Source organism: Acidovorax sp. Q11 (assembly GCF_054950075.1).
In genome coordinates this window covers 1-56,382 of the sequence record NZ_JBUDZG010000012.1, presented here as the reverse complement: position 1 = coordinate 56,382, position 56,382 = coordinate 1, and the positions used below count along the sequence as shown (strand labels likewise).

General features: G+C 64.9%; 53 protein-coding genes, 1 tRNA gene and 1 other RNA gene. 31 read left to right on the top strand and 24 right to left on the bottom strand.

Annotation, left to right across the window (positions count from 1 at the left end; all coding sequences use genetic code 11):
* Window positions 1-12 precede the first annotated feature (12 nt).
* The 4 genes from rnpB to rtcR all read right to left on the bottom strand — a co-directional run bounded on the left by rnpB (window position 13) and on the right by rtcR (window position 4,626).
* Window positions 13-364, bottom strand: an RNA gene (gene rnpB / locus ACYZGB_RS11850) — RNase P RNA component class A.
* A gap of 10 nt (window positions 365-374) precedes the next feature.
* On the bottom strand, window positions 375-1,556 hold the full coding sequence (locus ACYZGB_RS11845; protein WP_462388458.1) for an AAA family ATPase: 1,182 nt from the start codon (window positions 1,554-1,556) through the stop codon (window positions 375-377).
* On the bottom strand, window positions 1,544-2,503 hold the full coding sequence (locus ACYZGB_RS11840) for an RNA ligase family protein (RefSeq protein ID WP_462388457.1): 960 nt from the start codon (window positions 2,501-2,503) through the stop codon (window positions 1,544-1,546). Before ACYZGB_RS11840 ends, ACYZGB_RS11845 begins: the two co-directional genes overlap by 13 nt.
* Before the next feature lie 494 nt (window positions 2,504-2,997).
* The gene (gene rtcR / locus ACYZGB_RS11835) at window positions 2,998-4,626 is read right to left on the bottom strand and encodes an RNA repair transcriptional activator RtcR (protein WP_462388456.1); all 1,629 of its coding nucleotides are present in this window, start codon (window positions 4,624-4,626) and stop codon (window positions 2,998-3,000) included.
* 344 nt (window positions 4,627-4,970) lie between these two features.
* On the opposite strand from rtcR, the gene ACYZGB_RS11830 reads away from it, so the two are divergent.
* The 13 genes from ACYZGB_RS11830 (at window position 4,971) to ACYZGB_RS11770 (ending at window position 16,889) form a co-directional block, all read left to right on the top strand.
* A tRNA-OTHER gene (locus tag ACYZGB_RS11830) sits at window positions 4,971-5,043 on the top strand.
* 282 nt (window positions 5,044-5,325) lie between these two features.
* Complete coding sequence (locus ACYZGB_RS11825) at window positions 5,326-6,465, top strand: slipin family protein (RefSeq protein ID WP_462388544.1); 1,140 nt, start codon at window positions 5,326-5,328, stop codon at window positions 6,463-6,465.
* A gap of 9 nt (window positions 6,466-6,474) precedes the next feature.
* Window positions 6,475-7,287 carry a hypothetical protein gene (locus ACYZGB_RS11820; protein ID WP_462388455.1) on the top strand — a complete coding sequence of 271 codons (813 nt, stop codon included), beginning with the start codon at window positions 6,475-6,477 and terminating at the stop codon, window positions 7,285-7,287.
* A gap of 54 nt (window positions 7,288-7,341) precedes the next feature.
* Window positions 7,342-8,565 (top strand): RtcB family protein, encoded by a 1,224-nt coding sequence (locus ACYZGB_RS11815; RefSeq protein ID WP_462388454.1) that lies wholly within the window; start codon window positions 7,342-7,344, stop codon window positions 8,563-8,565.
* Between the two features lie 6 nt (window positions 8,566-8,571).
* Window positions 8,572-9,072: a DUF4275 family protein gene (locus ACYZGB_RS11810; RefSeq protein WP_462388453.1), complete on the top strand. Its 501-nt coding sequence runs from the start codon at window positions 8,572-8,574 to the stop codon at window positions 9,070-9,072.
* A gap of 101 nt (window positions 9,073-9,173) precedes the next feature.
* Window positions 9,174-10,004, top strand: coding sequence for a nucleotidyltransferase domain-containing protein (locus ACYZGB_RS11805; protein ID WP_462388452.1), 831 nt, complete (start codon window positions 9,174-9,176; stop codon window positions 10,002-10,004).
* Between the two features lie 6 nt (window positions 10,005-10,010).
* On the top strand, window positions 10,011-10,559 hold the full coding sequence (locus tag ACYZGB_RS11800) for a hypothetical protein (protein WP_462388450.1): 549 nt from the start codon (window positions 10,011-10,013) through the stop codon (window positions 10,557-10,559).
* Window positions 10,560-10,602: 43 nt separating this feature from the next.
* Window positions 10,603-11,658, top strand: coding sequence for an RNA 3'-terminal phosphate cyclase (gene rtcA / locus ACYZGB_RS11795; RefSeq protein ID WP_462388449.1), 1,056 nt, complete (start codon window positions 10,603-10,605; stop codon window positions 11,656-11,658).
* 123 nt (window positions 11,659-11,781) lie between these two features.
* On the top strand, window positions 11,782-12,699 hold the full coding sequence (cysK, locus tag ACYZGB_RS11790; RefSeq protein ID WP_462388448.1) for a cysteine synthase A: 918 nt from the start codon (window positions 11,782-11,784) through the stop codon (window positions 12,697-12,699).
* 213 nt (window positions 12,700-12,912) lie between these two features.
* Window positions 12,913-14,631: an NAD(P)/FAD-dependent oxidoreductase gene (locus tag ACYZGB_RS11785; protein ID WP_462388447.1), complete on the top strand. Its 1,719-nt coding sequence runs from the start codon at window positions 12,913-12,915 to the stop codon at window positions 14,629-14,631.
* Window positions 14,632-14,706: 75 nt separating this feature from the next.
* Window positions 14,707-15,666, top strand: a complete 960-nt coding sequence (locus ACYZGB_RS11780) for a DNA cytosine methyltransferase (RefSeq protein ID WP_291469824.1) — start codon at window positions 14,707-14,709, stop codon at window positions 15,664-15,666.
* A 2-nt stretch (window positions 15,667-15,668) separates the two neighbouring features.
* On the top strand, window positions 15,669-16,271 hold the full coding sequence (locus ACYZGB_RS11775) for an HNH endonuclease (protein WP_462388446.1): 603 nt from the start codon (window positions 15,669-15,671) through the stop codon (window positions 16,269-16,271).
* 123 nt (window positions 16,272-16,394) lie between these two features.
* Window positions 16,395-16,889, top strand: coding sequence for a VUT family protein (locus ACYZGB_RS11770; protein WP_462388543.1), 495 nt, complete (start codon window positions 16,395-16,397; stop codon window positions 16,887-16,889).
* 30 nt (window positions 16,890-16,919) lie between these two features.
* On the opposite strand, the gene ACYZGB_RS11765 is transcribed toward ACYZGB_RS11770, so the two are convergent.
* On the bottom strand, window positions 16,920-18,263 hold the full coding sequence (locus ACYZGB_RS11765; RefSeq protein WP_462388445.1) for an amidohydrolase: 1,344 nt from the start codon (window positions 18,261-18,263) through the stop codon (window positions 16,920-16,922).
* A 126-nt stretch (window positions 18,264-18,389) separates the two neighbouring features.
* Between ACYZGB_RS11765 and ACYZGB_RS11760 the strand changes: the two genes are divergently transcribed.
* The gene (locus tag ACYZGB_RS11760; protein WP_462388443.1) at window positions 18,390-19,469 is read left to right on the top strand and encodes a GlxA family transcriptional regulator; all 1,080 of its coding nucleotides are present in this window, start codon (window positions 18,390-18,392) and stop codon (window positions 19,467-19,469) included.
* A 33-nt stretch (window positions 19,470-19,502) separates the two neighbouring features.
* On the opposite strand, the gene ACYZGB_RS11755 is transcribed toward ACYZGB_RS11760, so the two are convergent.
* The 6 genes from ACYZGB_RS11755 to ACYZGB_RS11730 form a co-directional block, all read right to left on the bottom strand.
* Entirely contained in the window at window positions 19,503-21,071 is a 1,569-nt protein-coding gene (locus tag ACYZGB_RS11755; protein ID WP_462388441.1) for a methyl-accepting chemotaxis protein, read from the bottom strand.
* Window positions 21,072-21,335: 264 nt separating this feature from the next.
* Window positions 21,336-22,214: a protease HtpX gene (gene htpX, locus ACYZGB_RS11750; protein ID WP_094288743.1), complete on the bottom strand. Its 879-nt coding sequence runs from the start codon at window positions 22,212-22,214 to the stop codon at window positions 21,336-21,338.
* Window positions 22,215-22,395: 181 nt separating this feature from the next.
* Window positions 22,396-23,169, bottom strand: a complete 774-nt coding sequence (locus ACYZGB_RS11745; protein WP_462388440.1) for a DUF3025 domain-containing protein — start codon at window positions 23,167-23,169, stop codon at window positions 22,396-22,398.
* Window positions 23,154-24,221, bottom strand: coding sequence for a dihydroorotase (gene pyrC, locus ACYZGB_RS11740; protein ID WP_462388439.1), 1,068 nt, complete (start codon window positions 24,219-24,221; stop codon window positions 23,154-23,156). Before pyrC ends, ACYZGB_RS11745 begins: the two co-directional genes overlap by 16 nt.
* 164 nt (window positions 24,222-24,385) lie before the next feature.
* Window positions 24,386-25,375, bottom strand: a complete 990-nt coding sequence (locus ACYZGB_RS11735; RefSeq protein ID WP_462388437.1) for a Bug family tripartite tricarboxylate transporter substrate binding protein — start codon at window positions 25,373-25,375, stop codon at window positions 24,386-24,388.
* A 207-nt stretch (window positions 25,376-25,582) separates the two neighbouring features.
* Window positions 25,583-26,764 (bottom strand): M20 family metallopeptidase, encoded by a 1,182-nt coding sequence (locus ACYZGB_RS11730; RefSeq protein WP_462388436.1) that lies wholly within the window; start codon window positions 26,762-26,764, stop codon window positions 25,583-25,585.
* A gap of 100 nt (window positions 26,765-26,864) precedes the next feature.
* On the opposite strand from ACYZGB_RS11730, the gene ACYZGB_RS11725 reads away from it, so the two are divergent.
* Window positions 26,865-27,788, top strand: a complete 924-nt coding sequence (locus ACYZGB_RS11725) for a MurR/RpiR family transcriptional regulator (protein ID WP_462388435.1) — start codon at window positions 26,865-26,867, stop codon at window positions 27,786-27,788.
* A 228-nt stretch (window positions 27,789-28,016) separates the two neighbouring features.
* Here the strand turns inward: ACYZGB_RS11725 and ACYZGB_RS11720 are convergent, their stop codons facing one another.
* From ACYZGB_RS11720 to ACYZGB_RS11695, 6 genes are all read right to left on the bottom strand, one after another.
* On the bottom strand, window positions 28,017-28,754 hold the full coding sequence (locus ACYZGB_RS11720; protein WP_462388434.1) for an amino acid ABC transporter ATP-binding protein: 738 nt from the start codon (window positions 28,752-28,754) through the stop codon (window positions 28,017-28,019).
* Between the two features lie 23 nt (window positions 28,755-28,777).
* Window positions 28,778-29,443, bottom strand: coding sequence for an amino acid ABC transporter permease (locus ACYZGB_RS11715; protein WP_137746977.1), 666 nt, complete (start codon window positions 29,441-29,443; stop codon window positions 28,778-28,780).
* 1 nt (window position 29,444) lies between these two features.
* Window positions 29,445-30,203: an amino acid ABC transporter permease gene (locus ACYZGB_RS11710; protein WP_063460033.1), complete on the bottom strand. Its 759-nt coding sequence runs from the start codon at window positions 30,201-30,203 to the stop codon at window positions 29,445-29,447.
* A gap of 112 nt (window positions 30,204-30,315) precedes the next feature.
* The gene (locus ACYZGB_RS11705) at window positions 30,316-31,215 is read right to left on the bottom strand and encodes a transporter substrate-binding domain-containing protein (protein WP_462388433.1); all 900 of its coding nucleotides are present in this window, start codon (window positions 31,213-31,215) and stop codon (window positions 30,316-30,318) included.
* A 119-nt stretch (window positions 31,216-31,334) separates the two neighbouring features.
* Window positions 31,335-32,234, bottom strand: coding sequence for an amino acid ABC transporter substrate-binding protein (locus tag ACYZGB_RS11700; protein ID WP_462388432.1), 900 nt, complete (start codon window positions 32,232-32,234; stop codon window positions 31,335-31,337).
* Window positions 32,235-32,412: 178 nt separating this feature from the next.
* Window positions 32,413-33,345, bottom strand: coding sequence for a LysR family transcriptional regulator (locus ACYZGB_RS11695; protein WP_462388431.1), 933 nt, complete (start codon window positions 33,343-33,345; stop codon window positions 32,413-32,415).
* Window positions 33,346-33,578: 233 nt separating this feature from the next.
* Here ACYZGB_RS11695 and ACYZGB_RS11690 point away from each other — a divergent pair, with 233 nt between their 5' ends.
* From ACYZGB_RS11690 to ACYZGB_RS11680, 3 genes are read left to right on the top strand one after another with little or no spacing between them, the layout of a single operon-like run.
* Window positions 33,579-34,124 (top strand): TRAP transporter small permease, encoded by a 546-nt coding sequence (locus ACYZGB_RS11690; protein WP_462388429.1) that lies wholly within the window; start codon window positions 33,579-33,581, stop codon window positions 34,122-34,124.
* A complete protein-coding gene (locus ACYZGB_RS11685; protein WP_462388428.1) occupies window positions 34,121-35,419 on the top strand; it encodes a TRAP transporter large permease in 1,299 nt (432 codons plus the stop codon). The genes ACYZGB_RS11690 and ACYZGB_RS11685 overlap by 4 nt, the downstream gene beginning before the upstream one ends.
* Window positions 35,420-35,461: 42 nt before the next feature.
* A complete protein-coding gene (locus ACYZGB_RS11680; protein ID WP_462388427.1) occupies window positions 35,462-36,499 on the top strand; it encodes a DctP family TRAP transporter solute-binding subunit in 1,038 nt (345 codons plus the stop codon).
* Between the two features lie 90 nt (window positions 36,500-36,589).
* Here ACYZGB_RS11680 and ACYZGB_RS11675 read toward each other — a convergent pair whose 3' ends face one another.
* The 3 genes from ACYZGB_RS11675 to ACYZGB_RS11665 form a co-directional block, all read right to left on the bottom strand.
* The gene (locus tag ACYZGB_RS11675; protein ID WP_462388425.1) at window positions 36,590-36,934 is read right to left on the bottom strand and encodes a nucleotide pyrophosphohydrolase; all 345 of its coding nucleotides are present in this window, start codon (window positions 36,932-36,934) and stop codon (window positions 36,590-36,592) included.
* A 68-nt stretch (window positions 36,935-37,002) separates the two neighbouring features.
* Window positions 37,003-37,935: a 2-hydroxyacid dehydrogenase gene (locus ACYZGB_RS11670; RefSeq protein WP_462388423.1), complete on the bottom strand. Its 933-nt coding sequence runs from the start codon at window positions 37,933-37,935 to the stop codon at window positions 37,003-37,005.
* Window positions 37,936-37,985: 50 nt separating this feature from the next.
* Window positions 37,986-39,824: an ABCB family ABC transporter ATP-binding protein/permease gene (locus ACYZGB_RS11665; RefSeq protein ID WP_462388422.1), complete on the bottom strand. Its 1,839-nt coding sequence runs from the start codon at window positions 39,822-39,824 to the stop codon at window positions 37,986-37,988.
* Between the two features lie 128 nt (window positions 39,825-39,952).
* On the opposite strand from ACYZGB_RS11665, the gene ACYZGB_RS11660 reads away from it, so the two are divergent.
* Window positions 39,953-40,375, top strand: a complete 423-nt coding sequence (locus ACYZGB_RS11660; RefSeq protein WP_108618099.1) for an acyl-CoA thioesterase — start codon at window positions 39,953-39,955, stop codon at window positions 40,373-40,375.
* A 42-nt stretch (window positions 40,376-40,417) separates the two neighbouring features.
* On the opposite strand, the gene ACYZGB_RS11655 is transcribed toward ACYZGB_RS11660, so the two are convergent.
* A complete protein-coding gene (locus tag ACYZGB_RS11655; RefSeq protein ID WP_462388420.1) occupies window positions 40,418-40,993 on the bottom strand; it encodes a bactofilin family protein in 576 nt (191 codons plus the stop codon).
* A 187-nt stretch (window positions 40,994-41,180) separates the two neighbouring features.
* On the opposite strand from ACYZGB_RS11655, the gene ACYZGB_RS11650 reads away from it, so the two are divergent.
* Window positions 41,181-41,636, top strand: coding sequence for a MerR family DNA-binding transcriptional regulator (locus ACYZGB_RS11650; RefSeq protein WP_462388419.1), 456 nt, complete (start codon window positions 41,181-41,183; stop codon window positions 41,634-41,636).
* 80 nt (window positions 41,637-41,716) lie between these two features.
* Entirely contained in the window at window positions 41,717-42,106 is a 390-nt protein-coding gene (locus ACYZGB_RS11645) for a PaaI family thioesterase (RefSeq protein WP_462388541.1), read from the top strand.
* A 181-nt stretch (window positions 42,107-42,287) separates the two neighbouring features.
* On the opposite strand, the gene ACYZGB_RS11640 is transcribed toward ACYZGB_RS11645, so the two are convergent.
* Window positions 42,288-42,773, bottom strand: a complete 486-nt coding sequence (locus ACYZGB_RS11640; protein ID WP_462388418.1) for a thioesterase family protein — start codon at window positions 42,771-42,773, stop codon at window positions 42,288-42,290.
* Between the two features lie 110 nt (window positions 42,774-42,883).
* Window positions 42,884-43,681 carry a crotonase/enoyl-CoA hydratase family protein gene (locus ACYZGB_RS11635; RefSeq protein ID WP_462388417.1) on the bottom strand — a complete coding sequence of 266 codons (798 nt, stop codon included), beginning with the start codon at window positions 43,679-43,681 and terminating at the stop codon, window positions 42,884-42,886.
* A gap of 192 nt (window positions 43,682-43,873) precedes the next feature.
* Between ACYZGB_RS11635 and ACYZGB_RS11630 the strand changes: the two genes are divergently transcribed.
* From ACYZGB_RS11630 to ACYZGB_RS11585, 10 genes are all read left to right on the top strand, one after another.
* A complete protein-coding gene (locus ACYZGB_RS11630) occupies window positions 43,874-44,749 on the top strand; it encodes a branched-chain amino acid ABC transporter permease (RefSeq protein WP_291471067.1) in 876 nt (291 codons plus the stop codon).
* 9 nt (window positions 44,750-44,758) lie between these two features.
* On the top strand, window positions 44,759-45,835 hold the full coding sequence (locus ACYZGB_RS11625) for a branched-chain amino acid ABC transporter permease (RefSeq protein ID WP_462388415.1): 1,077 nt from the start codon (window positions 44,759-44,761) through the stop codon (window positions 45,833-45,835).
* 5 nt (window positions 45,836-45,840) lie between these two features.
* A complete protein-coding gene (locus tag ACYZGB_RS11620) occupies window positions 45,841-46,680 on the top strand; it encodes an ABC transporter ATP-binding protein (RefSeq protein ID WP_462388414.1) in 840 nt (279 codons plus the stop codon).
* Window positions 46,677-47,501, top strand: a complete 825-nt coding sequence (locus tag ACYZGB_RS11615; protein WP_462388412.1) for an ABC transporter ATP-binding protein — start codon at window positions 46,677-46,679, stop codon at window positions 47,499-47,501. The genes ACYZGB_RS11620 and ACYZGB_RS11615 overlap by 4 nt, the downstream gene beginning before the upstream one ends.
* A 6-nt stretch (window positions 47,502-47,507) precedes the next feature.
* A complete protein-coding gene (locus tag ACYZGB_RS11610) occupies window positions 47,508-49,364 on the top strand; it encodes an AMP-dependent synthetase/ligase (protein ID WP_462388410.1) in 1,857 nt (618 codons plus the stop codon).
* Between the two features lie 110 nt (window positions 49,365-49,474).
* A complete protein-coding gene (locus ACYZGB_RS11605) occupies window positions 49,475-50,641 on the top strand; it encodes an ABC transporter substrate-binding protein (RefSeq protein ID WP_462388408.1) in 1,167 nt (388 codons plus the stop codon).
* Window positions 50,642-50,768: 127 nt separating this feature from the next.
* Complete coding sequence (locus tag ACYZGB_RS11600) at window positions 50,769-51,929, top strand: acyl-CoA dehydrogenase family protein (protein ID WP_462388406.1); 1,161 nt, start codon at window positions 50,769-50,771, stop codon at window positions 51,927-51,929.
* A gap of 213 nt (window positions 51,930-52,142) precedes the next feature.
* Complete coding sequence (locus ACYZGB_RS11595) at window positions 52,143-53,348, top strand: acetyl-CoA C-acetyltransferase (protein ID WP_056646902.1); 1,206 nt, start codon at window positions 52,143-52,145, stop codon at window positions 53,346-53,348.
* A gap of 23 nt (window positions 53,349-53,371) precedes the next feature.
* A complete protein-coding gene (locus ACYZGB_RS11590) occupies window positions 53,372-55,540 on the top strand; it encodes a 3-hydroxyacyl-CoA dehydrogenase NAD-binding domain-containing protein (RefSeq protein WP_462388404.1) in 2,169 nt (722 codons plus the stop codon).
* A gap of 105 nt (window positions 55,541-55,645) precedes the next feature.
* A complete protein-coding gene (locus ACYZGB_RS11585) occupies window positions 55,646-56,128 on the top strand; it encodes a hypothetical protein (RefSeq protein WP_462388402.1) in 483 nt (160 codons plus the stop codon).
* Between the two features lie 49 nt (window positions 56,129-56,177).
* Here the strand turns inward: ACYZGB_RS11585 and ACYZGB_RS11580 are convergent.
* A partial coding sequence (locus ACYZGB_RS11580; protein WP_462388401.1) for a hypothetical protein occupies window positions 56,178-56,382 on the bottom strand: 205 nt, incomplete at its 5' end.

Sequence of the window (56,382 nt, the reverse complement as noted above, 5' to 3'; positions counted from 1 at the left end):
GACAGAAATAAAGTGTGAAGCACGCCGATAAGCCGGATTCTGTGCACTGCCGAAACCCTTGCGGGCTCCCGCAGCGTGACCGCCATTAATCTGGGCCGGGTGTCGCCACCACGGCTCGGTGCTACCTACCCGCCAACTCTGCGGAACCACATCAACGTTGGCCTACTTGGTATTGCTGCGCGTAGAGATTGCCCGTTTCACCCCCGGTGGTTTGCCTTGCGGCACTCCCCCGGGACTCGTCTCTGTTGCTCTGATCCTCACCTCACGGTGGGCAGCCGTTAGCTGCTACGCTGTCCTGTGCAGTCCGGACGTTCCTCCAGTGCCTGGTTTCCCAGATTGCACCAGCGGCGGTCTGGCGTGCTTCACGGGTGGGATTATCCCGCACTTGGCAATGTCACGCCGCCTTCGTACATCACACGGTGCGCTTCCGTGGGCAACGGAGCTTCCCATCGATGCAACATGCGCAGCAGCGCGGCATTGGTCAGGGTGGTGTCGCGGTGCTGGTTGCGACGCAGCAGTTCGGGCAATGGCTGCTCCAGATGCACGATGTCCACCTGCGCGTGGTAGGAATACAGCAGGTCCAGCGTCTTGTCGCGCATGCTGCGCGAGAGGTGGGTGGCATTCCATACGAACGGGGCCTGAGCGCGCAGCAGGGCGCGCGCCTGGTCCCAGACTTGGTGGGCCACCTTGCCTTCGTTGTCGCCATGGGCCAGGCCCAGAGCCTCGCGGGCATCGTCAAACGACACCACAGGAAGGTCTGGTCGGTGCTTGTCCACCCAATGATTCTTGCCCGATGCGGGCAGGCCGCACATCACCGTGACACGCGATCCCGGCTGCGGGTGCAGCGGCTCGTCTGGGTACAGGCGCGTGCCACGGAAGTACTGCAGCGCTGTGTGGGTATCTGCAAAGTGTCGAGGGCAATCCCACGCCCCCTCCTCGCGCACCAGTTCCTCCAGCAAAAGCAAGTCGTCCAGGTGGCTGGCCTTGTCCTGGCAGACGCGCCCGCGCATGTCGGCACGGGCCACTGCCAGCAGCTCAGCCCAGCACAGTTCCCACGACAGCTTGCGCACCACGTACTCCGGCGGAGTTCCCCGGTGCGAATGCCACACGAAGAACGGCTGCTGGTGCACCGCGATCAGACGACAGATGGCCTCGCGCAGCGCCCACGGGCAGCCACTGAGCCAGAGCAGCACGCGCGCATCCACCGCGCCACGCTGGGAGTGACCGGGCTGGCGGATGCGGCCCGTGGCCTCGTCCACCACCGTGGTGGCGGGCTTGGCAATGTCGTGCAGCAGTGCGGCCATGAACATCACCCACTGCCGATCTGGCAGGGCCTTCTGGAACGTCGCATCCTCGCGCAGGCACGCAATCACCCAGCGGGTGTGGGTACCGACATCGCCTTCTGCGTGGTGCACAGGGTCCTGCGGCGTAGTGTCCAGCGCGCGCAGAGCCTCGATGGCTTCACAACACAATGCCCAGTCCAGGTCCTGGCCCGGCAGGGGCAACAGCTTGCGCAGGGTCGCATAGGGCGCCACGCGCATCATCAACGGCGCCATGGGGCACCTCCTTTCCGTACGCGGCGCACACGCGCCGCGTCATTGGCATGGTGGGCTTGCAAAGCCTCCAAGCCGTACAAACATTGCGCCCCCAGATCTGCCCAGTTGCAGCGTAGCTGCGGGGCATACAGATCCACACAAGGAGCCAGACCATTGGGCACGATGGGGCGCTCGCTGTGGTGCGAACCCGAATCCAGGATGTGCTGCACGAAATCCGCGCGCACAAGTTTGAAACGCGCCAGCACCTGGTGCTCGTCCTCCAGCTTCACATACAACCCTTCGGCCAACGGCGAGGGGTCGCTCTGCTGGCGGCACAGCGCATGCGGCAACGCCAGGCGTTCGATGGTTGCGTCCAGGGCCTCGCTCCAACGCGGTGTGCGCGCCAGCGAATGGCCGACCAGCGACCACAGCCAATCGGCGCGCTGGGGCATGGGGCCTGCGTACAGCACGGGCACCGATACCACCGGCAGGCCTGCCAGCAGAGCATGTCGCCGCGAGGTAGACAAAAAGCACTGCTCCATGCGGTCCCACACATCGAACTCCAGCAGGTAATGCGGAAGCTTGTCGTAGAACATGGCGTGCTTGGCAAACATCCATTCGCCATACAGCACGTAGCGATCCTGCAGGCAAGCCAGCAGCACGGCTTCGTGCGCGCGGGCCCAGGGATGCAGGGCAGCAAACTGGCGCTCGCGCGCCCCGCCCAGCAGGTAGTGGCCACGGGACTGCAGGCACAACTCGCCACCTTCGGTGAACGAAATAGCGCAGTTGGCACCATCCATCTTTTCTTCGATGACGGCGTGGTGCCCCGCCAGCGGCGCGAGCGGCTGCACTTCGGGTGCATCGCCCGCCTGTTGGCGCGAGCCTTCCAGATGCGGGGTGCGCGGGTAGCGCAGGATAGGCAGCGAAAGTTGTGCTGCCACAGGGGTATTCAAGAGCGTTTTCGCCATGGCGCGCTCCTCCTTACAAGTCAGGTCTGGTCGGAATGCAACCCGCGCATGAGGGTTCTCAGACGCAGGGCGAACCGCCGCGCGCAGAGACAGAAAGAAGCGGCGTCCCACAGGGCACCACCACGGGTTGCAAAAAACGAAGAAGCCCGACCGCGTGATCTTGGGCGAGCGCAACCGCGCACGAGGAGGCGCGGAGCGCGGCTGGCAGGCGACATGCCACTGCAGCGCTGAAAGCGGGGCCCGTCGATCATGGCATCGACGGATACGGCCCAGGGGTGCAGGTCAGAGGTTGCCGGCGCGCGGCTTCAGCAAGCGATGAGGAAGAAGGTGTGCATGGAAACTCCTGGCGCCAGGGTTCGGCGCGATAGATAAGTCTTGAGGAGTGCTCGCCATGGTGAACATCGTCACTCTGGCAAGGGGCGCGATGCTAACGGCGGAGCCACACGCAGGTCAATCCGCACTGTGCGCGGAATGCAACACTGGCGCACATCCACTCAGCGCTGTATGACCCGCTCCCAATCCAGCCCAAACCGCGCCAGATACTTGCGCAGCCGGTCCGCGTCGTTGACCACCGTGCGCTGCGTGCGCGAGGCCTGGAACAGCAGGCGCCCGGCATCCGACAGCGTGCGCGACTGGCGGCAGACCTGCAGCACGGCCGCCAGTTGGAGCTGGTCGAAGAGGTCGATGGATTCCACCGCCTCGTCGCCCAGCAAGGCCGCGATTTCGTCGCGTCCTACCGCGCCTGATGCGGGTGCCAGGCCATGGCGCGCATCGCTGGCGGGCTGCCACAGCCAACGCAGGCGGGCGATCTCGGCCTCGACCAACGGCAGGCCGATGCGGCCGCTGTCGGCCAGCGTGGCCAGGCGCGTGACGCTGGCCGACAGGTCGCGAAAGTTGCCGATCCACAGCGCCTCGGGCGACTGGGCATAGCGCAGATAGGCGGCGCGCGCTTCGTTGGAAAAGCGCACGCTGCGTCCCAGTTCCGTGCCCGCACGCACCAGCAGGTGCTCCACGTTGGGCTCAATGTCCTCGGGCCGCTGCGCCAGGCCAGGCAGCACATAGCTCCAGAGGTTGATGCGTGCGAACAGGTCTTCACGAAAGCGGCCGGCGGCCACCTCGTTGCGCAGGTCGCGGTTGGTGCCCGCCACCAACTGGAAGTCGCTCTCCACTTCGCGGTCACTGCCCAGGGGGTAGAAGCGTTTTTCCTCCACGGCCTTGAGCAGCATGGCCTGCTCGTCCGGGCCCAGCTCACCAATCTCGTCGAGGAACAACACGCCCTTGTGCGCCGTACGCAGCAAACCCGCACGGTCGGCCGCCGCACCGGTGAACGCACCTTTCTTGTGGCCGAACAGGGTGGACGCCGCACCGTCGCCATGCAGCGTGGCGCAGTTCACCTCCACAAATTCGCCCTCGACCTGGTGGCGGGATTTTTTCAGCTCATACATGCGCCGCGCCAGGTGCGACTTGCCTGCGCCCGTGGGCCCCGTGAACAGGATGGGCGCGCGCGAGCGCACCGCCACGCGCTCCACCTCGTCGATCAGCGCGTTGAAGCGGGCGTTGCGCGTGGCAATGCCGCTTTTGAGGAACTGCACCGCATCCTGCTGCTCCGCGCCGAAGCGCTGCGCGATCACGTCGTAGCGCGAGAGGTCCAGGTCGATCAGCGTGTAGCTGCCCGGATTGCCCATCTGCTGGCGCTTCGGCGGAGAGGTCTGCACCAGCACACCCGGAATGCGGCGCGACTCCACCAGCAGGAACAGGCAGATCTGCGCGACGTGCGTGCCGGTGGTGATGTGCGTCCAGTACTCCTCGCGCTCGGTGTCAAAGCGGTAGGCCTGCGTCCAGTCATACAGCTGGGCATAGACCTCGCCAAAGTCCCACGGGTCGGCAATGGGCAGCGGCACCAGGTTGACCGTGGTCTCGGGCGAGGCGGTGGCCATGTCAGCGCGCACCTGATGGGCCAGCTCGCGGTGCGGCGGGGTGTAGAGCAGCTCCAGCCGCTCGATCACCACGTCTTCATGCTGCACCAGCGATACGGTGGGGCGCCATTTCTCCCACCGGCCAGCGCCTTTGCCGGAGTCGAGCTGGGTGCCCAGGAATCCGATGACGACTTTGTTTTTGCGCATGTCTTTTTATCTATTTCACTAGCATTAATTCTAGCTATTTTGATTCCCACACACTTTCAAACCCCACTCAAAGGAGAATATTCACTTACAAATCAATAACTTGCACACATCGAATGCCTTGCCCTGCAAGCTGGCACACATCTGGCAATAGAAGATGCATCCAGCGCAAGCGGTGACCGCTCACAGGCTGGGGTTAGGACAAATGTTCGCCCCACCGGTGCCGGGCGTCCGGGACCTTCGGGCTCTGTCGATGTTCTGCATGCCGCACATCGCAACCGCTGGATAACGGCACGGTCGTGGTGACCACTCCGAAAGGATGTGTCTGGTTCGACTCCAGGCGTGCCACCACTGGTAGCTCAGTCTGGTAGAGCCCCGCCGAAAGGCGGTTGTCGCAGGTTCGATTCCTGCCCACGGTCGCAAGACCTTGATTGGAAGTACCGGTCGAAAGACCACCCGCCGAACGCGGGGAGAGGCCCCCTGGTTGCGCTGCAACCGCAAGGACTTCACCCCGTCAGCCGGTGGCGGTTTGTGCCAGCACCCGGCACAGCCTGCGCCCGCAGCCAGCCACGCTGCCGCCCTGCTTGCAGGGCAGCAACCACGGCACACTGCAGGGCCCTGGCTGTGCCCCCTGGCACCCCGCCATTGCTGTAACGGCACCCTGATTGCAACGACAACGACAGAACAAGGAGAAGAAAAATGATGAAGCTGATCGAACGAGTGACCGTGAAGAAAAACGAACGCGCCCTGCTGCTGCGCAATGGCAGCTTTGACCGCGTGCTCCAAAGCGGCACCTACTGGCTGTTTGCAGGCATGGACCAGTTGCGCGTGGAGACCTTCGCGCTCGAACAACCTGCTTTCACCCACGGCCTGGCCGACTACCTGATGGCGCAGGAGCCTGCCGTGGTGGCGGCAGAGTTTGTGCAAGTGAACCTGTCGGAGCAGCAAGTGGGCCTGCGCAGCGAAAACGGCGTGCTGGTGGAGATCCTGCCCCCCGGCACCCGCCGCCTGTACTGGAAAGGTTTGGCGGAGGTGAGCGTACAGGTGGTGGACCTGCAAGCAGGCGCTGAACTGCCCGCCGCACTGGTGGCGCGATTGACGCAAACCCAGCTGCGCCAGCGCAGCGTGACCGGATTGACCGGCGTGCTGCAGGTACAGGTGCCCGAGGGCCAGTGCGCGCTGTTGACGGTGGACGGCAAGGTGGAGCGCCTGCTGACCGCAGGCACCTACGCCTTCTGGAAGTACGGCCGCACCGTGGCGGTAGAACTGGTGGATTTGCGCCTGCAAGCCGTGGAGGTCTCGGGCCAGGACATCATGACCCGCGACAAGGTCAGCCTGCGCCTGAACCTGTGCGCCACTTACCGCTACACCGATGTGCTGCGCGCCTTTGCCCAGTTGCAAAAGCCTGCCGACCACCTGTACCGCGAGCTGCAGTTTGCGCTGCGCGCCGCCGTGGGCACCCGCACGCTCGACGAGCTGCTGGAGAACAAGACGGTGATCGACGAGGTGGTGACCGCGCACATGGCCGCCAAGCTGTCGCCCTACGGCATGCAGCTGGAGAGCGTGGGCGTGAAGGACATCGTGCTGCCGGGCGAGATGAAAGCCATCCTGACCCAGGTGGTGCAGGCCCAGAAGCAGGCCGAGGCCAACGTGATCCGCCGCCGCGAGGAAACCGCCGCCACGCGCTCGCTGCTCAACACCGCCAAGGTGATGGAGGACAACCCCGTCGCCCTGCGCATGAAGGAGCTGGAGACGTTGGAACGTGTGGCCGAGCGCATCGACAAGATCTCGGTGTTTGGCGGCCTGGACCAGGTGCTGAATGGGCTGGTGAAAATGAGATGAAAGAACGCTATGAAGAAGCAACCGACACCTGCAACCACACCGCTGGAAGCCGCCACACAGGCGGTCTACCAGGCATTTGCCAAATACAGCGCACCAGAGGTGGGCACCCTGAATGTCTGCACCGCCTGCTGCATGGACGCTGACCTGGCACTGCAAATGAGCCACCTCCCGCTGCCCCAACTGACCGAGAAGCACATCTACCAATACAACGATTCGGCCAAGAGCCAGGTGCAGCCTGCGGATGAAATCAAATACTTGGCCCCACGGCTGCTGGAACTGCTAGCCGAAGGCGCCCGGTTGCACCACTCCACGGAGCTGTATCTGGACCGCTTGGGACGGTGCGAGCCCGGCTCCTTTTCAGCGACAGAGCAGTCTGCGCTGCAGGGCTTTGCGCTGGCGTACTTTGCACAGGGGTTGGAGCAATGGCCCGCAGCCAGCGATTCGCTTTTCCAGGGGGATAACGCCTTCACCATCTTGCTCATGTGGGCCTATGCCCGCGTGCCGCTGGAGCCCTTGCTACAGCACTGGCTCGATAGCGACAGCGACGCATCGACCCTGAACTTTGTGGACGCGTGCTATTGGGACTATGTGTGGAATGCCAACCAGATGGGCAATGCGTTTGCCGCTGACCAGGCCGAATACAAACGCACCATGGAGGAATGGCTGAACAGGCCAGCCACCAAGGCACGTTGGACGGAAAAGCTCATGCGCCTGGCGGATGCAGGCCCCACCAGTTCCTGGTTGCCAGCGGGGGCCGTGGACCATCAGCGCTACCCGCTCCCGGAGCGGATCAGCGCAGTTTTTGACGCGATGACCGCATAACGCCCGTCGCCCTAAAAACGAACAACACAACAAAGAAACAACGAGAAAAGAACCATGACCAATAACTACGAACAACTCGAAATCCCGAACGGTGTGCCCGTGAAGATGTGGACCAACGGCGTACCCGTGGAAGAAGAAGCCCGAAACCAGCTGCGCAACATCGCGCGCCTACCCATCGTGTTCAAGCACGTGGCAGTGATGCCCGATGTGCACCTGGGAATCGGCGCGACCATCGGCTCGGTGGTGCCTACCCTCAAGGCCATCATCCCCGCTGCGGTGGGGGTGGACCTGGGGTGCGGAATGATGGCGTGCAAGACCACGCTGACCGCCAGCGACCTGCCCGACAACCTCTCTGGCGTGCGCGCCGCCATCGAGCGCGCGGTGCCGGTGGGGATGACGCCCAAGCGCTTTGGCCGTGATAAGGGAAGCTGGGATGCGCCGCCCGCTGAGACCGACCGCGCCTGGGCGGGGCTGGTGGATGAGTTCGACGAGATTTGCGAAGCGCACCCGCGCATCAAGAACACGAACAACTACAAGCACCTGGGAACACTAGGTACGGGGAACCACTTCATCGAGATCTGCCTGGACGAACACCAGTCCGTGTGGGTGATGCTGCACTCGGGTTCGCGCGGAGTGGGGAACGCCATCGGCACCCACTTCATCGAGCTGGCCAAGAAGGACGCCGAGATGAACCAGCGCAACCTGCCCGACAAAGACCTGGCGTACTTTGAAGAAGGTGCGCAGTACTTTGGCGACTACGTGAAAGCTGTGGGGTGGGCGCAAAAATTTGCCGCCGCCAACCGCGAGGTGATGATGGGCCGCGTGATTGCCGCGCTGCGAAACGTCATCACCAAGCCGTTCGAGACGCACATTGAGGCGGTGAACTGCCACCACAACTACGTGCAGCGCGAAACGCACTTCGGGCAAGACGTTTTCGTGACCCGCAAGGGCGCGGTGAGTGCTGAGCAAGGCAAGCTGGGGATCATCCCGGGGAGCATGGGGGCCAAGAGCTTCATCGTGCGCGGAAAGGGTAACCCCGAGAGCTTCAACAGCTGCAGCCACGGCGCGGGGCGAACCATGAGCCGCACCAAGGCCAAGAAGCTGTTCACCGTGGCGGACCAGATCAAGGCGACCGAAGGCGTGGAATGCCGAAAGGATGCGGACGTGATCGACGAGATTCCGATGGCCTACAAGGACATCGACGCGGTAATGGCGGCGCAGCAGGACCTGGTGGAGGTGGTGTACACGCTCAAGCAGGTTGTGTGTGTGAAGGGGTAACGCTTTATGACGCACAAGAACCACCAGCCCGATCGAGCCCTTTCGGTAGGACCAGGAGCGATCATCCGGGAGTACAAGGCAGATGAAGCACAGCAATGGGCTCAACGCTGGCTGGCTGTCTATGCGGCTGGGGAACGTGCTCCAGGTTTGAAACAGTACCTGTGGCACACGTTCAGCTATGAGGCTTACCCCAGCGTGTGCGGCAGCGATGCCGACCGGTGTTATGTGGAACAGGATGGCTCCGAGATTGTGGTGCTGGCCAACCACCGACGGACGGCTGTGCTGACTGATGCTTTGCCCACCCATTGCAGCATGGCGGACTATTGCGTATTTCCGCCCGATCTCGCATGGACCATGGCGTTTACCCATGAAGATGGGTGGCTGGGCCCTTACTTTGCGAAGCACCCTGACTATGCATCGCTGACAGAACGGGCCAAGCAACAACGAGTGGCCCGCCTGCGCAAGATCCAAGAAACGGAACGGGCCAGACAGAAAGGCTGGGTGTAGCCCGCCTTTGACGGACAGCTCACCAATTTTGATAACTACTAGCGCTTATCCATCAGGCGCTGAAGCCGATTTTTATGTACAAACAAGAACAACCATCAGAAATGCTGCGCTCCGCCCACCCGGTGGAGCCCCACATGCGCACGCAGGTGCTGGAGGCCCTGCGCGACATCGAGGCCCGGAACGATGTGACGGTGCTCTTTGCCTGCGAATCCGGCAGCCGCGGCTGGGGCTTTGCCTCGCCCGACAGCGACTACGACGTGCGCTTTATCTACGTCAACCGCCTTCCCTGGTACCTCACTGTCACGCCCGGGCGCGACGTGATCGAAGTGCCCATCAGCGGTGACCTCGACATCAACGGCTGGGACCTGCGCAAGGCCCTGAGCTTGATGCGCGAATCGAACCCCACGCTGCTCGAATGGCTGGGCTCGCCCATCGTCTACCGCGAAGAGGCGGACACCATGGCGCAGTTCCGCGCGCTGGCGGAGCAGGTGTTCTCCAACGCCAAGGGCTGGCACCACTACGCGTCGATGGCGAAGAAGAACTTTCGCGAGCATCTGCAGGCCGACACGGTGCGCTACAAGAAGTACCTGTACGTGCTGCGCCCACTGCTCGCCGCGCGCTGGATACGCACCCAACCCGGCGTGCCACCCATGCGCTTTGCCGAGTTGGCCCAGCACACACTGCACCCCGTACACGATGCCGCGCTGGTCGATGAAATCAACGCCCTGCTGGAGGTAAAGATGCGCGCGGGCGAAGCCGCCACCAGCCCCCGCTGGCCCGGCATCCATGCGTTCATCGAAGCCGAGCTGGCGCGCAACGCGGCAGAGCCGGTGCAGCCTCTGCCCGTGCATGGCAACGGCGCGCTGGATGCGCTGCTGCATGACACGGTGCTGCGCTATGACGGAGCACAAGCGGCGCGCGACTCCGCGTGAAGAGCAATGATCGATGCCCGCGTCATTCACGAAACCGAGGCGGAAATGAATCGCTTGCACGCGGCGTGCCGCGCTGCTGCTGCGCGCCAGCGTTCAAGCATGGTGTCACGTCAAGAACACCGGCGCGCTGCCGAGGAGTTCCGCAACTATCAGAGCCCGTTGTGGGGACTGTGGAGTGCGCAGGCTCAACGCGAAATCGTGGACAGCAGCGGTCCATGGCGCGACGCGGCCATTCTGTATTTGCAGATCAGCCCTCGGTTCTTTCGCTCAGGCTACCTGCGCGACGTGGTCTGCACCAGGATCAAACAAGCAGAGCTGCGACACAAGGAGCGCAAGGACATACAAGAAGCGCTGCTGCGATCGATCGTCCGCTGCCCTTCCACGGGCAGTTTCCGATACGACTGTCGCTTGGCCATCAAGGTGGCAGACAGCGATTTTTTGCAAGAGCTGCGATCCCTCTGCGGTAACCGCAACCCATGGATCAGCGGACGCGCGTCGCGCATGGAGCAAGCCATCCTGCGCCACGCCGAGCTGCCTTCCGAATCCGATATTTGAGGTCGCCTTGAGCGAAAACTACATTCATCAACCTTCGCGCTCCATGCAGGTCCCACTCACCCTCGACGGCTCCACCGGGGAAGGCGGCGGCCAGATCCTGCGCACCGGCCTGGCGCTGTCCATGGTCACCGGGCACCCGCTGCACATCACCCGCATCCGTGCCGGGCGGCCCAAGCCGGGTCTGATGCGCCAGCACCTGGCCTGCGTGCAGGCGGCGGTGGCCGTGTGCGGCGGGCAGGCCGAGGGGGCGGAGCTGAACTCGCAAACGCTGGTGTTCACGCCCGGTGCAGTACGTGCAGGCGACTACCGTTTTCAGATTGCGACGGCGGGCAGTTGCCTGCTGGTGCTGCAGACGGTGCTGCCCGCGCTGATGCTGGCCGATGGCCCGAGCCGGGTGGAGTTGCTGGGCGGCACGCACAACCCCATGGCACCGCCATTTGACTTTTTGGAGCGGGCATTTGCGCCGCTGGTGCGGCGGCTGGGCGTGGGGCTGGAGCTGGAGCTCAAACGCCGCGGTTTCTTCCCGGCCGGTGGGGGTGAGCTGGTGGCGCACGTCACCCCATCAGCGCAGCCTTTAACGCCCGTGGATGTGATGGAGCGCGGCCCGCTGCAAAACGCCTGGGCCGATGCACTGGCCCCTGGCATCTCGCGCGGCGTGGCAGTGCGTGAGCTGCAGACCCTGGGCCAGCGCATGGGCTGGACGGAGGAGGCAGGCCAATTGCGCCACCCACCCACGCGCCAGAACGAGGGTCCCGGCAATGCGCTGATTGCCAACCTGGAGTACGCACACATCACCGAGGTGTTTTGCCAGCTGGGCGAGCGCAGCCTGGCCGCTGAGCAGGTGGCCAAACGGCTGGTGGACGAGGTGCGCACCTACCAGCGCAGCGCGGGCGCTTTAGGCCCGCACCTGGCCGACCAGTGGATGCTGCCGCTGGCCCTGGCCGTGTGGCGCAGCGGCCAAGCGGCCCGCTACACCTGCAGCGAAGTGACGCAGCACACGGCCACCAATGCGCAGACGATTGCGCTGGGGCTACCGGTGCGGGTGCAGATCACGCCGGTGGAGCGGGCGATGCAAGTGGAGATCCGGCCTGCGGGCTGACGGTAGGCGCTGCCATGGCTGCCTTCACCCTGGCTATATCCATATCACCAGAGCCATAGAACAACTGGTTCAGAATGCGCTTCACCTCCCTCCAAACCAATCCGACACCTCACAGGAGACGCCATGAAAGTTGACAACATTCTGCAGACCATTGGCAACACGCCCCACGTGCGCATCAACCGCCTGTTTGGCCCGGGTGCCAATGTGTGGGTGAAGTCCGAGCGCAGCAACCCCGGTGGCTCTATCAAGGACCGCATTGCGCTGGCCATGGTGGAAGACGCAGAAAAGTCCGGCGCGCTCAAGCCCGGCGGCACCATCATCGAGCCCACCAGCGGCAACACCGGCATCGGCCTGGCGCTGGTGGCGGCAGTCAAGGGCTACAAGCTGATCCTGGTGATGCCCGACAGCATGAGCATCGAGCGCCGCCGCCTGATGCTGGCCTACGGCGCGCAGTTTGACCTGACGCCGCGCGAGAAAGGCATGAAGGGCGCGATTGCCCGCGCCCAGGAGCTGCAGGCGCAGACGCCCGGCGCGTGGGTGCCGCAGCAGTTTGAGAACCCCGCCAACATCGACATCCATGTGCGCACCACGGCGCAGGAGATCCTGGCCGACTTCCACGATGGCATCGATGCGCTGATCACGGGCGTGGGCACAGGCGGCCACATCACGGGTGTTGCCAAGGTGCTCAAGGCTCAGTTTCCGAATCTCAAGGTGTTTGCGGTCGAGCCCTCGGCATCGCCTGTGATTTCGGGCGGCCAGCCCTCGCCCCACCCGATCCAGGGCATTGGCGCGGGCTTCATCCCCAAGAACTTGGACACCAGCCTGCTGGACGGCGTGATCCAGGTCGATGCCGAACCGGCGCGCGAATTTGCCCGCCGCGCCGCGCGCGAGGAGGGCCTGCTGGTGGGCATCTCGTCGGGCGCCACGCTGGCGGCCATTGCGCAAAAGCTGCCCGAGCTGCCTGCGGGCGCCAAGGTGCTGGGCTTCAACTACGACACGGGCGAGCGTTACCTGTCGGTGGAAGACTTTCTGCCTGCTTGAGGGGCAAAAAATACAAGCCAAAATGGCCGTTTGCGCGCGACCATCAAGCGCTTAATGCTATTTAATTGATAGCAAACAGGTTTTAATAGCTTTGGCCCCAAGGCCCGCCACCCGGCGGGCCTTTTTTGTGGGGGCTGGTCAGCGGGGCCACGCCGGTAAAATCACGGCCCCACGACTTTGCACGCCGCCCGATCGACACGGGCCCGCAAGACCATGATCCGACTCTCCGAAATCCGGCTGCCCTTTACCGTGGCCGAAGCCCCCGAGGCGCCCCTGCGCGCCGCTGTTACCAAAATCCTGGGCATCGCCGATGCCGACATCGCCCACCTGCATGTGTTCAAGCGCAGCTTCGATGCGCGCAAGGTGGACCTGCTGGCGGTGTACATCGTGGACATCACGCTGGCTCAGCCAGCGCGCGAGGCCGCACTGCTGGCGCAGTTCGCAGGCAACCCGCACATCCAGCCCACGCCCGACATGGCCTGGCACGCTGTGGGCCAGGCGCCCGCCAAACTGCCGCTGCGCCCCGTGGTGGTGGGCTTTGGCCCCTGTGGCATCTTTGCCGCACTGGTGCTGGCGCAAATGGGCTTCAAGCCCATCGTGCTGGAGCGCGGCAAGACCGTGCGCGAGCGCACCAAAGACACCTGGGGCCTGTGGCGCAAGCGCGAGCTGCATGCCGAAAGCAACGTGCAGTTTGGTGAAGGCGGCGCAGGCACTTTCAGTGACGGCAAGCTCTACAGCCAGATCAAGGACCCGCGCCACTTGGGCCGCAAGGTGATGAACGAGTTCGTCAAGGCCGGCGCGCCCGAAGAAATCCTGTACGTGGCCCACCCGCACATCGGCACCTTCAAGCTGGTGAAGGTGGTGGAGAACCTGCGTGAGCAGATCATTGCGCTGGGCGGCGAGATCCGCTTCGAGCAGCGCGTGACGGACGTGATCATCGAAGGCCAGGGCGACCAGCGCCACCTGCGCGGCCTGAAGGTGCTGAACCAGGCCACGGGCGAGACCACCGAGCTGCGTGCCGACCATGTGGTGATGGCCCTGGGCCACAGCTCGCGCGACACCTTTGCCATGCTGTATAAGCGCGGCGTGGCCATGGAGGCCAAGCCGTTCTCCATCGGTTTCCGCATCGAACACCCGCAGGGCGTGATCGACCGCGCCCGCTGGGGCCGCCACGCGGGCCACCCGCTGCTGGGCGCGGCCGACTACAAGCTGGTGCACCACGCCGCCAACGGGCGCGCGGTGTACAGCTTCTGCATGTGCCCCGGTGGCACCGTGGTGGCCGCCACCAGCGAGCCCAACCGCGTGGTGACCAACGGCATGAGCCAGTATTCGCGCAACGAGCGCAATGCCAACGCGGGCATGGTGGTGGGCATCGACCCACGCGACTACCCGCAGGACGCGCAGGCATTTGAAACCCACCTGGGCCAGACCTATGGCGTCGAGGCCCTGCCCGCCGGGCAGTTCCACCCCTTGTCAGGCAGCGTGCTGCAGCGCCAGCTCGAATCGAATGCCTTTGTGCTGGGCGGGCGTGACTACAGCGCACCGGGCCAGCTGGTGGGCGAGTTCATCGCGGGCAAGCCATCTACGCAGCTGGGTGATGTGGAGCCCTCGTACAAGCCCGGCGTGCTTCTCACCGACCTGCACGCTGCCCTGCCCGGCTACGCCATCGAGGCGCTGCGCGAGGCGCTGCCCGCGTTCGGCCGCAAGATCAAGGGCTTTGACATGCACGACGCGGTGCTGACGGGCGTGGAGACACGCACCTCGTCGCCGCTCAAGATCGGGCGCAATGAGAACCTGCAAAGCCTGAACACACCGGGCCTGTACCCGGCGGGTGAAGGCGCGAGCTACGCGGGCGGCATCCTGTCGGCGGGCGTGGATGGCATCAAGGTGGGTGAGGCGGTGGCGCGCTGCATATTGGCGCAGAGCCTCTAAGCGGCGGCGTTCTTCTATCTCCGCATTCACCAAAATACTGTATGCTTAAACAGTTTTTAGCCCGAAGGATTTGCTGTGCCGCTGAGTTCCATTGAAATCTGCGCGGGTGCAGGCGGCCAGGCGCTAGGCTTGGAGCAGGCCGGTTTTGAGCATGTCAGTCTGGTTGAGATCGAGCCACCAGCCTGCGAAACCCTGCGGTTCAATCGCCCGCAATGGCATGTCACGCAAGGTGATGTGCGCCACTACCAAGCAGATCGCTGGCGGGGTGTTGCTTTGTTGGCAGGAGGGGTTCCCTGCCCTCCTTTCTCGAAAGCGGGAAAACAACTCGGAATCGACGATGAGCGGGACCTTTTTCCGGAGGCCATTCGTTTGGTGTCTGAATGCCTGCCCGAGGCAGTGATGCTGGAGAACGTGCGCGGCCTGCTGGATGCAGTGTTCGACGACTACCGCAAGAGCATTGTTGAGAGCCTTCAAAAGTTGGGCTACGTGGCTGAATGGCGCTTGCTGCATGCAAGTGACTACGGCGTGCCGCAGTTACGGCCACGGGTGGTTTTTGTAGCGCTGAAGAAGGATGCCGCAGCCTACTTCAGCTGGCCCGAAGCCCAATCGAAACGCCCGCCAACCGTGGGCGATGCGCTGGTAGATCTGATGCAAGCCGATGGATGGCACGGCGCTGAGCAATGGAGGCAACAGGCGAATGAGATTGCCCCGACCTTGGTGGGAGGCAGCAAAAAGCATGGGGGCCCAGACCTCGGCCCCACGCGCGCCAAAAAGGCGTGGGCAGCGCTTGGCGTGGATGGCATGGGGATTGCCAATGCAGCCCCAGAGCCCGACTTCGTCGGCATGCCTCGTTTGACGGTTCGAATGGCCGCTCGCATCCAGGGCTTCCCAGATCACTGGCAATTCAGCGGGAAAAAAACAGCGGCTTACCGGCAAATCGGCAATGCTTTCCCGCCCCCGGTCGCCTGCGCAGTCGGTGAAAAAATACGCATCGCGCTCAACGCGGCCGCAAAACCCAAACTCAAACGAGCCTGACCATGCAAGACAAACCTGCCAGGGGTGGCGCCCGAGGCAAACTGCGCGCCCATTTCCTCGCCAACTTGGGTCGCGTGATGGACTCAGACGAGCTGCGCACGGTGGCAGACAACCAATCTGAATGGGCTCGAAGGGTGCGTGAACTGCGCACCGAAGAGGGTTACCTGATCCTGACGCACAACGACCGCAGCGCACTCAAGCCCGGGCAATACCTGCTCGAAACCGCTAAGCCACAACCGGCATTCGCACGTGCCATTTCGAAAGAAACACGGGCCTTTGTGCTGGACCGGAACGGGTTCACTTGCCAGATGTGCGGAGCCGTAGCAGGTGAACCCCACCCCTACGACACCACCCGCAAAACGCGCTTGCACCTCGGGCATGTCATCGACAAAAGCATGGGCGGCACCGATGACCCCGCCAATTTGCGCGCCATCTGCTCGGTCTGCAACGAAGGCGCATCCAATGCCACCTTGACCCGCCCGGATCTGCAAAAAATCCTGATCCAGGTTCGCCGCGCCACGGCAGCAGATCAGCTAGAAGTACTCAAGTGGCTCATGGCGAAATTCCCACAGCAGGCCAGCGCGCACCTACAACCCAAGCCGTGAGCGCTTGGCAGGTGTGCAATCTGCACACCCCCATTTGAAGCCGTACACACTCGCACACACACCGTGGCCGCCTCAGCGTTTACCACTTCTACTTTGCGCCAGTTCACCATAGCCGCGCTGGCCATGGCCGCCGTGGTGCTGGCGTCCAACGTCCTCGTGCAGTTCCCCATCAACAACTGGCTCACCTGGGGCGCCATCACCTACCCGGTGGCCTTTTTGGTGAGCGAGCTGGTGAACCGCGCCCACGGCCCGCAGCAGGCGCGGCGGGTGGCCTGGGTGGGGTTTGCGGTGGCGGTGGCCGCCTCGCTGGTATTGGCGCCTGCGCGCATTGCCATCGCGTCGGGCGCAGCCTTTCTGCTCTCGCAATGGCTGGACATTGCCGTGTTCGACCGCCTGCGCCACGGCACCTGGTGGCGCGCGCCGCTGGTGGCCACACTACTGGCGGCCATGCTGGACACGGCCGTGTTCTGGAGCATTGCGTTTGGGGGCACCAGCGACCCGTGGATCACCTGGGCACTGGGTGACCTCGCGGTGAAGCTGGGGCTGGGCGTGGCGCTGCTGCTGCCGTTTCGCCTGCTCATCGGCAGCCGACTGGCTTCGTCCCGCCGCACGGCCTGAGCCGCGCGGCGCCCCTCTTCTTTTCGCTTCTTACTTGCGCTGCAGGAAGTCCACGGCCAGTGCGGCCAGGCTGCGTGCGCCGGTCGGCAGCTGGTCTTCGTCGATGTCGAACAGCGCGGAGTGGTTGGGTGGCGCCTTGGCAAATTCCTTGCCCTTGGGCGGTGCGCCCAGGAAGTAGAAGAAGCCAGGCACGACCTTCTGGAACTCCGAGAAGTCCTCCGAGCCCGCCACCTTGGGGATCACCATGGTCTTGCCGCCCATGGCCAGGTTCAGCGCGGGCAGCGACGCCTGTGTGAGTTGCGCAGGGTTTGTGGTCACGGGGTAGGCCACGGGGCCAAAACGCACGCTGGCCTTGGCGCCGCTGGCGGCAGCGATCGATTCGGCCGTGGTGGTGATGCGCTTGAGCGCTTCCTGGCGCATGTCTTCGTCAAACGTGCGCAGCGTGCCCATCATCTCCACCTTGTCGGGGATGATGTTGTAGCGGGTGCCGCCCTGGATCTGGCCGATGGTGACCACGACCGGTTCCTGGCTGATGTTGAGCTGGCGGCTCACCACGGTCTGCAGGCCCATCACCACCTGGCTGGCGGCCACGATGGGGTCGATGGTGGCCCAGGGCGACGAGCCATGGCCGCCCCGCCCTTCCACATGGATGGTGATGTTGTCCGACCCAGCCATCAGCGGGCCGCTGCGGTAGCCCACCACGCCGCCCGGCAGGTTGGAGGTGATGTGCAGGCCGTAGATGGCCTGCACGTCCTTGAGCGCACCGGCTTCGATCATAGCCTTGGCGCCGAAGCTGGGCACCTTGCCGTTGGCATCGGCCTCCACGGGCGCGCCCTCTTCTGCGGGCTGGAAGATGAACTTCACCGTGCCGGGCAGCTGGGCCTTCATGCTCGCCAGCACCTCGGCCGCGCCCATCAGCATGGCGGTGTGGGCGTCATGGCCACAGGCGTGCATCACGGGCACTTCCTTGCCCAGGTAGGTGGCCTTGGCTTTGCTGGCAAATGGCAGGGCGGTGTTTTCCAGTACCGGCAGCGCGTCCATGTCAGCGCGCAGGGCCACCACCTTGCCGGGCAGGCCGCCCTTGAGCGTGCCCACCACGCCCGTGCCGCCCACGCCGGTCTGCACCTCCATGCCCAGCTTCTTGAGGTGCTCGGCCACGAGCTTGGCGGTGCGCACTTCCTGGCCCGAGAGTTCGGGGTGGGCATGGATATCGCGGCGCCAGCTGACCATCTTGGGCGCCACGGCGTTCACGGCGGCGTCGATGGTCTGCAGGCCCGCGGCATCCAGCACCTGGGCCTGGGCCGAAGAGACAAAAGTCAGCCCGCTGGCGACGAGGCCGGTGGCAAGCGCAATGGCAGAGAGGGGTTTGTGCATGGGCAGATCCGTAGGGAGTGAACAGCCACGAGGGCCTGGGTGGGGAAGCGAAAAGCACGTTCATGCTAAAAGCGCACGCTGCCTTCATGAAAAGCGAAAATCGCCATACACAGAGCCAATATCGCCATGCCGCCGTCACCTTCGTCCTTGCCTTCGGCGCCGCCCAAGCCCCCGGTGTTCCGCGTGGACATCCCGCTGCTGCCCGAATCGGCCGCAGGCAGTGCCCTGCAGCTCATCGACCTGCTGCGCGGCGCCAACCTGCTGGCCAGTCAGCGGCTGGGTGCACAAGCACCCCGCCTTGCCTGGCGCCTGCTGGACGCCGAGGGCCTGCCCCTGGCCCCCTTGCCGAGCCCCCTGGCAGCCTACACGGTGCCAGATGACCAGGATGCGGCACTGGCCCCCACCCGGGCGCTGTTCATCCCCTCGTTCCACGCGCCAGACATCCCGGCCATCCGTGCCGTGGCAGCCCGCCACCAGGCGCTGTCACGCCAGCTGGGCATTGCGCTGGACGCAGGGCAAAAGCTGCTCACCATGGGCAATGGCGCCTGGCTGGCGGCGCAAAGCGGGCGGCTGAATGGGCGCCAGGCCTGCCTGCCCTGGTTCTACATCGCGGGGTTTGAACGGGACTTCCCGGGCATCGGCCACAGCCTGGGCCAGGACCTGTCGGACGACGGCCCCTGGCTGAGCTGCGCGCTGCCCAGCAACGTGAACCTGCTGGCCATTGCCCTGGTGCGCCAGGCGCTGGGGCCGGAGCTGGCCGCCGCCTGCGAGACCGTGATGACCCCCGACCACCAGCGCGCCCGCGCGGCGCTGCAGGCCAACGCACAGCAGCACATCCCGGCCACGCGCGACAGCACCCTGGCCCGCGCCATTGCCTGGATGGAGGCGCACCTGGACCAGCCTTACTCGCTGGACCGGCTGGCCGAGGCCGCATCGGTGAGCACACGCACCCTGCTGCGGCATTTTCAGCAGGAGCTGTCGCAGTCGCCGCTGGACCACCTGCACGGCCTGCGCTGCGCGCGTGCCCGGGTGATGCTGGAGGTGACGCTGGAAAGCGTGCCCAGCATTGCCGTGGCCTGCGGCTACGCCGACCCGGCGGCGTTCCGGCGCATCTTTGTGCGCTACACCGGCATGGCCCCGGCCGAGTACCGCAAGCGCCATGCGCTGCGTGCGCCACGGCGGCGCTGGCGGGTGGAGGTGAAGTAGAGCGGTACGCCCCTGCTCTCCGCCCAGCCCTGCTCAGCGCAGCGCGTTGCCAGCGGGCAGGCGGAAGGCCTCCACCAGCTCGGCCAGTTGCTGCGCCTGCACACGCAGGCCCTGGGCTGCGGCGGAGGATTCCTCCACCAGCGCAGCGTTCTGCTGCGTCATCTGGTCGAGCTGCGAGACGGCCTCTCCCACCTGGCTCAGGCCCGTGGTCTGCTCACGCGCCGCCGTGCTGATCTCGCCAATGATGGTGGCCACCTGGCCCACCGAGTCGACAATCTCACCCATGGTGCTGCCGGCCGCGTGCACGAGCTTGGAGCCTTCGTCCACCTGCCGCACGCTGTCGCTGATCAGGCCCCCAATCTCCTTGGCTGCCGTGGCCGAGCGCTGGGCCAGGCTGCGCACCTCGCCCGCCACCACGGCAAAGCCCCGCCCTTGCTCACCCGCACGCGCGGCCTCGACGGCGGCGTTGAGCGCCAGGATGTTGGTCTGGAAGGCGATGCCGTCGATCACGCTGGTGATGTCGGCGATGCGGCGGGACGACAGCGCAATGCCGTCCATGGTGCCCACCACGCGGTCCACCGCCTCGCGGCCTCGGCGGGCCACGTCGCTCGCGCCCGTGGCCAGGCTGCTGGCCTGCGCGGCGGCATCGGCGCTGTGGCGCACGGTGGCCAGCAGCTCCTCCATGCTCGCAGCGATCTCTTCGAGGTTGGAGGCCGTGTGTTCGGTGCGCGCCGACAGGTCGCTGTTGCCCGCCGCAATCTCGCTGCTGGCACCGGCCACCGAGGTGCTGGCCTGGCGCATACCCACCACCAGCCCCGCCAGGCGAGCCTGCATGCCACCCAGGCGCGACTGCAGGGCCTGCAGCTCGTCGCGGTTGCCCGCGCTCAAGGCGGGGATGGACGAGGTGAGGTCGCCTTCGGCGATGCAGTCGGTGACCTCGGAGGCCTGGGCCAGCGGCCGCAGGATGGAGCGCGATAGCCACCACGCACAGGCCAGGCTCAGCAACAAGCCGACCGCCGAACCTGCCGCCAGCAGGGCGATACCCTGGCGTTCGCTGCTGGCGGCGGCCTCGCGGGCCTGGGCCACGCGCTGGCGCTGGAACTCGGCCAGCTTGTTCACGGCTGCTGCGTAGGCTTCGGCCGCCGGGCGCAGCTGGTTGGCCACTGCGTCTGCGGGCAAGGCCTCGCCCGCCTTGCGGCGCTTCACCAAGTCGTCCCGTACGGTACGAAAGCCGTTGCCCGCCTTGTCGATGGCGTCGAACAGCGCCTGGGATTCGGGGTCTGCCGCCAGTTCGTCCAGGCGCTTGCGCACTTCGGAGGACCGGGCCGAAGTCACCTTGCGGTCGGCATCGATACGGGCAGCATAGGCGGCGTTATCGATTTCCAGCAGGGTCTCGGCACGCGCGGAGCTGAGCACCACGATGGCATGCAGCTCGCGCGCCAGCAACGCACGTTCGGACGACGCGCCGCCCAGGTCGTCGGCAATGTCCTGCAGCCCCGCCAGCCGCCAGATGCCCACGGCCGCCGACAGCGACATGACAAGACACACAACACCAAAGGCCAGGGCCAGGCGAACCGCAACACGTGCGTGGGAGATGGACATAAAGAGGATTCCGTGGGGGGACAAAAAACACCGGGCCGCAGTCGACAACCAGCCCCGGGGCATGCGCCGGGGCACCGCAGGCACACACCAGCTTATCGACACAAGGTGACACCCACTTGAGGTGGCAAGGGGCCTGCCATGGTGCGAGCCCCTGCGATGCCCCGCAACCTGGTTGGTTGCCCCAAAAGGAAACCGCCGCAGGGCGCAAACCCTGCGGCGGCTTCTTGGGGGACACCGGGGGGCCCAGCCCCACCCGGTCGGCCCTTATTGCTGCTGCGCGTTCTGCAGCGCAGCAATGCGCTCTTCGATGGGCGGGTGGGTGCTGAACAGCTTGCCAATGCCACCGGCAATGCCCATGGCGGCCACGCTCTTGGGCAGCTCGCCGGGGTGCATGCCGCCCAGGCGGGCCAGGGCATTGATCATGGGCTGGCGGCGGCCCATGAGTTGCGCTGCGCCTGCGTCGGCACGGAACTCGCGCTGGCGGCTGAACCAGGCCACGATGATGGCTGCGGCAAAGCCCAGCACGATGTCGAGCACGATGGTGGTGACGTAGTAGCCGATGCCGGGGCCCGAGCTGTTCTCGTCGTTCTTGCGCAGAAAGCTGTCCACCGCATAGCCGATCACGCGCGACAGGAACACCACAAAGGTGTTCATCACGCCCTGGATCAGCGTCATGGTCACCATGTCGCCATTGGCAATGTGGGCCACCTCGTGGCCGATCACGGCCTCGACCTCGTCACGCGTCATGCCCTGCAGCAGGCCGGTGGACACGGCCACGAGCGCCGAATTCTTGAACGCGCCGGTAGCAAAGGCATTCGGATCGCCTTCGAAGATACCGACTTCGGGCATGCCGATGCCCGCCTTGTCGGCAAACTTGCGCACAGTCTCGACAATCCAGCGCTCGTCGGGCGAGCCGGAGCCGTCGATCACGCGCACGCCCGAGGTCCACTTGGCCATGGGCTTGCTGATGAGCAGCGAAATGATGGCGCCGCCAAAACCCATGACCAGCGCAAAGCCCAGCAGCGCGCCCAGGTTCAGCCCGTTGGCCGTGAGGTAGCGGTTGACGCCCAGCAGGCTGGCCACCACCCCCAGCACGACAACGACGGCCAGGTTGGTCATCACAAATAACAGGATCCGCTTCATGGCTTGAATTCTCCGTGGGGTAAACAACAACAGGTGTTTGCTGGCTCAGATGGGGGCCGGGCGCCGCGCTTCAAGCGCCGCCACCCGGTGGGCAAAGCACCCGCCCCCTGGCCGCGATTGCATCGCGCTATGGTAGGTGCAAACCTTCACCACGCCCTTATCACACAAGCCTTGGCGGGAATTAGGCCCCTGCGGCGGCGCGGGGCGGCCGGAACACCTGGGCATCGGCGTAAAAACCCTGCACCTCGTTGGCGGGCCACCAGCCGGGCACGCCCAGCACCGGCAGCGGCGAGAAAGGTTTGGCAGCCCAGGGCTGGGGCTGAATCTCCTGCGCCAGCCAGGCATCCAGATCCGCTATGGATTCAATAGCTTGTGGAGCTTGATAGACGTGCGCAACCATGGGTTTTCTGGGTGCAACCAGCTTTTCCATCAGCGCGTGGCCCACCAGCACCAGGCGGGCCTGGCCCCACAGCGGGCGCAGGTCGATGAACAGCCGCGTCCAGTCGCGCGAGCGCAGCGCCTGCCACAGCGCGTCGGGCGCCTGCAGCACTGCGCCGTTTTCATCAAACACCGTGAGCGCATCGCGCAGCGGCCCGCGCACGGCCTGCACGCCGTCAGTAGCAATGGCCTGGGCCTGCAGCTGGTTCAGGCGGCGCTTGGTGTGCGGAAACTGGTGCCAGACCAGGCCGTTGAAAAAGTCGTGCAGGTTGTCGCGCGTGGGCACACGGCGGGTGTCCCAGATGTACTGCTCGTAGGCGGTACCGTCTGGCAGCTCGTCTTGCAGCACGAAGCCCACAGGCACGCCCAACGGTGCGGTGGCCTGCAAAGCCTGGTGCACCGCCAGATTGCCCTGAAGCACCCGCTGCGCCGCAGGCTGGCCCTGGCCGCGCCACGGCGCCAGCCAGGGAGCACTCCAGTCGATGGCGTCGAAGGCCTCGCTTACACCAGCCGCCACGGCAGGGCTTCACCGGCGCGCAGGGGCTTGAGTTCGGCTTCGCCAAACGCAAAGCTGTCGGGGGGCGTCCACGATTCGCGGCGCAGGGTGATCGTGCCCGTGTTGCGCGGCAGGTTGTAGAAGTCGGGGCCGTAGAAGCTGGCAAAACCTTCGAGTTTGTCGAGCGCGCCCGCGTTGTCGAACGCCTCGGCATACATCTCGATGGCGGCGTGGGCCGTATAGCAGCCCGCGCAGCCGCTGGCGTGTTCCTTGAGGTGCGCGGGGTGCGGTGCGCTGTCGGTGCCCAGGAAGAACTTGCTGCTGCCGCTGGTAGCGGCCTGCACCAGCGCCACGCGGTGCGTTTCGCGCTTGAGCACCGGCAGGCAGTAATAGTGCGGGCGCACGCCACCAATGAATATGGCGTTGCGGTTGTACAGCAGGTGGTGCGCGGTGATGGTGGCGGCGGTGAAGCGGTCGGCCTGCATCACGTAGTCGGCCGCGTCCTTGGTGGTGATGTGCTCGAAGACGATCTTCAGCTCGGGGAAGTCGCGGCGCAGCGGGATGAGCTGCTGCTCGATGAACACGGCCTCGCGGTCGAACAGGTCGATGTCGCTGCTGGTCACCTCGCCGTGCACCAGCAGCAGCATGCCCGCCTTCTGCATGGCTTCGAGCGTCTTGTAGGTCTTGCGCAGGTCGGTCACGCCCGCATCGCTGTTGGTGGTGGCGCCGGCGGGATAGAGCTTGCAGGCCACCACGCCCGCGTCCTTGGCGCGCGCGATCTCGTCGGCGGGCAGGTTGTCGGTGAGGTACAGCGTCATCAGCGGCTCGAACTGCACGCCAGCGGGCACGGCGGCCAGGATGCGCTGTTTGTAGGCCAGGGCCTGCTCGGCCGTGGTGACCGGTGGGCGCAGGTTGGGCATGATGATCGCGCGGCCAAACTGGGCGGCGGTGTGGGGCACCACCGTGTGCAGCGGCTCCCCGTCGCGCACATGCAGGTGCCAGTCGTCGGGGCGGGTGATGGTGAGGGTGGTGGGCGCGGTGGGGGTGTGGAGTGCGGCTGTCATGGGCGACATTGTCCCATTGGCATGATTACTATAATTTTGATAGCTATCAGCGCTTACCAGTTGCGCGCCGATCGCTAAAAAACCTCAGATTTCAGCGCCCAAAGGATGCCCTTCATCCACCCAAGCCGCAGAGGCACACCGCGCGCTGATTCGTGAAGAGCATCCTGAACACCTTACTCGGCGGTGATGCCCGCCTTGCGCACCACCTCGCCAAACTTCACCAGGCGCTCGGACATCATCTTCTCGAACGCGGCGGGGGTCATCTCTTCGGGTGCGATCACGCCGCGCTCCTTGAGGTTGGCCAGCATGGCAGGCGAGGTGGCGACCTCGCGCACGGCCTTGTACAGGGTCTGCACGATGGCGTCGGGCGTGCCGCCGGGCGCGGCCAGGCCAATCCACGACGTGAGGTTGAGCTGGGGGTAGCCCACTTCGGCCAGGGTTGGCACGTCGGGCAGCTGCGGCAGGCGCTGGTCGTTGGCCAGGGCCAGCGCACGCACCTTGCCCGCCTGGATGTGCGGCAGCATGATGACCAGGTTGTCGAGGATGAACTGCACCTCGTTGCCCAGCACTGCGGTGATCAGCGGCGTGCCGCCCCGGTAGGGGATGTGGGTGGTGAAGGCGCCGGTGGCGGCCTTGAGCATTTCCACGTTCAGCTGGCCCATGCTGCCCACGCCGCCGCTGCCGTAGTTGAGCTTGCCGGGGTTCTTCTTGGCGTAGTCGATGAACTCCTTGAAGGTCTTGAACGGCAGGCTGCTGTGCACCACCAGCGCATTGGGCAGGCGGCCCAGGATGGCGATGTTTTCAAAGTCCTTGACCGGGTCGTAACCCACCTTGGGCTGCGTGAGCGGGTTGGCCAGGTGGCTGCTTTGCGACGACACGACCAGCGTATAGCCGTCGGCCTTGGCGCGCGCCACATACTGCGCGCCCACCGAACCGCCCGCGCCCGCGCGGTTTTCCACCACGATGGGCACGCCCAGCACCTTGGACAGCGGCTCGGAATACTGGCGCGCCATGATGTCCACCGAACCCCCGGGTGGGAACGGCACAACCAGCGTGATGGGGCGCGAGGGGAATTTTTCCTGCGCCCAGGCAGGCACGGCAGCAAGGCCCGCGAGGCCCAGGCCGGTGGACAGGAGGTGGCGACGGGAAGGGATGTGGTTCATGGCGGTCATCAAAACGCAAAAAACAATCGAAAGAAAAAGCAGGAATCAGAACGCGTGAATGAATCCGGCGTGCCTGAGCAGGCCGTGAAAACGCGGCCGATCTAGGCGCAAAGCGCAGTCATAGCGCGTGCTATGGCGAGCATTTGCAACGACGATCGGTTGCGTTTTGGCGGAATGAGCAGGCATGGCGGGTTCTTTCACACGTTCTCAGGGGTGGCCCAGCACCGCCAGCGCCACGGCCTGTGCGCGGGGCACGAAGGTGGCCAGCTCACAGTATTCGCGCTCGGTGTGCGGATGGCCGCCCACGGGGCCGGTGGCACACAGCGTGGGCACACCCACCGAGGCCGTGAGGCCGCTGTCGGCCGCGCCGCCGGTGAACTCGCCCTGCACCTCAAAGCCCAGCGAACGTGCGCCCTGCTGGTAGAGCGCCAGCAGGTAGTCGGGGGTAGGCTTCATGGGCAGGGTGCGGCGCGCGGTGGTGATGCGGCCCTGGGTGCGGGGCACGGATACTTCTTCGACGATGGCGCGCACGCGCTCCAGCAACTCGTCGGGGTTGGTGTCGGCGGTAAAACGCAGGTCCACCTCGGCCTTGGCATGTGGGGCGACCATGTTGGGCACGATGCCGCCCTGCACCACACCCACGTTGCAGGTCACGCCCGTGGCCGTGTCGGTCAGCGCGTGCAGTGCCAGCGTCTTGCGCGCGATGGCCTCGATGGCGCTGGCGCCTGCCGCGTGGTTGATGCCTGCGTGCGCGGCCACGCCGGTCACTTCGAACTCCACCACCATCGAGCCCTTGCGGCTGGTGACCACGTTGCCGCTCACGCGGCCGGGCTCGGCATTGAACACGGCACGGGCGCCCCGCACGCGGTCCATGATGAGGTCGCGCGTGGCGGGCGAACCGATCTCTTCGTCGCACGAAAAGAACAGGTGCAGCGGTGCGCCCAGGCCGCCACAGCGTGCAAACGCCTCGGCCACAAACACGTTGAGCACCAGGCCGGATTTCATGTCGGCCACGCCGGGGCCGTAGGCACGGCCGTCTTCCACGCGGAAGGGGCGGCGCGCCACCGTGCCAGCGGGGTACACGGTGTCCATGTGGCCCATGAGGATGATCGGCGCGCCCTCGCCTGCGGCATTGACCTGGGCGTGCAGCAGCACGCCGTAGCCGGGCACGGGCTCGAACTGCACGGGCACGCCTGCCGCCAGCAGGCGCTCGGCCAGCGCATGGGCCACGGCGGTCACACCCGCTTCGTCGCGGCTGCCGCTGTCGATGTTGACCACTTTTTGCAACAGGTCTTGCATGGCCTGCCCCTGGGCCGCCAGCCAGGCCAGTGCCGGGGCGGATAGGGTCGATGGCGCCTGGGACGCCGTGTTTTCGAGCGTTTCGTGCATGTTTGTCCTTGGGTCATACCCCGGGCCGGGGCACAATTTGCGCCGCAGTGTTGCACGCGTTTCGGCTGTTTGCAATACATTTTTCATAAATGAGACATAAATGAAATCATCATTGCAATCATCCACCGCACTGCTGACCGAGCGCCTGGCCCGCCAGGGCAGCGAACTCACCGCCAGCGAGCGCGCCCTGGCCGAGGCGCTGGGGCGCGACTACCCGCACGCGCTGCTGGAGTCGGCCACCGCGCTGGCGGCGCGCACCGGCACCAGCGCATCCACCGTGGTGCGGCTGTTTGCCAAGCTGGGCTACGCGAGTTATGCCGAGGCTCAGCGCGAGGCGCGGGGCGAGGTCACGGCGCTGCTGCAAACCGCCGGGCAGCGCGCGCCCGTCACCATCGGCACCGAACGCAGCCTGCAGCAATGTGTGGACGACGCCGTGCTGCACGACCAGCACAACATCACCGCCACGCGCGACGGGCTGGACATGGCGGCATTCGAGGCCACCGTCGCGCGCATCGCGCAGAGCCAGGGGCGCATCTTTGTGCTGGCGCAGATCAACAGCGCCCCCGTGGCCGCCTGGCTGGCCCTGCACCTGAACATGTGCCGCCCTGGCGTGCACGAGCTGGGCGCGGGCGCCGTGGCCGCCACCGACCAGTTGCTGTGGATCCAGCCCGAGGACACGCTGCTGGTCTTCAGCATCCGCCGCTATGCCAGCGGGCCGGTGAAGGTGGCCCAGCGGTTCCGCGACGCGGGGGCGCAGGTGCTGGCCATCATCGACAGCAACGCCGCGCCACTGGCGGCCCTGGCACACCACCGCGTGCAAGTGCGCATCTCCAATGCCTCGCCCTTCGACTCGTACACCGCCGCATTTTTTGTGTGCAATGCCCTGGTGTCGGCCGTGGCCCAGCTGCGGCACGAGGCCGTATCTGAAGCCCTGAAGCGGCGCGATGACCTGTGGAAGGACGTGGAAGCCCAGCTCATCGTGGAAGGCAACCCGCCTGCGGGGCGGCGGGGGAGCAAGCGCTAACTGGCGCCCCCCGCTGGACCGCCCCACGTTTTCGGTCGTTCCTGTGCCCATGAAAAAAGCGCTCCGAAGAGCGCTTTTTACCTTCCTCTTTCCGGCCTCATCCCGCCCTGCGGACAGCCCACACCCGTGGAACAGGCAGGGCCTAGGCCAGTAGCTGCCGCGCAAGGGCCGCCCCGCCGCGCTGGCGGCGTCCCCTGGGGGAAGGCGCCGCAGGCGACTCAGGGGGAATCAATGCGCCAGGATCTTGTTGAGGAAGTCCTTGGTACGGGGCTGGCGTGCATCGGGGTTGTTGAAGAACTCCTCCTTGGAGCAGTCTTCCAGGATCTTGCCGCCCACGTCCATGAAGATCACGCGGTTGCTCACCTTGCGGGCAAAGCCCATTTCGTGGGTCACGCACATCATGGTCATGCCTTCGTTGGCCAGGCCCACCATCACGTCCAGCACTTCGCCGACCATTTCTGGGTCGAGCGCGGACGTGGGTTCGTCGAACAGCATCACGATGGGGTCCATCGACAGCGCACGGGCAATGGCCACGCGCTGCTGCTGACCACCCGAGAGCTGGCCGGGGAACTTGTCCTTGTGGGCGATCAGGCCCACGCGCTCCAGCATCTTCAGGCCGCGCTTCTTGGCGTCGTCCGCGCTGCGGCCCAGCACCTTGATCTGCGCAATGGTCAGGTTGTCCGTCACCGACAGGTGGGGGAACAGCTCGAAGTGCTGGAACACCATGCCCACGCGGCTGCGCAGCTTGGGCAGGTTGGTGCTGGGGTCGTGCAGCTTCACGCCGTCCACCGTGATCTCGCCCTTCTGGAAGGGTTCGAGCGCGTTGATGGTCTTGATCAGCGTGGACTTGCCCGAGCCCGAAGGGCCGCACACCACCACCACTTCGCCCTTGTTGATGGTGGCCGAGCACTCGTTGAGCACCTGCACGGGGCCATACCACTTGGATACGTTTTTGAGTTCGATCATTGTTTATTCCTCAATCTCTCGGATCACCGGATGATGGCGATCTTCTGGTGCAGGCGCTTGACCGCCCAGGACAGCGCGTAGCACATCACAAAATACAGCACGGCGGCGGCCAGGTAGGCCTCGATGGGACGGCCAAAGTTCTTGCCCGCCACTTCAAAGCCCTTGAGCATGTCGTAGGCGCCAATCGCATACACCAGCGAGGTGTCCTGGAACAGGATGATGGTCTGCGTGAGCAGCACCGGCAGCATGTTGCGGAACGCCTGGGGCAGCACCACCAGCTTCATGTTCTGGCCGTACGTCATCCCGAGCGCCTGGCCGGCATACACCTGACCACGCGGGATGGACTGGATACCGGCGCGCATGATTTCGCTGAAATACGCGGCTTCGAAGGCAATGAAGGTGATGACCGCCGATACCTCGGCGCCGATGGGGCGGCCGATGATGGCAGGCACCAGCAGGAAGAACCACAGAATCACCATCACCAGCGGGATGGAGCGCATCCCGTTGACGTAGATGGTGGCGGGCACATCCAGCCACTTCTTGCCCGACAGGCGCATCAGCGCCAGCAGGGTGCCGAAGAACACGCCGCCAATGGTGGCGATCACCGTGAGCATCAGGCTGAAGTACAGCCCCTTGAGCACGAAGTTGGAGATCAGGTCCCAGTTGTAGAAGGAGAAGTCGAGATTCATATCAGTGTCCTCCCCCTGCCGCACCGGCCACCACCATGCCCGGGATGCGCACGCGTTTTTCGATGAACGCCATGATCCGGTTGATGGCAAAGGCCGAGATGATGTACAGCGATGTCACGGCGAGGTAGACCTCAATGCCGCGCGAGGTTTCTTCCTGGGCCTGCATGGCAAACATGGTCAGTTCGGCCACCGACACGGCAAACGCCACGGACGAGTTCTTGAAGATGTTCATCGTCTCGCTGGTGAGCGGCGGGATGATGATGCGAAACGCCATGGGCAGCAGCACGTAGCGGTAGGTCTGGAAGGTGGTGAACCCCACGGCCATGCCCGCATAACGCTGACCGCGCGGCAAGGCCTGGATGCCCGAGCGCACCTGCTCGGCGATACGCGCCGAGGTGAAGAAGCCCAGAGCCAGCACCACCAGTGCAAAGCCGGGCACGCCCTTCATCACAGGAAACAGGCTGGGGATGACGTGGTACCAGAGGAAGATCTGGACCAGCAGCGGAATATTGCGAAACAGCTCGACCCAGGCATTGCCCAGCCGAACGATCATGGGCCGGTCCTGCAAGGTGCGCAGCGTGCCGATCAATGAGCCCAACACAAGCGCCAGCACCAGGGCCAGCAACGAAACGGACACGGTCCAGCCCCAGGCCGACAGCATCCAGTCCAGGTAAGTGATGTCGCCGCCCTTGCCAAAGCAGCTCTGCACAACTTCCCGGTCCATGGTGTCCTGGCAGAACACCTGCCAATCCCAACTCATAGGAGCACCCCTTTAATTCTTGGTATTGCGCCGGGCCAGGCACCATGGCGCCCGGTCCAACAAAAAAGCCCCTTCAAACCGGCTGGCCGAAGGGGCACAAGCGTCGCAAAGATTACTTCTTGGCGTAGTCTTCCATGGGCTTGTCATTCGGATTGGCCCAAGCTTCCTTGGTCGCATCCGACATCGGCAGGCCGATCTTCACGTTGGCTGGAGGCACAGGCTGCATGAACCACTTGTCGTACAGCTTGGCCAGCGAGCCGTCCTTGATCTGGCGCTTGATGGAGTCGTCCACGGCCTTCTTGAACGCAGGGTCGTCCTTGCGCAGCATGCAGGCAATGGGTTCCACGTTCAGCACTTCGCCGACGATCTTGTAGTCGGCGGGAGACTTGGACTTGGAGATGTTGGCGGCCAGGATGGAGCCGTCCATCACGAACGCTTCGGCACGGCCGGTTTCCAGCATCAGGAAGCTGTCGGCGTGGTCCTTGCCCATGACTTCCTTGAAGTCGATGCCGCCAGCGCGCTCGTGCTTGCGCAGCGTTTGCACCGAGGTGGTGCCTGTGGTGGTGGCCACGGTCTTGCCGTTCAGGTCCTTGATGGACGTGATGCCCGAGTTGGCCTTGACGACCATGCGGACTTCTTCCACATAGGTGGTCACGGCAAAGGCCACGTCCTTCTGGCGGGCAGCGTTGTTGGTGGTGGAGCCGCACTCCAGGTCCACGGTGCCGTTGGTCACCAGGGGGATGCGGTTCTGCGAAGTCACGGGCTGGTACTTGATGTCCAGCTTGGGCAGGCCCAGTTGCTTTTGGACGTCGGCCAGCACGATTTCACCCATTTCGGTGTGGAAGCCCACGTACTTGCCGTTGCCCAGCGTGTAGGAAAGCCCCGAAGACTCGCGCACACCCAGCGTCACGCTGCCAGAAGCCTTGATCTTGGCCAGTGTGTCGGTGGCTTGGGCAAACGCGCTGCCTGCGGCCAGGGCGGTCACAGCAATCGCGAGCAAATGTTTCTTCATAGGGATCTCCTTGTGTTGAAAACAGAAAAAAGGGGGAAATTCTAGAGACTGGCCGCAACCCGTCCGGGCTGCAAGCCCAAACGTCTAGAAATAGGGGAGGACTTACCCGAGGATATTAGTCAGAACGGGACCTGATCGGTAGGGTACTTCCAGAAGTCACGCAACAGGTAACTGACCGGCAGGTTCAGCACCGTGTTGTTCGGGGGGATGGGTTTGTTGAACCACTTGTCATAGATGGGATAAATATCGCGGCTGGTGATCAGACGGCGCATTTCCTCGTCCACCAGCTTCTTGAACTCAGGGTCGCTCTTGGGCAGCATGATGGCCAGCGGCTCGGTGGTCATGAAGCGGCCCACCACCTTGAGTGCCTTGGGGTCGGGCCGCCCAGCGGCCAGGCCATACAGCAGCACGTCGTCCATCACAAAGGCATCGGCCTCGCCTTTTTCGACCATCTCGACCGCCTTGGCGTGGTCGGGCGCTTCCATGATGGTGATGCCCATCAGGCGCTCGCGGTTGGCCTGGTCGGCCGCCTTGAGGGGCGTGGTGCCCTTGGTGGACACCAGCTTCTTGCCATTGAGGTCCTCCACCTTGTCGATGGGGCTGGCGGATTTCACCAGCAACCGTGCGCCGGTGATGAAGTGGGGAATGGTGAACGCCACCTTCTGGCGCCGCTCAGCGTTGTTGGTGGTGGAGCCACACTCCATGTCGGCCTTGCCCTGCTCGATCATGGTGATGCGGTTGGCAGGCGTGACGGCCACGAACTCCACTTCCATGTCCTTCTTGCCGGTCTTCTTGCGCACCACCTCGGCCAGGCGCAGGCACAGGTCCACCGCGTAGCCCACGGGCTTGCCCGACTGGGAATCGACATACGAGAACGGCACCGACGACTCCCGGTGGGCAATCACCAGCTTGCCGCCAGCGCTCACGCGCTCCAGCACCGTCGCCGCCTGCACGGACGCCGCCAGCAGGCAGCCCAGGGCGACCAGGCCCTTAGCGAATCTCCAGTGCTGAACTTTCATACGACGTCCCGTTAAAAGAAAGGAATCGGGTTTGCAATGTTCGTGCCATCGTGGCAGTTGCAGGCATGTGTTGTTGCCACCGACCCAGCGATGGCGCGAACTGTACGTGTCGTTACTATGAAACTCCAATGCCGTTTGCGGGCGCAACTATGCAAAGTGTTTATATCCGTATTTACCCTTAGCATGACCCGGCCTGGGCCTGGAGGTAGGTCCAGAGCGCCTGGGCCGTGCCCTTGGGGGCTTCCTTGCCCCCCGGTTTCTCGCGGTAGGCCCGCACGTCCATGGTCATCTGCAGTCCCTCGACCTCGGAGGGCGCCGCACTGACCAAGCGGCGCGAGCGCAGCTCTTTCTTCACGGCACTGTGCGGCAAAAAGGCCACGCCATGGCCTTCGAGCGCCATGGCCTTCAAGCCCTCGGCCATATCGGTCTCGTACACCCGCTCCAGGTGGATGGGGGTGCCCGACTGCTTGAGGATGAGTTCCGTGACCCGCCCCAGGTAGGCACCGGGCGCGTAGCCCAGGTAAGGCAGCGGCTGGCCCGCACGGCCCGGCAGGCGGTGCACGGGCTGGCCGTCGGCGTCGGCCTTGCTGTAGGGCGAGATCACCTCCTGCCCCAGGCTCACCATCTCGTAGCGGTCGGCGTCCAGCTGAAAGGGCTGGGAGGGATGGTGATAGGCGATCAGCAGATCGCAGCCACCTTCCACCAGGCGCATCACGGCGTCATGCACATTCAGGGCAATCAGCCGGCTCTTGAACGGGCCGAACTTGTCGGCCAGGCTGGACACCCAAGCCGGGAAGAAGGTGAACGCCAGTGTGTGGGGCACGGCAAACTCGATCATGTCCTTGCCCGCACTGGTGTGCGCGCGCAACATGGCGCGGGTGTTCTGCAGCGCCTGCAGCATTTCCAGGGCCTGGTCGTACAGGGTTTTGCCTGCGGGCGTGAGACGCGTGGGGTAGGAGCTGCGGTCCACCAGATCGGTGCCCGCCCAGGCTTCCAGGGCCTGGATGCGCCGCGAGAACGCGGGCTGGGTCACATGCCGCAACTGGGCAGACCGGCTGAAGCTGCGCGTTTCCGCAAGACTGACGAAATCTTCAAGCCACTTGGTTTCCATCGGCGCATTATCCGCGCGGCGCCTGCCCGGTGCAGGACGGGGCTATGAGGGTTTACCTAGCGCCCACCCAGCGCACCAACGATGTGCACACTTAGCAACGCATCGCATAATACCCAGCGGCGCCAAACGCGCTTTTTGCCCTCAGGGCCTGTCCCTAGCCCCTGGTGCACAACACTGCCGGGCCGAGCGATTGACCAGCACTCGCATGTTTGTTCTCCTCTATCCCTGCCCCCATGTCCTCCTCTTCTCCCCTAGGGACCGCCGCCACCGACGCTGCGCCCCCGGCTGCGGGCCCTGAGTCCGAACCGCGCTCGCTGCGGCTCGAAGACTGGCTCACCGTCCTCGTGATGGCAGCGCTGGCGCTGATCACGTTCGCCAATGTGCTGGTGCGCTACTTCACCAATTCCTCCTTCGCCTGGACGGAGGAAATCTCGGTCTTCCTGATGATCGTGCTGGCCCTGGTGGCGGGTTCTGCCGCCGTGGCGCGGGACCAGCACATCCGCATTGAATACTTCGCCGAAGGCGGCTCCCCCGCACGCCGCAAGCGGCTGGCCCAGCTGGGCGCGGCCACCGTGGCCGTGCTGTTTGCACTTATCGCCGTGCTCAGCGTGCGCGTGGTGTGGGACGACTACCGCTTTGGCGAGACCTCGCCCGGCATTGGCGTGCCGCAATGGTGGTATTCGATCTGGCTGCCCGTGATCTCGGCGCTGATCACGGCACGCGCCGTGGGCCTGCTGGTGCGGCGCACGCGTGCCGCACCGGAGGACAGCACGCCATGATCGCCACGCTGTTGTTTGTGGCCTTCCTGGGCCTGATGTTCGTGGGCGTGCCGATTGGCGCCGCGCTGGGCTTGGCGGGCGCCGCAGCCATCGCCCTGGCCAATGCCGACAGCCAGTGGTTCGGTCTGCTGGCCGTGCCGCAGAACTTCTATGCCGGGCTGGGCAAGTACCCGCTGCTGGCCATCCCCATGTTTGTGCTGGTGGGTTCGATCTTCGACCGCTCGGGTGTGGCACTGCGCCTGGTCAATTTCGCCGTGGCCATTGTCGGGCGCGGCCCGGGCATGCTGCCGCTGGTGGCGATTGCCGTGGCCATGTTCCTGGGCGGCATCTCTGGCTCGGGCCCGGCCAATGCCGCCGCCGTGGGCGGGGTGATGATCGCGGCCATGTCGCGCGCGGGCTACCCGCCCTCGTTCTCGGCCAGTGTGGTCGGCGCAGCGGCGGCGACCGACATCCTGATCCCCCCCTCGGTGGCCTTCATCATCTACTCTGTGCTGGTGCCCGGCGCCTCGGTGCCCGCGCTGTTTGCTGCCGGCATGGTGCCCGGCGTGCTGGCAGGCATCGCGCTGATCGTGCCGGCCGTGTGGATGGCCCGCAAACACAAGATGGGCGAGCTGGAAGCGACCATGCCCCGCCCGCCATTCTGGAAGAGCCTGCGCGAGGCCACCTGGGGCCTGGCCGCGCCGGTGCTGATTCTGGGCGGCATGCGCGCCGGCTGGTTCACGCCCACCGAGGCCGCTGTGGTGGCTGTGTTCTACGGCCTGTTCGTGGGCATGGTGATCCACCGCACGATCAAGGTGCGCGACCTGTTCCCCATCCTGCGCGAATCGGGCGAGCTGTCGGCGGTGATCCTCATCGTGGTCTCGCTCGCGGGCATCTTCGCCTATTCACTCTCCACGCTGGGCGTGATCGACCCGGTGGCCAAGGCCATCGTCAACTCGGGCCTGGGCGAGTACGGCGTGCTGGCGCTCTTGATCGTGCTGCTGATCACCGTGGGCATGTTCCTCGACGGCATTTCGATCTTCCTGATCTTCGTGCCGCTGCTCTTGCCCATCATGCAGCACTACCAGTGGGACCCCGTCTGGTTCGGCGTGATCCTCACGCTCAAGGTCGCCCTGGGGCAGTTCACACCGCCGCTGGCGGTGAACCTCATGGTCTCGTGCCGCATCGCGGGCGTACGCATGGAATCGACCGTGCGCTGGGTGGGCTGGATGCTGCTGGCCATGTTCCTGGTGATGGTGCTTGTGATCGCCTTCCCGCAACTGGCCTTGTGGCTGCCCGCCAAGCTGGGTTACTGACCCGTTACTGTTTGATGAATTTCTAACCAGGAGACTGAAACAATGAAATTGCGCACCTTCCTCACATCCGCCGTGGCCGCTGCGGCCGCCCTGGCCTTCACCGCCCCTGCCGCCATCGCGCAGACCACCTACAAGAGCGAGTACCGCATGTCGCTGGTGCTGGGCCCCGCCTTCCCCTGGGGCAAGGGTGGCGAGCTGTGGGCCAACAAGGTGCGCGAGCGCACCCAGGGCCGCATCAACATCAAGCTCTACCCCGGCGTGTCGCTGATCCAGGGCGACCAGACGCGCGAGTTCAGCGCGCTGCGCCAGGGTGTGATCGACATGGCCGTGGGCTCCACCATCAACTGGTCGCCCCAGGTCAAGCAGCTCAACCTGTTCTCACTGCCCTTCCTGTTCCCCGACTACGCCGCTGTGGACGCGGTGACGCAGGGCGACGTGGGCAAGAGCATCTTTGCTACGCTCGACAAGGCGGGTGTGGTGCCATTGGCCTGGGGCGAGAACGGCTACCGCGAAATCTCCAACTCCAAGAAGGCGATCAAGACCCCTGAAGACCTCAAGGGCCTGAAGATCCGCGTGGTGGGTTCGCCCCTGTTCCTGGACACCTTCACCGCCCTGGGCGCCAACCCCACGCAGATGAGCTGGGCCGACGCACAGCCCGCCTTTGCCAGCGGCGCGGTGGACGGGCAAGAGAACCCGCTGTCCATCTTCACCGCCGCCAAGCTGCACAGCGTGGCGCAAAAGAACATCACGCTGTGGGGCTACGTGAACGACCCGCTGATCTTTGTGGTGAACAAGGAGATCTGGAACAGCTGGACACCTGCGGACCGAGAGATCGTGAAGCAGGCCGCCATCGACGCCGGCAAGGAAGAAATCGCCATCGCCCGCAAGGGTGTGGTCGAGGCCGACAAGCCCCTGCTCAAGGACATCGCCGCCCTGGGCGTGACCGTGACGCAGCTCTCCCCCGCCGAACGCGCCGCGTTTGTGAAGGCCACCCGCCCCGTGTACGACAAGTGGAAGGGCCAGATCGGCGCCGACCTGGTGAACATGGCCGAGAAGGCGATTGCTGCGCGCAAGCAGTAACAGCAAACGCCCGCCCAGCCTGCGCCGTCAGCGATCTGATGGCGCTATACAAACGATAGCTGCCAGCGCTTGTCAATCAGGCGCAGGCAGCTATTTTTGTTTTGAATCTCCATCCGGCACCGGGTGCTTAACCGCGTTCTTGCGCAACTTGTTCTCCACCGCCTGGGCCAGGTCCACGCCCGCGTGGTCGGCAATCTGCAGCAGGTAGAGCAGCACATCGGCCACCTCGTCGGCGATGGGGTCCTTGAGCGCCGGATCGCCTGCCACCGCGAGCGACTGCTCGGGCGTCATCCACTGGAAGATCTCAGCCAGCTCGGCAGCCTCCACCATCAGCGCCATGGCCAGGTTCTTGGGCGTGTGGAACGGCTGCCAGTGGCGCTCAGCCGCAAAGGCGCGCAGCCGGGCCTGCAGGGCGTCAAGATCGACAGCGGACATCAATACTCCTGATTGGATAGCTAAAAGCGCTTACCTATCGCGCGCAAACGGCCTTTTTTATTCAAACTTCAGAGCGGCGACACTGGCGCCTCGCCCGCCAGATGGCGGCGGGCGTTCGCCAGGAACCGGTCCACCGAGGCCTGCACCGCCTCGGGCGACCAGCCCGCCACATGGGGTGTGAGCACCACGTTGTCCAGCCCGATCAGCTCGGCCGGGGGCGCGGGCTCGCTCTCGTACACGTCGAGCCCCGCCGCGGCGATGCGGCCTTCGCGCAGCGCGGCGGCCAGGGCGGCCGTGTCGATCACGCTGCCCCGGGCGATGTTGACCACCACGCCGCGCGGACCGAGCGCGCTCAGCACAGCAGCGTTCACCAGATGCTGCGTGCCCGCGCCACCCGGCGTGGCAACCACGAGGAAATCCGCCCAGTCGGCCAGCGCGGTCACGTCGGCAAAGTAGCGATGGGGCACATCGGTGCGTGCGCTGCGGTTGTGGTAGCCCACCTGCATCTCGAAGCCCAGCGCACGCTGCGCGATCTTCTTGCCGATGGTGCCCAGGCCAATGATGCCCAGGCGCTTGTGCGACACATTGGGCGGCAGCGGCAACGCCGTGCGCCACACGCCCTGGCGCGTGAGCTGGTCCAGCCGGGGGATGCCACGCACGGCGGCAATCAGCAGGCCCAGAGCGTGGTCGGCCACGCAGTCGTCGTTGGTGCCCGCACCGGTCGCCACCACAATGCCGCGAGCCTTGGCATGTGCCACCGCAATGTTCTCGTAGCCCGCGCCCAGGGCACAGATGAGGGTGATGTTCGGCAGGGCATCGATCTGCGCGGCTGAGAGGCCCGTGGCGCCGATGGTCAGCACCACCGTGATGCGCGCGCCGTGCTCGGCGATGGCGGCGGTGGCCTGCGCTGCGTCTGGCGCGTAGACCAGCTCGAACGACTGCGCCATCTGGGCGCGGTGTTCTTCGGACAGGAACATGAGGGCAAGCAGGACGGGCTTCATGGCGCTAGACAAGATCGTAAGGAAAGAGGGAAAGTAAGGAGTAGAGGCGTTCAGGCGCTGGGGTCGCTTTGCTGAAGCGCCCACATGCTGGCGTAGCGGCCGCCCAGGGCCAGCAGCTGCGCGTGCGTGCCGCGTTCGATGATGCGGCCCGCGTCCATGACCAGGATCTCGTGCGCGTCCACCACCGTGGACAGGCGGTGCGCAATTACCAGCGTGGTCTTGTTCTGCGCCACGCCTTGTAGCTCGGCCTGGATGGCGCGTTCGTTGGCAGAGTCCAGCGCGCTGGTGGCCTCGTCAAAAATCAGGATCGGCGGGTTCTTGAGCAGGGTGCGCGCAATCGCCACCCGCTGCTTCTCACCTCCCGAGAGCTTGAGCCCCCGCTCGCCCACCATGGTGGCGTAGCCCTTGGGCGTGCTGGCGATGAAGTCGTGGATGCGCGCGGCGCGGGCGGCGGCTTCGATCTCTTCCTGCGTGGCGCCAGGGCGGCCGTAGGCAATGTTGTAAGCCACGGTGTCGTTGAACAGCACGGTGTCCTGCGGCACGATGCCAATCGCCTGGCGCACGCTGGCCTGCGTCACGCTGCGGATCTCCTGCCCCGCAATCGTGATGCGGCCCTGCTGGATGTCATAGAAGCGAAACAGCAGCCGCGCCAGCGTGCTCTTGCCCGAGCCCGAAGGCCCGACCACCGCCACGGTCTTGCCCGCCGGAATCTCGAAGCTGACACCGTGCAGGATGGTACGCCCATCCTTGGGATCGTAGGCAAACACCACATCCTCGAAGCGCACGGTGGGCTGGTCCAGCCCCGCCAGCGGCTGGGCGCCAGGGGCGTCGGCCACCTCGCGCTCCTTGTCCATCAGCGTGAACATCTTGTCCAGGTCGGTCAGGCTCTGCTTGATCTCGCGGTAGATCACGCCCAGGAAGTTGAGCGGTATGTACAGCTGGATCATGAAGGCGTTGACCATGACCAGGTCGCCCAGCGTCATGCGGCCATCGACCACGCCCTGCGTGGCGCGCCAGAGCATGGCCACCAGGCCCACGGCAATGATGAGCTGCTGGCCGGTGTTGAGCAGGGACAGCGTGGTCTGGCTTTTCAGCCGCGCACGGCGCAGCCGCTCCAGGCTTTCGTCGTAGCGGCGGGCCTCGAAGCCTTCATTGTTGAAGTACTTCACCGTTTCGTAGTTGAGCAGCGAATCCACGGCCTTGGAGTGCGCGGCCGAGTCAAATTCGTTGGCCTCGCGGCGGAATTTTGTCCGCCACTCGGTCACCAGCACCGTGAAGAGGATGTACAACGCCAGCGCCGCCAGCGTGATCCAGGCAAACCAGGCATCGAACTTGATGGCCAGCACCGAGAGCACCAGCACCACCTCGACCAGGGTGGCGACCACGTTGAACAGCGTGAACGAGATCAGCGACTCGATGCCGCGCACGCCGCGCTCGATGTCGCGGGTCATGCCGCCGGTCTGCCGCTCCAGGTGAAACCGCAGGCTGAGCGCATGCAGGTGCTCAAAGGTCTGCAGCGCAATCGAGCGCGCCGCGCCCTGCGTGGCCTTGGCAAACACCAGCTCGCGCAGCTCGGTGAACAGCGAGGTGGACAGCCGCAGCGCACCGTAGGCCACGAGCAGCCCCACGGGCACCACCAGCAAGGCGGCCGGGTCGCCGGGCCGCAGGCTCATCGCGTCCACCAGCGTCTTGAGCAGGATGGGCACGCCCACGTTGGCAAACTTGGCGCCCACCATGAACACGATGGCAGCAATCACGCGCCACTTGTATTGCCACAGGTAGGGCAGCAGCCGGTGCAGGGTGGCCCAGTCGGACGGGGCGGGCGGGGTGCCAGCGGCAGGGGCAATGGCACCGGCAGCGGTGGGGGCAGTTTCGCCGTGGTGGCGCATGGGGGACAATTCCGGTTGTTGTTTTTACCGACCCGGCTGATGCCCAGGTGGTTTTTCTCGGGGCGCAAGGCCTTGTGAAACCACCGGTTTCCCCAAGGATTGGCTCAGCCCCAACCGAGATTGTGCCCATGTCTGCCGTTTTCAGCCCACCACCCGCCGCATTGCCCACCGACAAGGAGCTGGTGCTCAAGGTCATCCCCATGCCCGCCGACACCAACGGCAACGGCGACATCTTTGGCGGATGGGTGATGGCGCAGGTGGACCTGGCGGGCTCCGTGCTGCCCGCCCGCTACATCCAGGGCCGCATGGCCACGGTGGCGGTCAATGAATTCATCTTCAAGCAGCCCGTGCGCGTGGGCGACATCCTGTCGTTCTTCTCGGCCATCACGCGCGTGGGCAACACCTCGGTCACCGTGGAGGTGGAGGTGTATGCCGAGCGTTTTTCTGCCCAGGGGCAGTATGTGAAGGTGACCGAAGCGCGCCTGACCTATGTCGCCATCGACCACCAGGGCCGCCCGCGCCCCGTGCCCAAACACGACGCCCCGGCCTGAGCGCGGCGCGGGTGCGTGACTGGTGCCCGGGCGCGGCGTTCTTCAAGCAGCCAGTGCAGCGACCGGGTCGGTGCGCAAAGGCGCGCCCCCGCGCTGCAGGTGGCTGCTGCTGGAAGAAGACGATGACGACGAGGCAGAGAACCCCGCCTCGATCTCGCCAGCCAGCTGGCCGCCCTCTTCCACCACCAGCTTGCCGTAGCGGATCTTGCCGTTGACCTTGCCGGTGCTGTAGATCACGAGCTTCTGGCGCACGGTGAGTGTGCCGTTGAACTCGCCGTGGATCTCGGCAATGTCGATCTCGGCCGAGCCCTTGAAGGCCCCGTTCTCCGAGATCTGGATCACGCGCGAATCCATGGTGGCTTCCACCGTGCCCTCGACCACGAGGGTGTCGCAGTCGGTGATCTCCACGCCCTTGAGCTTGATATTGGGGCCCACGGTGAGCTTGCTGCCCGAGCTGTCGCTGGCGCTGCTGGGCTTGGGGGCTGCCGGTGCAGTCGGCTGCGCCGACGCTGCATTGCTCACCGCACTGCTGCCCAACACGGAGCCTGAACTGGTGCTGCTGCGGGGTTGGAACGACTCGGGTTCACGCTTGCCAAAGAAGGGGTTTTGCACGGCCATCAGATCTCCTTGAAAAGAGGCCATGCTAGGTTTCGCATCCGCCGAAAGATGCCCCTGTTACGCAAGAACGGTAACCAAACGGTTCGGTCGTTGCATGCGCTTGCAGGGCTTGCAAGACCACACAGCGTGACACCCCCTGTCACCTGCGCAAGCCTCGCGCAGCGCGAAGCTTGCTAGTCTGCCACCCATGCAGATATCCGAACTCGCTCGCCTCACCGGCGTCACCGTGCATGCGCTGCGCCACTACGAACGCGCCGGGCTGCTGCGCCCTGAACGCCTGCCCAATGGCTACCGCCACTATGCCCCCTCGGCGCGGCGCGAGGTGGTGTTCATTGCCATGTCGCGCGCACTCGGGTTTGGCGTGCCGCAGATCCGCAGCCACCTGCTCGCCTGGCGGCGTGGCCGCATCGGCCCCGGTGGCCTGGCCGATGTGGTGCAGGCCCGTGCCGACGATATCCAGGCACAGATCGCGGCGCTGCAGGCCCAGCACCAGCAGGCGCTGGACCACGTGCAGTGGCTGCGCGCCCGCCAGGCGGAGCAGGAAACACGCCAGCGCCCTGCCGCCAGCGGCACCCCGCCGCGTGCGCCCTGGCCCCGGGTGCGCCGTGCCCCTACCCCGCTTTCACAAGGAGACCGCCCATGACCCCCGACACCTCCACCGCCGAGATCCCCGACACGGGCACCCCGCTCGCCCTGCAGCGCCTGCAGGCCGCCGTGCTGGCCATGCCCATGGCACGCACCCTGGGCCTGCGTTTCATGCACGCCGCGCCGGGCGCCGTGACGCTGGAGATGCCCATCCTGGAATCGTTCTGCTTTCGCCCCGGCCAGCTGCAGGCCACGGCCGTGTATGCGTTGGGCGACTTCGCCGCCGTGGCCGCCGCAGGCAGCCTGCTGCCGCCTGGCTGGGCCAACGCCACGGTGGATGGCACCGTCAAGCTGTTTGCCCCGGCGCGCGGCGCCTGCCTGCGTGCGCGGGGCCGTGTGGTGGACGCGGGTCGGCTGCTGAGCATCTGCGCCGCCGACGTGCTCGCAGTGGACGCATCGGGCACCGAGAAGCTGTGCGCCACCTGGCTGGGCACGGCGCGCAACCTGGAGCCGCGGCCGGTCGCGTAGGAACCCTCTGCACGAATCAAGCGGCAAGTGAGCGCAGCGGATCGGGAGGGGCTGCAAGGCGCTGAACTGGAAAAATTGACGCAGCAATAGCCGTAGCTATTGCGAGTATTTGCAACCCAGCAGGCCGCCCGAGCCCGCTGATGCACACGGCGCGCTGATTCGTGCAGAGGGTCCCTGGAGATCAGGACACGATGTAGGCCGCAGCCCCAGCCGACATGATCTGCCCGTCCGGCCCCAGAAACTCCATGCGCGTGGTGGCCACGCGCGAGCCCAGGCGCAGCACCTGCGCGCGCAGCTCGAAGTGGCTGCCAATGCCGGGGCGCAGGTAGTCAATGCGCAGGTCGATGGTGCCCAGCTTGGCAAAGCGGTGCAGGCGCTGCTCGGGCGGCTCGTCCAGGTGTTTGGCGCCAATAGCGGCCATCACGGCCAGGCCGCCCATGGCGTCGAGCCCCGCGCTGATCACGCCGCCATGGATGCGGTTGTAGGCGTAGTGGCCCACCAGGTCCGACTTCATGTCGATGCGCCCCACCACGCCATCGGGCGCCAGCGACGTGATCTTGAGGCCCAGCACCTGGTTGAACACGATCTTCTCTTCAAAGATGGCCTTGAGCCCGGCGATGAAGGCGGGCTCGAAGGCTTGCGGGGCGGGGGGCGCGGATTTGCTCATGGATCTCCTGGGATGGATGTTGTCTGAGGAACAAGGGGGGCACACCCCTGAATGCTCCTGATTTTGTAGCTATCAGCGCATGATGGACAGGCGCAAACGGCCATTTTTATCTAAAACTTGCCGTGGCGCCCCTCCCCGGTGGCAAACCGGGTGGCCCCGCGCAGCGCTTCGGCCAGGCATTCGCGCCCACCGGCCCACTCCTGCAGCAGCGCCTGCTGCAGCGGCAAGCCCTCGCCCGCCAGCGCACTCGCGCGGTCGGCGCGCAGCGTGGTCTGCGGGAAGGCGGCCAGCGTGTGTGCCAGCGCCAGCGCAGCCTGCAGCGCCTGGCCCGCAGGCACCACACGGTTGCACAGGCCGATGCGCAAGGCCTCGTCAGCTTCGACCTTGCGGCCGGTCAGGATCAGGTCCAGCGCGTGCGACAAGCCCACCAGACGCGGCAGCCGCACGGTGCCGCCGTCGATCAAGGGCACACCAAAACGGCGGCAGAACACGCCCATGTACGCGTCCTCGGCCATCACACGCAGGTCGCACCACAGCGCCAGCTCCATGCCGCCCGCCACGGCCGCGCCTTCTATCGCCGCGATCACGGGCTTGGACAGCTGCAAGCGGCTCGGGCCCATCGGCCCCGGCGGGTGGAACGCATCGGCGGCGAAATCAAGCGATTGCGCCAGCGCCTCAGGCGCCACACCGTCGGCCAGCAAACGCGCGCCCGACTGCAGATCCCAGCCTGCGCAGAAATGCCCGCCCGCGCCGCAGAACACGGCCACGTCTGCCTGCGCGTCCTGCTCGAACGCGACGAATGCGGCGTGCAAGGCCTGCGCCGTGCTTGCGTCCACCGCGTTGCGCACATCGGGCCTGCGCAGTGTCACCAGCGTGACACGGTCTTGCGTTTCCACCTCTACGGACATGGGGCTCTCCTGTGGGCGGGTCGTGTGCACCCGACGTAACTCCTATTGCGCGGGGGTTGGTGCTGGGTCAATATCCGCCGCTACCCGATCACGCCCCCCATCAGGGTTAGCCCCGAGTGCGGTGGGCAGCGGTCGCAGGCAGCATTATTTATGCAAAGCAACCGCTTTGTAAAAATCTTCTGGAGAGCCAGGGTGCAATTTGTGCAACTGTTGATCAGCGGTGTATCCCAGGGGTGCATCTACGGGCTGATCGCGCTGGGTTTTGTCCTCATCTACAAAGCCACCGAAACCGTGAGTTTTGCGCAGGGCGAACTCATGATGCTCGGCGCCTTCTGCGGCCTGGCGCTGATGACCGTGCTGGGCTTTCCCTTCTGGGTTGCGGTGCTGGCCAGCGTGGTGGCCATGGGGCTGTTCGGCGTGCTGGTCGAGCGCGCGGTAATCCGCCCCATCCTTGGCCAGCCCGCGTTTTCCATCGTCATGCTCACCATCGGCATCGGCTATGTGCTGCGCGGCCTGGTCACCATGATCCCCAACATCGGCACCGACACGCACACGCTGCCCGTGCCCTACAAGGACCAGTCCCTGCGCCTGGGTGAACTGGTGGTCAGCGCCGAGCAGCTGGTGGTGATCGGCGCCACGGGCGTGCTGTGTGTGCTGCTGTTTGCGATGTTCCGCTACAGCAAGCTGGGCATTGCGATGCAGGCCGCCTCGCAAAACCAGCTGGCGGCCTACTACATGGGCATCCCGGTGCAGCGGCTCAACGGCCTGGCCTGGGGGCTGGCGGCCGTGGTGGCAGCGGTGGCAGGGCTGCTGCTGGCGCCCATCACCTTTGTGCACGCCAACATGGGCTTCATCGGGCTCAAGGCGTTTCCGGCCGCCGTGGTGGGCGGCTTCGGCAGCCTGCCCGGTGCCATCGTGGGCGGGCTGGTGATTGGCATCGTCGAATCGCTGTCGGGCTTTTACCTGCCCGACGGTTTCAAGGACACGGCGGCGTACATCGTGGTGCTGATCATGCTGATGGTCAAACCGAACGGACTGTTCGGCGAGAAGCTCCGTAAAAAGGTCTGAAAGACAACCATGCGTTTCATCTTCAAGACCTCGTATGCGCAAGACATCCGCCTGGCCAAACACGGCGGCCATGTGTTCTGGTACAGCCTGCTGGGCCTGGCGCTGGTCGCCGCGCCCTGGGTCGCGCCCGAGTATTGGCTGGCACAGCTCACCTTTGTGCTCATCTACTCCATCGTGGGCCTGGGGCTGATGCTGCTGGCGGGTTTCACGGGGCTTTTCTCGCTGGGGCATGCAGCGTTTCTGGGCGTGGGTGCGTACACCCAAGCCGTGCTCACCGGCATGGGCTGGCCGTTTGCGCTGTCGCTGGCCTGCGCCGCAGGGTTGTCGGCCGCCGTGGGTGTGGTGGTCGGCCTGCCCGCGCTGCGCGTCAAGGGCATCTACCTGGGCATGGCCACGCTGTCGTTCGGCTTCATCGTCGAAGAGGTGTTTGCGCGGTGGGAGTCGGTGACGGGCGGCAACTCTGGCAAACACCTGGTGCCGCCCGAAATCTGGGGGTTCAAGTTCGAATCCACCGAGTCGTTTTACTTTCTGTGCCTGGTGATTGCCGTGGTCAGCACGCTGGCCATCCTGAACCTGCTGCGTTCGCCCACGGGGCGCGCGTTTGTCGCCATCCGCGATTCAGAAATTTCGGCGCAGAGCATGGGCATCCACCTGGCGCGCTACAAGACGCTGTCGTTCTCGCTGTCGGCCGCGCTTGCGGGCGTGGGTGGCGCGCTGTACGCCCACAAACTGCAGTTCATCTCGCCCGACCAGTTCAACATCCTGCAGTCCATCGACCTGCTACTCATGATCGTGATCGGCGGGCTGGGCTCGGTGCACGGCGCCTTCCTGGGCGCCATCTTCCTGATCTCGATGCCGCAGCTCATCTCGCTCAGCAAAGACTGGCTGCCCGCTGCCATTGGCCAGGCGCCTGGGCTGCAAGCGGTCGTGTATGGCGCGGTGCTCATTGCCTTTGTGCTGTTCGAGCCCATGGGCCTGTACGGCCGCTGGCTCAAGGTGCGCACCTGGCTACAGATGTTCCCGTTCTACCGCCAGGGCATGTTCAAGCGGCAGAAGTCCTTTCAAAAATCCGACAGGTTGAAATGACTGCGATGACCAACGAAGTCCTGCTTTCGGCCCAGAATCTCAGCGTACGCTTTGGCGGCGTGCTGGCCGTCAACAACGTGAGCTTTGACGTGCGGCGCGGCGAGGTGTTCACCCTCATCGGCCCCAACGGCGCCGGCAAGACCACGGTGTTCAACCTCATCAGCCGCATCTACACGCCCACCACCGGCACCATTGCCTATGCGGGCCCCGGCGGCACCATGCTGCCGCTGACCGACCAGCCCCCCCACAAGGTGGCCAGCCTGGGCATTGCGCGCACCTTCCAGAACATCGAGCTGTTTGAACACGCGAGCGTTTTGCACAACCTGCTGATTGGCCGCCACACGCAGCAGCACAGCAGCCTGTGGGCCGAGATGTTCTTCACCCGCAAGGTGCGCGAAGGGGAAATCCTGGCGCGCGAAAAGGCCGAGCAGATCATCGACTTTCTCGACCTGCAGCACTACCGCGACACCATGGTGGCGGGCCTGCCCTACGGCGTGCGCAAGGTGGTGGAGCTGGCCCGTGCGCTGTGCACCGAGCCACAGTTGCTGCTGCTCGACGAGCCCTCATCGGGCCTGAATGTGGAGGAGACCGATGACATGGCTTTCTGGATCCAGGACATCCAGCACGAGCTGGGCATCACGGTGTTGATGGTGGAACATGACATGTCGCTGGTCTCCAAGGTGTCTGACCGCGTGCTGGCCATGAACCAGGGCGAGGTGGTGGCCATGGGCACGCCGCGCGAGGTGCAGTCGCACCCTGGCGTGATCGAGGCGTACCTGGGCACCATCGACGACGTGAGCAACCTGCGCCGTCCGGCGGATTCACAAATGGGGGTTCGGGCATGAACGCCGTACTTGCCGCCATCAACACATCCGCCGCAGCAGTTGCTGCAGCAGACCAGCCCCTGCTGCGCCTGCAGAACGTGGAGAGCGCCTACGGCCCCATCAAGGCCATCCGCGGCGTGAGCCTGCAGGTGCGGCGCGGCGAGATCGCCGCCGTGCTGGGCAGCAACGGCGCGGGCAAGACGACGATCCTCAAAACCATCAGCGGCATCATCGACCCGCGCAAGGGCTCCATCGAATTCCAGGGCCAGGACATCACCGCCCGCGACCCGGCCGCCATCGTGCGCCGGGGTCTGATGCATGTGCCCGAGGGGCGCGAGGTGTTCCCCTTGCTCTCGGTGCGCGACAACCTGCTCATGGGTGCCTACACACGCGCCGACAAGGATGGCGTGGCGCGCGACATCGAAACCGTGTTCGGCTACTTTCCCATCCTGCGCGAGCGCGCTGCGCAGGACGCAGGCCTGCTCTCGGGCGGGCAGCAGCAGATGCTGGCGATCTCACGCGCGCTCATGGCTGCGCCGGAACTGATCCTGCTGGACGAGCCCAGCCTGGGCCTCAGCCCGAAGCTCACCAAGGAGATCTTCGAGATCGTGGTGCGCATCAACCGCGAGCGCGGCACCACCATCCTGCTGGTAGAGCAGAACGCCAACATGGCGCTCAACGCGTCGGACTACGGCTATGTGCTGGAGAACGGCCGCATCGTGATGGAAGACAGCTGCGAGCGCCTGCGCGAGAAGGACGACATCAAGGAGTTCTACCTCGGCATGAAGGATGAAGGCGTGCGCGGTGAGCGCCGGTGGAAGAAAAAGAAGACCTGGAGATGATCGAACATGTCTAACCTCTGGGACCTCTCTCACATCCAACCCGCTGGCACCGACGTGCTGGCTGGCGACACCATCGCCGCCATGTTCTGGAACGCCGTGGCCGAGCGTGGCCCGCGCGTGTGGATGCGCCAGAAGGAGCTGGGCATCTGGAAGAGCTGGACCTGGGGCCAGACGGCCGAGGCTGTGCGCGAGATCGCGGGCGGCCTGATGTCACTGGGGTTTGCGCCGGGCGAGTGTGCATCCATCCTGTCCAACACCAACATCGAATGGGTGCTGGCCGACCTGGCTGTGCTGAGCTGCGGCGGCGTGGCCAACGGCATCTACCCCACCGACGCGGCCGCCCAGGTGCACTACCTGAGCGAAGACTCGCGCACCACCGTGTTGTTTGTGGAGGACGACGAGCAGCTCGACAAGGCGCTGGAGGTGCGTGGCCAGTTGCCCCTGCTGCGCAAGATCGTTGTGTTCGACATGGAGGGCCTGCGCGGCCTGCACGACGCCGATGTGCTGAGCCTCACAGCCCTGCGCGAACTGGGCCGCGCGTGGAACGCCCAGCACCCCGACGCACTGGTGCAGCGCGTCAAGGCCTGCCGTGCCGAAGACGTGGCCATCCTGGTCTACACCTCGGGCACCACAGGCAAGCCCAAGGGCGCCATGCACACACACGCCGCACTCACCTACACCGTGCGCGGCTACAACACGCTCATCTCGCGCAGCGAGGCGGACGAGACCATGTGTTTTCTGCCGCTGTGCCACATTGCCGAGCGCATGGGCGGCGAGTACTTCTCGCTCTACACCGGCGCGCGCCTGAACTTTGTGGAGAACCCCGACACCGTGCCCGAGAACGTGCGCGAGATCGCGCCCACGGTGTTCACGGCCGTGCCGCGCGTGTGGGAGAAGTTCTACTCCGGTGTGATGATTGCCCTGAAGGAATCCACGCGGTTGCAGCAGGCGGCCTATGCCTGGTCCATCGGTGTGGGCACACGCATTGCCGACTTGGTGCTGGCGGGCCAGCCGGTGGGCGGGCTGCTGAAGCTGCAGTTCCAGCTGGCGCGCTGGCTGGCGCTGAACAACGTGCGCAAGCTCATCGGTATCCACCGCGCGCGTTTTCTCGTCACCGGCGCCGCGCCCATCTCGCCCGAGCTGGTGAAGTGGTACCTGGCGCTGGGTGTGCCCATGCTGGAGGTGTGGGGCATGACCGAGACCTGCGGCGCTGCCACCGGCGTGCCCGCCACGCGCATCAAGCCCGGCTCCATCGGCCCGGCGGCCAGCTACAACGAGGTGCGCATCGACCCCGCCACGGGCGAGATCCTGGTGCGCGGCCCCAACGTGTTCAAAGGCTACCTCAACCTGCCCGAAAAGACGGCCGAAACCATCGACGCCGAAGGCTGGCTGCACACCGGCGATGTGGGCGCCATCGACGCCGACGGCTACCTGCGCATCACCGACCGCATGAAAGACATCATCATCACGGCGGGTGGCAAGAACATCACGCCGAGCGAGCTGGAGAACGAACTCAAGTTCAGCCCCTACGTGACCGATGCCGTGGTGATTGGCGACAAGCTGCCCTACCTCACGGTGATCATCATGATCGACCAGGAGAACGTGGAGAAGTACGCGCAGGACAACGACGTTCCGTTTTCCAACTACGCCAGCCTGACCCGCGCGCGCGAGGTGCAGGACCTGATCCAGGCCGAGATCGACCGCGTCAATGCCAAGTTCGCCCGTGTGGAGCAGATCAAGAAGTTCTTCCTGCTCGATACGCAGCTCACGGCCGAGGATGAAGAGCTGACGCCCACCATGAAGCTCAAGCGCAAGCTTGTGCAGCAGAAATACGCCCCCCAGATCGAGGCCATGTACCGGTAGGGTGCGCGCTGCGCCACGCCCAGGATAGGGAAAGTGCTGGTGCCCCACCCCGGGCATCGTTCTATAACGAGCGATCGTTTTTGTTTCGATCCAACCGAAGGAGACGTGCCATGAAGTTTCATCACATCGCCGCGCTGGCCCTCGTGGCCATGGCCGGTGCCTCCGCCCAAGCCCAGCCCAGCCAGGGCGTGAGCAAGGACACCATCACGCTGGGTTCCATCCAGGACCTGTCCGGCCCGCTGGCGGGCTTTGGCAAGCAGGTGCGGCTGGGCATGATGCTGCGCGTGGACGAGGCCAACGAGCAAGGCGGCGTCAATGGCCGCAAGCTGGACCTGAAGGTGGAAGACTCGGGCTACGACCCCAAGAAAGCCGTGCTGGCCGCGCAAAAGCTCGTGAACCAGGACAAGATCTTCATGATGGTGGCGCACATCGGCACGGCGCAAAACCTGGCCGCCATGCCCGTGCAGTTCAGCAAGAACGTGATCAACTTCTTTCCGGTGACGGCCGCGCGGGAAATGTACGAGCCCTTCCACAAGCTCAAGTATTCGTTTGCCGCCACTTACTACGACCAGATCCGCCTGGCCGCGCCCAAGCTCATCAAGGAAAAAGGCGCCAAGAAGATCTGCACCATCTACCAGGACGATGAATTTGGCCTGGAAGTGATGCGCGGCGGCGAAGCGGCGCTCAAGTCCATCGGCATGGAGTTCGCCGAGAAGACCTCGTACAAGCGCGGCGCCACCGACTTCTCTTCACAGGTCGCCAAGATGAAGTCGTCCGAATGCGACTTCGTGATCCTGGGCACCATCATTCGCGAGACCATCGGCACGATTGGCGAGGCGCGCAAAACGGGCTTCAACCCCACCTTCCTGGGCTCCAGCGCCGCCTACACCGACCTCATCCACAAGCTGGGCGGCAAGCCCATGGACGGGCTGTACGCCACCATGACGGTGCAACACCCCTACCTGGATGAAGCCAGCCAGCCCATCCGTTTTTGGGCCAACAAGTACAAGACCAAGTTCAACGAAGACCCCACCGTGTTCTCGGTCTACGGCTACAACGCCATCGACGCCTTCATCAAGGCGGCCCAGAAGGCGGGCCCCAATCTGAGCACCGACAGCTTCATCAAGGCCATGGACACCATGGTGATTCCGCCCGACATGTTCGGCAGCGCCGAGGGCACCTTTGGCCCACAAAAGCGCCTGGGCAGCGATCTTTCTCGCCTGTCGCAGATCACCGATGGCAAGTGGAAGGTGGTCTCCGACTACGTCAAGCCATGAGCGCCTGACCAGCCTCCTTCAAGCCGCCTTCGGGCGGCTTTTGCGTTTCAGGGGGTGCATCCGGGCTCAGTCGGTGGCAGAATTTAACCAAGCAGTAACTTTGCATAAATAACCTGGTTGCCCCACCATGATCGAACGCACCCTCTTCCAGCCCGACCACCAGGCCTTTGCTGACAGCTTTCGCCGCTTCATCGACAAGGAAGTGACGCCCCACCACGCCGCCTGGGAAGACCAGGGCTATGTGGCGCGCGAGGTGTGGAGCCAGGCGGGCGCCAACGGTTTTCTGTGCATGAGCCTGCCCGAGGAATACGGTGGCACCGGGGCCGACAAGCTGTATTCGGTGGCGCAGATGGAAGAGCTGGCGCGTGCAGGCACCACTGGTATCGGCTTTGGTCTGCACAGCGAGATCGTGGCGCCGTACGTCCTTCACTACGGCACTGAAGCCCAGAAACAGAAGTACCTGCCGCAGATGGCCAGCGGCGCCGTGGTGGGTGCCATCGCCATGAGCGAGCCGGCTGCGGGCAGCGACCTGCAAGGCATCAAGACCACGGCCATCAAAAGTGCGGACGGATCACACTATGTGCTGAACGGCAGCAAGACCTTCATCACCAACGGCTGGCATGCCGACCTGGTGATCGTGGTCGCCAAGACCGACCCGGCGGCCGGGGCCAAGGGCACCAGCCTGCTGCTGGTGGAGCGCGGCATGCCCGGTTTTGAAAAAGGCCAGCGCCTCAAGAAGATGGGCATGAAGGCGCAGGACACGTCCGAGCTGTTCTTCAACGACGTGCAGGTGCCGGTGGACAACCTGCTGGGCGGCCCCGCCATGGAAGGGCGTGGCTTCATCTGCCTGATGGAGCAGCTGCCCTGGGAGCGCCTGCAGATCGCCATCACCGCCGTGGCGGCCGCGCAGGCCGCCATCGACTGGACGCTGGACTACGTCAAGCAGCGCAAGGTCTTTGGCCAGAGCGTGGCGTCATTTCAGAACACCCGCCACACCCTGGCCGAGCTGCAAACGCAGGTGCAGGTGGCCCGCGTATTCGTGGACAAATGCTGTGAGCTGATCGTGCGCGATCAGCTCGACACCGAAACCGCCAGCATGGCCAAGTACTGGACGACCGACCTGCAGTGCAAGGTGATGGACGAATGCGTGCAGCTGTTTGGCGGCTACGGCTACATGTGGGAATACCCCATCACCCGCGCCTACGCCGACGCGCGCGTGCAGCGCATCTACGGCGGCACCAACGAGATCATGAAAGAAGTCATCTCACGCGGCATGGGCTTGAAATGAGACACCCCCCTGTGGCGCTGCGCGCCTTCCCCCCGCTCTCGCATTGCTGCGCAATGCGGGCAGGGGGACGCAGCCCTCACTGCGGGGCGGCCCTTGCTTGGCTGCCCGCGCCTCCGCCAGTGGAGAAACACCCACCGCTACTGTATTCATAGCTATCAGCGCTTGATAGACGCGCGCAAACGGCCAATTTCATTCAAATCTGGAGACCACACCATGACCGAAGCCTATGTTTTCGACGCGCTGCGCACCCCGCGCGGCAAGGGCAAGAAGGACGGCACCCTGCACGAGGTCAAGCCCATCGACCTGCTGGTGGGCCTGCTGACCGAACTGCAAGCGCGCCACCGCTTTGATACGGCGGCGGTGGACGACGTGGTCATGGGCATCGTCTCGCCCGTGGGCGAACAGGGCTCGGTGCTACCCAAGGTGGCCGCGCTCAAGGCCGGGTGGGACTTTCGCTGCGCGGGTGTGCAGGTCAACCGCTTCTGCGCCTCGGGCCTGGAGGCCGTGAACCTGGCCGCGCAGAAGGTGCGCAGCGGCTGGGAAGACCTGGTGGTGGCTGGCGGCGTGGAGAGCATGAGCCGCGTGCCCATCGGCTCCGACGGCGGCGCCTGGGCGCAAGACCCCGCCACCAATTCCGCCACGCTGTTCGTCCCCCAGGGCATCGGCGCCGACCTGATCGCAACGCTGGACGGCTACACCCGCGCCGATGTGGACGCCTTCGCGCTCGAATCCCAACGCCGCGCCACCGCCGCGCGCGCAGCGGGCTACTTCAAGAACTCCGTCGTGCCCGTGCGCGACTTCATCGGTCAGACCATCCTGGCCGAAGACGAATTCATCAAGCCCAAGACGACACTCGAAGGCCTGGGTGCGCTCAAGGCATCGTTCGAGCAACTGGGCGGCATGGGCTTTGACGCCGTGGCGCTGCAGCGCTACCCGCAGGTGGAGCGCATCCACCACGTGCACCACGCGGGCAACTCGTCAGGCATTGTGGACGGCGCCGCCGCCGTGCTCATCGGCAACGAGGCCGCTGCCAAGGCCCACGGCCTCACGCCCCGCGCACGCATCGTGGCCACGGCGCTGAGTGGCGCCGACCCCACCATCATGCTCACCGGCCCGGTGCCCGCTGCCAAAAAGGCGCTGGCCCGTGCGGGCATGACCATCGACCAGATCGACCTGTTTGAAGTGAACGAGGCCTTTGCCGCCGTGCCCATGCGCTTCATGCGCGAGCTGGGTGTGCCGCACGATAAGGTCAACGTGAACGGCGGCGCCATCGCCATGGGTCACCCGCTGGGCGCCACGGGCGCCATGATCCTCGGCACCCTGATTGACGAGCTGCACCGCAGGGGCCAGCGCTATGGCCTGGCCACGCTGTGCGTGGGCGGTGGCATGGGCATCGCCACCATCGTCGAGCGAATCTGATTGACTGGGAAGGAGACAACAACATGCAAACCATCCGCTACGAACTCATCCCCGCCCAGGGCACCGACGGCGAAGTTGCCGTCATCACCTTTGACGAAACCAACTCCCCCGTCAACACCATGTGCCGCCAGTGGCAGCAAGAGCTGGGCGAGGTCACCGCACAGGTGCTGGGCGACCGCGAACGCCTGGGCGCAGCGCTCAAGGGCATCGTGCTGGCATCGGCCAAGACCAGCTTCTTTGCCGGTGCCGACCTCAAGGCCACCATGCGCCTCACCCCCGCCGATGCACCCAACGCGTTTGGCGAGATCGAGCGGATGAAGAAGCACTTCCGCACGCTCGAAACGCTGGGCATCCCCGTGGTGGCCTGCCTCAACGGCGCGGCGCTGGGTGGCGGCTGGGAAGTGGCCCTGGTGGCCCACTACCGCATCGCTGTGGCCGGCCCCAAGATCCAGTTCGGCCTGCCCGAGGTCACGCTGGGCCTGATGCCGGGCGCCACCGGCGTGACCAAGATGACGCGCCTGCTGGGCCTGATGGGCGCGCAGCCCTACATCCTGGAAGGCAAGCTCTTCAACCCCGCCGAGGCGCTGGAGCTGCAACTGGTGCATGAGCTGGTTGCCACGCGCGAGCAGTTGCTGCCCGCCGCCCTGGCCCACATCGCCACCCACCCGCACGCCGTGCAACCGTGGGACGACAAAAACTACAAGATGCCCGGCGGCACGCCCGCCAACCCCAAGATTGCAGGCGCCCTCACCGTTGCGCCCGCCATGCTCAAGAAGACCACGCGCGGCCGCTACCCCGCGCCCGAGGCGGCGCTGGCCGCCATGGTCGAAGGCGCGATGGTGGACTACGACACCGCCCTGCGCATCGAAAGCCGCTACCTCGCCCGCCTGATGACCGGCCCCGTGGCGCGCAACATGATCAACACGTTCTTCTTCGACATGAACGCGATCAAGAGCGGCAAGTCGCGCCCAGGCTCGGCCCCACGCTACAAGCCACAAAAGGCCGGCATCCTGGGCGCCGGCATGATGGGCGCGGGCATCGCCTGGGCCCAGGCCAGCCGGGGCATTGCCACGGTACTCAAGGACGTGAGCGCGGAGAAGGCCGAGGCCGGCAAGGCCTACAGCGCCAAACTCACCCAGGCCCGCGTGGACAAGGGCCGCATGACCGCCGAGGCGCAGCAGGCCCTGCTGGCCCGCATCACGCCCACCGCCAGCGCGGCCGACCTGGCGGGCTGCGACCTCATCATCGAAGCCGTGTTCGAAAGCCGCGACCTCAAGGCCAAAGTCACGCAAGAGGCCGAGCCGCAGCTGGCGCCCGGCGGTTTCTTTGCCAGCAACACCTCCACCCTGCCCATCAGCGGCCTGGCCACGGCCAGCCGCCGGCCCGAGAAGTTTGTCGGCATCCACTTCTTCAGCCCCGTGGACAAGATGAAGCTGGTGGAGATCATCCGGGGCAAGCAGACCGATGACGAAACCGTGGCCCGCGCGTTCGACTACGTGCAGGCCCTGGGCAAAGTGCCCATCGTGGTCAACGACTCACGCGGCTTCTACACCAGCCGCACTTTCGGCACCTTTGTGATGGAAGGCGCCGCCATGCTGGGCGAAGGCATCCCCGCCGCCGCGATTGAAAACGCCGCCATGCAGGCCGGCCTGCCCGTGGGCCCGCTGGCCGTGCTGGATGAAACCGCGCTGACGCTGAGCGTGCACGTGCTGGACCAGACCCGCGCCGACTACGCGGCCGAAGGCAAGACCTACACCGCCACGCCCGGCGAACTGCTGGTGGAGCGCATGGTCAAGGAGCTGAAGCGCCCCGGCCGCGCGGGTGGTGGCGGGTTCTATGACTACCCCGCAGGCGCCAAGAAGCACCTGTGGCCGGAGTTGAAACCCCTGTTCGAAAAGCCCGGCGTGGAATGGAGCGTGCAGGAGATTCAGGACCGGCTGCTCTATCGCCAAGCCATTGAGACCGCGCGCTGCCTGGCCGAGGGCGTGCTGACCAGCGTGCATGACGCGAACATCGGGTCGATTTTTGGGATCGGGTTTCCGGCGTGGACGGGGGGGGCGATGCAGTTCGTTTATGGGGCGGGCGTTGAGGCGTTCTTGCAGCGAGCGGATGAACTGGCGGAGAAATACGGAGAGGCGTTTGCGATAGATACGAAGGCGCGCCAAAAAATAGATAGCTTTAGGTCCGTTTAGTGATCAAAAGAAGGAGGGCGCTACTCGCTGCAGACGACACACACATGATCAATGTGGAAAGAAGATTTGCAACTTATACTTGAAAGCTAATTTAGTTTTTGAAAAATGAAATACTTAATCATTATTTATTTGCTACTCTTGATCGGCTGCGGCGAAGAAAAAATACCCCCGTTCACCACATTACCCGAACAGCAAATTGCAGCGCTTACCGCTGGCGACAGAACCTGCTACGCAATTGCAGAATCCATTAACAGTGTCTTTCCAAATAGTCCTACTCACTGCACTGCAATCAGAGAGAAAGATGGGGGAATGTTCAAAGAAAATTACTCATTCCACATCAAAACATCCACAAAACAAGTGGCCGAATGGCACAAATGGGGCTGCCTAGCTGCAGGGAAAGTTATGGCCGATGGTGCAAAAGTTGGAATGGAAAAAATCTATTTCAAAAGCAAATCTTCAGAAAAATATTCATCAATGAATGATGCACATGTCTGCCGCAACCTTCAGCAAAAAGCATACGCAAGAGAAATCACCGAATTCGACGTATTAAAAGAATTTAATCGACGATCCACACTTAAAGAAATTTAAAAAATACTCCCTCAAAACACCATAGCAACACTCACGGCAGTCAATTAATTTAAATCACAGAAATCTCGGCAGATCGGGAAACCGACGCTTCCGCACCGCCAAAATGCTTGTCGGGTTGCGCCCCTAGCAGGCTGAAGAAATACCTCCCACGCATCCAGCCCAGCAGCCCAACCCCCGGTAAGCTCACCGGAGCCTCCCACATCACTTGACCTTGACCCCCATGCGCGGCGCCGACACCTTCACCGAAAGCCTGT

Coding starts and splice junctions, on each gene's coding strand:
- ACYZGB_RS11845 (WP_462388458.1), bottom strand. CDS start 1,556: ATGGCGCCGTTGATGATGCGCGTGGCGCCCTATGCGACCCTGCGCAAG.
- ACYZGB_RS11840 (WP_462388457.1), bottom strand. CDS start 2,503: ATGGCGAAAACGCTCTTGAATACCCCTGTGGCAGCACAACTTTCGCTG.
- rtcR (WP_462388456.1), bottom strand. CDS start 4,626: ATGCGCAAAAACAAAGTCGTCATCGGATTCCTGGGCACCCAGCTCGAC.
- ACYZGB_RS11825 (WP_462388544.1), top strand. CDS start 5,326: ATGAAGCTGATCGAACGAGTGACCGTGAAGAAAAACGAACGCGCCCTG.
- ACYZGB_RS11820 (WP_462388455.1), top strand. CDS start 6,475: ATGAAGAAGCAACCGACACCTGCAACCACACCGCTGGAAGCCGCCACA.
- ACYZGB_RS11815 (WP_462388454.1), top strand. CDS start 7,342: ATGACCAATAACTACGAACAACTCGAAATCCCGAACGGTGTGCCCGTG.
- ACYZGB_RS11810 (WP_462388453.1), top strand. CDS start 8,572: ATGACGCACAAGAACCACCAGCCCGATCGAGCCCTTTCGGTAGGACCA.
- ACYZGB_RS11805 (WP_462388452.1), top strand. CDS start 9,174: ATGCTGCGCTCCGCCCACCCGGTGGAGCCCCACATGCGCACGCAGGTG.
- ACYZGB_RS11800 (WP_462388450.1), top strand. CDS start 10,011: ATGATCGATGCCCGCGTCATTCACGAAACCGAGGCGGAAATGAATCGC.
- rtcA (WP_462388449.1), top strand. CDS start 10,603: ATGCAGGTCCCACTCACCCTCGACGGCTCCACCGGGGAAGGCGGCGGC.
- cysK (WP_462388448.1), top strand. CDS start 11,782: ATGAAAGTTGACAACATTCTGCAGACCATTGGCAACACGCCCCACGTG.
- ACYZGB_RS11785 (WP_462388447.1), top strand. CDS start 12,913: ATGATCCGACTCTCCGAAATCCGGCTGCCCTTTACCGTGGCCGAAGCC.
- ACYZGB_RS11775 (WP_462388446.1), top strand. CDS start 15,669: ATGCAAGACAAACCTGCCAGGGGTGGCGCCCGAGGCAAACTGCGCGCC.
- ACYZGB_RS11770 (WP_462388543.1), top strand. CDS start 16,395: ATGGCCGCCGTGGTGCTGGCGTCCAACGTCCTCGTGCAGTTCCCCATC.
- ACYZGB_RS11765 (WP_462388445.1), bottom strand. CDS start 18,263: ATGCACAAACCCCTCTCTGCCATTGCGCTTGCCACCGGCCTCGTCGCC.
- ACYZGB_RS11760 (WP_462388443.1), top strand. CDS start 18,390: ATGCCGCCGTCACCTTCGTCCTTGCCTTCGGCGCCGCCCAAGCCCCCG.
- ACYZGB_RS11755 (WP_462388441.1), bottom strand. CDS start 21,071: ATGTCCATCTCCCACGCACGTGTTGCGGTTCGCCTGGCCCTGGCCTTT.
- htpX (WP_094288743.1), bottom strand. CDS start 22,214: ATGAAGCGGATCCTGTTATTTGTGATGACCAACCTGGCCGTCGTTGTC.
- pyrC (WP_462388439.1), bottom strand. CDS start 24,221: ATGTCGCCCATGACAGCCGCACTCCACACCCCCACCGCGCCCACCACC.
- ACYZGB_RS11735 (WP_462388437.1), bottom strand. CDS start 25,375: ATGAACCACATCCCTTCCCGTCGCCACCTCCTGTCCACCGGCCTGGGC.
- ACYZGB_RS11730 (WP_462388436.1), bottom strand. CDS start 26,764: ATGCACGAAACGCTCGAAAACACGGCGTCCCAGGCGCCATCGACCCTA.
- ACYZGB_RS11725 (WP_462388435.1), top strand. CDS start 26,865: ATGAAATCATCATTGCAATCATCCACCGCACTGCTGACCGAGCGCCTG.
- ACYZGB_RS11720 (WP_462388434.1), bottom strand. CDS start 28,754: ATGATCGAACTCAAAAACGTATCCAAGTGGTATGGCCCCGTGCAGGTG.
- ACYZGB_RS11715 (WP_137746977.1), bottom strand. CDS start 29,443: ATGAATCTCGACTTCTCCTTCTACAACTGGGACCTGATCTCCAACTTC.
- ACYZGB_RS11710 (WP_063460033.1), bottom strand. CDS start 30,203: ATGAGTTGGGATTGGCAGGTGTTCTGCCAGGACACCATGGACCGGGAA.
- ACYZGB_RS11705 (WP_462388433.1), bottom strand. CDS start 31,215: ATGAAGAAACATTTGCTCGCGATTGCTGTGACCGCCCTGGCCGCAGGC.
- ACYZGB_RS11700 (WP_462388432.1), bottom strand. CDS start 32,234: ATGAAAGTTCAGCACTGGAGATTCGCTAAGGGCCTGGTCGCCCTGGGC.
- ACYZGB_RS11695 (WP_462388431.1), bottom strand. CDS start 33,345: ATGGAAACCAAGTGGCTTGAAGATTTCGTCAGTCTTGCGGAAACGCGC.
- ACYZGB_RS11690 (WP_462388429.1), top strand. CDS start 33,579: ATGTCCTCCTCTTCTCCCCTAGGGACCGCCGCCACCGACGCTGCGCCC.
- ACYZGB_RS11685 (WP_462388428.1), top strand. CDS start 34,121: ATGATCGCCACGCTGTTGTTTGTGGCCTTCCTGGGCCTGATGTTCGTG.
- ACYZGB_RS11680 (WP_462388427.1), top strand. CDS start 35,462: ATGAAATTGCGCACCTTCCTCACATCCGCCGTGGCCGCTGCGGCCGCC.
- ACYZGB_RS11675 (WP_462388425.1), bottom strand. CDS start 36,934: ATGTCCGCTGTCGATCTTGACGCCCTGCAGGCCCGGCTGCGCGCCTTT.
- ACYZGB_RS11670 (WP_462388423.1), bottom strand. CDS start 37,935: ATGAAGCCCGTCCTGCTTGCCCTCATGTTCCTGTCCGAAGAACACCGC.
- ACYZGB_RS11665 (WP_462388422.1), bottom strand. CDS start 39,824: ATGCGCCACCACGGCGAAACTGCCCCCACCGCTGCCGGTGCCATTGCC.
- ACYZGB_RS11660 (WP_108618099.1), top strand. CDS start 39,953: ATGTCTGCCGTTTTCAGCCCACCACCCGCCGCATTGCCCACCGACAAG.
- ACYZGB_RS11655 (WP_462388420.1), bottom strand. CDS start 40,993: ATGGCCGTGCAAAACCCCTTCTTTGGCAAGCGTGAACCCGAGTCGTTC.
- ACYZGB_RS11650 (WP_462388419.1), top strand. CDS start 41,181: ATGCAGATATCCGAACTCGCTCGCCTCACCGGCGTCACCGTGCATGCG.
- ACYZGB_RS11645 (WP_462388541.1), top strand. CDS start 41,717: ATGCCCATGGCACGCACCCTGGGCCTGCGTTTCATGCACGCCGCGCCG.
- ACYZGB_RS11640 (WP_462388418.1), bottom strand. CDS start 42,773: ATGAGCAAATCCGCGCCCCCCGCCCCGCAAGCCTTCGAGCCCGCCTTC.
- ACYZGB_RS11635 (WP_462388417.1), bottom strand. CDS start 43,681: ATGTCCGTAGAGGTGGAAACGCAAGACCGTGTCACGCTGGTGACACTG.
- ACYZGB_RS11625 (WP_462388415.1), top strand. CDS start 44,759: ATGCGTTTCATCTTCAAGACCTCGTATGCGCAAGACATCCGCCTGGCC.
- ACYZGB_RS11620 (WP_462388414.1), top strand. CDS start 45,841: ATGACCAACGAAGTCCTGCTTTCGGCCCAGAATCTCAGCGTACGCTTT.
- ACYZGB_RS11615 (WP_462388412.1), top strand. CDS start 46,677: ATGAACGCCGTACTTGCCGCCATCAACACATCCGCCGCAGCAGTTGCT.
- ACYZGB_RS11610 (WP_462388410.1), top strand. CDS start 47,508: ATGTCTAACCTCTGGGACCTCTCTCACATCCAACCCGCTGGCACCGAC.
- ACYZGB_RS11605 (WP_462388408.1), top strand. CDS start 49,475: ATGAAGTTTCATCACATCGCCGCGCTGGCCCTCGTGGCCATGGCCGGT.
- ACYZGB_RS11600 (WP_462388406.1), top strand. CDS start 50,769: ATGATCGAACGCACCCTCTTCCAGCCCGACCACCAGGCCTTTGCTGAC.
- ACYZGB_RS11595 (WP_056646902.1), top strand. CDS start 52,143: ATGACCGAAGCCTATGTTTTCGACGCGCTGCGCACCCCGCGCGGCAAG.
- ACYZGB_RS11590 (WP_462388404.1), top strand. CDS start 53,372: ATGCAAACCATCCGCTACGAACTCATCCCCGCCCAGGGCACCGACGGC.
- ACYZGB_RS11585 (WP_462388402.1), top strand. CDS start 55,646: ATGAAATACTTAATCATTATTTATTTGCTACTCTTGATCGGCTGCGGC.